Below are 43717 nucleotides of genomic sequence, written 5' to 3'. Positions count from 1 at the left end.
CCTCACCCAGATCGCCGAGTTCGAATCCCCCGAACACGCCGAGTCGATACGTGACGTTGACGACCACCACGTTGCCGTTCTCGGCCAGCCGCGAGCCGTTGTACAGCTGCAGCTGGCCCGCACCGTAGACGAAGGCCCCGCCGGGGATCCACACCATCACCGGCAACGAGCCGCCCGTGTCCGGGGACCAGACGGTGACGGTCAGGCAAGCCTCGTCACGCACCTTGGGGTCGTCTCGGCCTCCCCCGACGAACGAACGGCCTTGTGGCGGCAACGGGCCGTGCTCGACGGCGTCACGCACTCCGGTCCAGGGCACCACCGGCCGCGGCGCCAGGAAACGCAGTGCGCCGACGGGCTGCTGGGCGTACTCGACACCTCGCCACACGCTGACCCCGCCTTCACGGGTACCGCGTAGCCGCCCCAGCGAGGTGTGGGCAATGGTCGAATGTTCCGCAACGACGGACACGTCTGAATCGTAGTGTGAAAAGCTTAACGGGCTGTTGAGCACGCACCTACCGGCGAATGCGATGGAGTGACGGGATGACCTTCAACGAGGGTATGCAGATCGACACGAGCACCACCTCCAGTTCCGGCGGTGGCCGCGGCCCCGGCCGTGGCATCGCGATCGGTGGAGGTCTCGGCGGTCTGTTGATCGTTGTGCTCGCGATGTTCCTGGGCGTCGACCCCGGCACCGTCATGCCGCAACAGCAGCAGCCGATGGACACCAGCAGCGCGGGCGGTGAGGGTTTCGACCTCAGCCAGTGCAAGACCGGCGCCGACGCCAACAGCAAGGTCGAATGCCGGGTGGTCGCCACCGGCAACTCCGTCGACGGCGTGTGGTCCCAGCTGCTCAAGGGATACACCCGTCCGCACGTCCGACTGTTCAAGGGGCAGGTCCAGACCGGGTGTGGCCCGGCCACCAGCGACGTCGGCCCGTTCTACTGCCCCGTCGACAAGACGGCGTACTTCGACACCGACTTCTTCCAGGTGCTCGTCGATCAGTTCGGTTCCAGCGGAGGGCCCCTCGCACAGGAGTACGTCGTCGCCCACGAGTTCGGCCACCACGTGCAGGACCTGCTCGGCGTTCTCGGCCGGGCCCAGCGGGACCCCGAGGGCGCCACCGGTGCGGGCGTGCGCACCGAACTGCAGGCCGACTGCTACGCCGGCGTCTGGGCGCATTACGCGTCGATCACCCGGCAGGAGGGCACCGACGTCCCGTTCCTGCAGCCACTGAGCGACAAGGACATCACCGACGCCCTGTCGGCGGCCTCCTCGGTCGGCGACGACCGCATCCAGAAGCAGGCCACCGGCCGGGTCAACCCCGAAGCGTGGACCCACGGTTCCTCCGAGCAGCGGCAGAAGTGGTTCACCATCGGCTACCAGACCGGCGATCCGAACAAGTGCGACACCTTCGCCGCGAACAACCTTGGCTAGGGCCGCCACCGCCGTCGACGCGGTAGCCGAGCGCTACCTCGATACCTATGCGCGGCTTGACCCTTGCGCTGCAACGGAACTCGGCATCACCGGCCACGACGACGAGGTGACCGACTACTCCCCACATGGAGTGGCAGCGCGCGCCGAAGCTGCCCGCGCAACGCTGCGGGAACTCGACGGGCTGGAGCCCGCCGACGATGTGGACGCGGTCACCGTGGCCGCGTTGCGCGAGCGCCTCGGCGCGGCGCTCGACGTTCACGATGCCGGCCTGGACCTGGGCGAGCTCAACGTCATCGCCTCACCGCTGCAAACCATGCGCGACGTATTCGACCTGATGTCCACCGACACCGAGGACGACTGGGCGCTGATCGCTGCGCGATTGGCGAAGGTGCCCGAACGTGTCGCCGGCTACGCGGACGCCCTACGTGCCGCGGCCGGCAGCAGTCACGGACCGGCCCTGCGCCAGGTCACCCGAGGAGTCACCCAGGCCCGGCAGATCGCCCAGTTGTTCGCCGAGATGGTCACCGGAGCGGCACCGGAAAACCGGCAACTACAGGTGCAGCTAAAGCGGCGCTCCGAAGCCGCGGCCGACGCCTACCGACGACTGGGCGACGTGTTGCGGGAGGACATCGCCCCGCGTGCGCGCCAGTCCGATGCCTGCGGACGCGACACCTACCAGCTGATGTCACGGCAGTTCCTGGGTACCGCCGTCGACCTCGACGAGGCCTACGAATGGGGCTTGGGCCTGCTCGATGCCGTTGTCGCTGAACAGGAATCGATCGCTCAGCAGCTCTACCCCGGGGCTACCGTGGCCGAGACGCTGCGCCGGCTGGACGACGAACCGCGCTACGTCATCACCGGTACCGATGCGCTGCAGGCCTGGATGCAGGACCTGTCCGACCGTGCGGTGGAGTCTCTGGCCGGCACCCACTTCGACATCGACGGGCCGCTTCGCACGCTAGAGTGCCGGATCGCGCCGACCCAGACCGGCGGCATCTACTACACCGGGCCGTCGGAGGACTGGTCTCGACCCGGACGCATGTGGTGGTCGGTTCCACCCGGCGTCGAGCGGTTCCACACCTGGCAGGAAACCACCACGGTGTTCCATGAAGGTGTTCCCGGCCATCATCTGCAGATCGGCCGCGCGGTGGCGCAGGCCGACCGGCTCAACCGGTGGCGTCGGCTGGGCTGCTGGGTGTCGGGCCACGGTGAGGGCTGGGCGTTGTACGCCGAGCGGCTGATGGCCGAGCTGGGCTGGCTCGACGATGCCGGCGACCGCATGGGAATGCTTGACGCCCAACGGTTCCGAGCGGCCCGAGTTGTGCTCGACATCGGCGTTCACTGCGGCCTCACGGCTCCCGACGGCGAGGTGTGGGATGCCGAGCGGGCATGGAACTTCCTGACCTCGCATTCGGCCATGGCCGAGGAGAACCTGCGCTTCGAGCTCGACCGCTACCTCGGCTGGCCGGGCCAGGCTCCGTCGTACGCCATCGGCCAACGAATCTGGCACGAACTGCGCGACGAGGCCCTGCGCCGGGGATCATCTCTGCGGGAATTCCACAGCCGCGCTCTCGATCTGGGCGGATTGCCCCTCGATGTCCTCAGATCGGCGTTGTCAGCCGGCTGACCGGCGGCAACACTGGTGAGTATGGAAGCCCTGGAGCCTGACACCAAGGACTGGACCTGGGTACTGTCTCGCACCTGCACAGAGTGCGGGTTCGACCCGGCATCGGTGCACCGCAGCGAGGTCGCCAGCATGATCCGCGACGATGCCGCACTGTGGGTACCCCGACTACACGGCACCGGGGTCGATGTGCGGGCCCGCCCGGACCGCTGGTCAATCCTGGAGTACGGCTGCCACATCCGCGACGTGCACCGGATCTTCGAGCACCGAGTGCAGTTGATGTTGACCGAGCACGATCCCCGGTTCCCGAACTGGGATCAGGACGCCACCGCCATCGCCGACGACTACGGGTCGCAGGATCCCGGGGTGGTCGCGACCGAGCTGTACGAGGCGGCCGGGGTGGTCGCCGACACCTATGACCGGGTGCCGGCCGACGCGTGGTCGCGCCGCGGGTTGCGCAGCAATGGCAGCGAGTTCACCATCGCGACGATCGCGATCTACCACCTGCATGACATCGTCCACCACGCGTACGACGTCGCCGGGATGTGATGTGGTTCACAGCCGAAGGCTGTCACGGTTCGGAGCCCCAGCGGTGTCTGAGAGTGTGACGACCAACGGCACAGGGGGATCATCTGAACGACACCGAGGTATTCGCCGGCTACCGCCCGCTGCTCTTCACGCTGGCCTACGAGATTCTGGGTAGCGCCGCAGACGCCGAAGATGTGGTGCAGGAAAGCTACCTGCGCTGGATCGCGGCGGCCGACGTGACGCATCCGCACGCATATCTCGTGCAGGTCGTGACGCGGCAGGCGCTCAATGCACTGCGCGCCAGCAAGCGCCGACGTGAGGACTACGTCGGCAATTGGCTCCCCGAGCCGATCCAGACCGAGTCCGACATGAGCGAGGACGCCGTCCTCGCCGAGTCCGTATCCATGGCAATGCTGCTGGTCCTGGAGACACTCAGCCCCGACGAACGCGTGGTCTTCGTCTTGCACGAGGTGTTCGGCTACAGCTATCCCGAGATCGCGCCCGTGGTCGGCAAGTCCGATACCGCGGTGCGCCAAATCGCCCACCGCGCACGCGAACACGTACACGCCCGACGACGACGCTTCACGCCGGACAAACAGCTGGCACGGACTACTGTCACCAGATTCCTGCGGGCCGCACACACCGGTGACATCGATGGCCTTGTCGCGGTGATGGCCCCCGACATCGTGGCGCTGTCCGACGGCGGCGGAAAGGTATCGGCGGCCCGCCGTCCGGTCGTCGGGCCACACCGCGTCGCACAATTCATGGCCGGGCTTGCCCAGGGCGCGATGGCCGAGTTCGACATCTCGTTCGGAAGTTACAACTCGATGCCCGCCGTGTCGTTCCTCCGGGACGGAGTGCTGGATTCGATCCTGCTCATCGAGCTGACCGGCGGACTCATCACCGCGCTCTACGCGATGCGCAATCCCGACAAGCTCCGCGACACCGCCACCACCCGCAGCCTGACCAGACAGCAGGAGAACTGATGCAGACCGTCACCGTCGAACGTTTTATCGGAGCACCGCAGGATGAGGTGTTCGAGTTCATGAGCAACGCAGCCAATTTCACGCGTTCTCCGTTGGTACTTCGGCAGCGGCTGGCCGAACCTGGGCGGCAAGCCCCCTATGGACAAGGAGCGGTACGCATCCTGGTCTGGGCGATCGGCTGGTTCCGGGAACGCATCACCGGTTACGACGCGCCGCACTCCTTCGACTACGCGGTCGAACGCAGCTTCCCTCCCTCGGAGCACCGGCATGGACGGGTGAGCTTCACCGCGGTGGATGGCGGCACCCGCGTCGTGTGGACCACGACGTTCCGGGTGAAGTTCCCACTCATCGGCGGAACTCTGACTCGTCGGGTCGGCCGTCCGATGCTGACCAGGGTGTTCAACGACGTGCTGGACGCCGCCACGACGGATCTGGCCAAACTCTGACCACATTGAACAGATTTCGTTAATCTGTTCAAATGCGCGATACGGGCCGAGCGGTGTCACCCGCCCTGCTCACCGCCACCGCTGCGACGCTCAGACTTTTGGGCCCAAGGCAATTCAGTCTCACCGCAGTCGCTGAACATGCGGGTGTCTCCCGCGGTACCGTCCATAATGCGCTGGGCAGTCGCGACAACGCGATCAGAATCGGGCTCGACCACCTGGCGGGCGCGTTCATCGAGACCATTGCCGCCGAGGTGGACCGTCACGACACGCTCGCGGATCAGGTAGCTGCAGCCGCGGTCGTCATCTGCGCGCACCGGCAGCAGTCGGATTCCGTGGCGCCGCGCGGCATCAACGAGAGCATCCTGGTGCTACTGCTACGCAACACCGGTGACGATCTGATGCGACGCTCGATCGAACTGTGGAAGCCGGCCGTGCAGGCGGCCCGGGAACGCGGGGAGGTCGGTCCCGGCGTCACCCCGGCACGGGCCGGCGAATGGATCGTGCGCCTGTTGCTGAGCTTCGAACTTCTCCCACCGATCGGCGTGAACCTCGACAGTCCACGTGCGGTCAAACGATTCGTGTCCGACCACATCGTCGTCGGCCTGACCGGAAGGCAGAAATGACCGAGCCAGATTACGAGGTGGCGATCATCGGCGCCGGCCCCGGCGGCATCGCGACGGCACACCTCTTGCGCCAGAAAGGTATCCACGACTTCGTCATCATCGAACGTGGCGACGACTTCGGCGGAACCTGGCGCGACAACCACTACCCGGGTCTCGCTGTCGACATCCCCACCCTGTGGTACCAACTGTCGTTCGCTCCCAACCCGAACTGGAGCAGGTTCTTCGCACCCGGCCCGGAAATTCACCGTTACCTGCAGGACACGGCGGCCGGTCTCGGACTCTATGAACACCTGCGGCCCAACTCCGAGGTGATCCGCCAGCAGTGGGACGACGAACACGGCCTGTGGCGATTGCAGATCCGCGACGAGGCACCCGTGACCGCGCGTTTCGTGGTCAGTTCGGTCGGCGGGTACGTCAATGCCAAGCAGACCGTCGACATCGAGGGTGTCGACGACTTCACCGGGACGGTCCTGCGCCCCAACGCCTGGGACGACACCTACGACACCAAGCGCAAGCGCATCGCCGTGATCGGCACCGGTTCCTCCGGCGTCCAGATCACCGCCGCATTGTCCGCGGACGCCGCCAATCTCGATGTCTACCAACGCACCCCCGCATGGGTGCTACCGAAAGTCGACTTCGACTTCTCGCCGTGGATGCGCCGACTGATGCGCTTGCCCGGCGTCGTTCCAGCGGTGAACACAGTCGGTCGGCTGGCGATGGACATCTTCATGGTGGCACCCATCGTCCACGTCTTCTCCCGACTGCCGGACAATTGGCTACGCCGCCTGATGCCGCTGTACGACGGCTGGTCCCGGATGCTGTACCGGTTGCTGCTGCGCGCCGTCGTCGACGACGCGGCCACCCGCCGAAAACTGGTACCGCGCTATGGAATCCTGGCCAAACGGCCGGTGATCTCCAGCGCATTCCTGCCGGCACTGAACAACCCCGGCACCAACCTGATCACCACGCCGATCGAACGGATCACCGCGACCGGAATCCGCACCACCGACGGCGTCGATCATCCGGCCGACCTGCTGGTGCTGGCCACCGGCTACGAACTGTGGATCGATCCGGAGACCTACCGGCCAGACACCATCGTCGGCCCCAACGGTTTCGATCTCGCCCAGTACTACCGCGCGCACGGTCTGCAGAGCTACGCCGGGACAGCCCACCCACGGCTGCCCAACCGCTGGGAGATCGTCGGCCCGCTCGGCTTCGTCGGATTCGCCTGGCTGGACTATGTCGAGACCGTGGCCGCCCACGCCGTGCGGATCATCCACGAGACCCGCCGCCGCGGTGCACAGGTCGCCACCGTCAGCCAGGACGCGTTCAACCTGTGGAATGAGCGGATGCGTCGCGACGGCCGGGTCGCACACCTGTACTACACCGCTACGTCGGGCCTGAACAGCTATTTCGTCAACTCCCAGTACGAGACTCCGTATTACCGGCCGCAGACGATCACCGGATCCCGACAGTTCGCCCGGCACTCCCCGCTGTCCGACTACCAATTCACCAATGTCCGCGTCACCGCACTACCCGAGGAGCAACCCGCATGACTGATCTTTCACTGGCCGGGCGGGTCGCCTATGTCACCGGTGCCGCGCGCGGCCAGGGCCGTTCGCACTGCGTGCGACTGGCCCGAGCCGGAGCCGACATCGTCGCGCTCGACGCCTGCGCACCTGTCGCCGCCCAGAACGGTTACGCCCCAGCCACTTCGGAGGACCTCGCCGAGACCGTGGCCCTCGTCGAGGGCGAGGGGCGCAAGATCCTGGCCCGGGAGGTCGACGTGCGGGATGCCGAGGGCCAGAAGCGGCTGGTGGCCGATGCGGTCGAACAATTCGGCCGGCTCGACATCGTCGTGGCCAACGCCGGTGTGCTCAATTGGGGCCGGCTGTGGGAGATTCCGGCGCAGCAGTGGCAGGAGATCATCGATATCAACCTCACCGGAGTGTTCAACACGGTCCAGGCGGTGGTGCCGCCCATGATCGAGGCAGGCAACGGCGGTTCGATCATCGCGGTCAGCTCGGCGGCAGGCATCAAGGCGGTGCCCGGGTGCGGCCACTACTGCGCAAGCAAGTTCGGTGTCGTCGGGCTCACCAATTCACTGGCGGTCGAGCTGGGTGAGTTCGGAATCCGAGTGAACTCGATCCACCCGTACGGCACGGACACCCCGATGGGTAACGACCTGTCGATGTATCAGATGTTCGCCGACCATCCGAACTACATCCACAGCTTCTCCCCCGGTGCCCTGCCGACGGATTCACTCGCCCCGCCCGACAACATCTCGGACATCGTGCTGTGGCTCGCCAGCGATGCGTCGTCGTTGGTCACCGCCGCTCAGATCCCGGCAGACAAGGGGTATCTGAAGATCTAGTTCTCCCGCCGAGCAGACGCGTAGGTACCCTTGCAAGCACATTTCGGGGTGCCTACGCGTCTGCTCGCGCAAGAAACTACAGCCGCGAGTGCTCGGAGATGTTGGTGTCGGTGGTGCGCAGCGGACGGATCAAAGCGTCCTGGCTGAATGAGGCGATGAGTTCACCTTCCTCGGTGTGCACCGCGCCGCGCACATACGACATACCCGAACCCACCTGGGTGCTCTCGTGGCTGTAGAGCAGCCACCCGTCCCACCGGACCGGCTCGTGGAAACTCACCGTGACCGTCATCGGCGCGGTCGAGACCGTGAGGTGGGCCTGCGCGGTACCGATGCCCTCATGCGCTCGCATCGTGGTCGAAATGCCCAGGTGCCCCGTGAAATATGCGATCAGCGCCTTGGCCAGATCGTCTCGGGCCGGCACCGGATCGTAGCGCAGCCAGGCGTACAGCTCGGGCGGTCCGACCTCGTCGGGGCTGTTGACGTCGACAACGTCGACCACACGCAGTTCCCGTCCGATCATCGGCATGTGCGAAACATTCGAGTCCGCCGGGCCGGCGACCTCGGGCCGCGGCAGGTGATGCCGGATCACGTCGCCGGAGGGCACATCGGTGAACACCGTGATGGTGATGCAGCGCTTGCCGTTCTGTGACGCCGCGATCACCGCGGTAGCTGTCGACCGGCCTTCGCTGATCACATCGACGTCGAGCTCGACCGGTGGGCCCACCATCACAGCCCGGGCGAACACCGCGTGAGCCGACCGCACCGACTTGTCCGGAAAGCGTTTCGCCGCCGCGACGATCGCGGCGCCCACGATCTGGGTGCCTTCGACCACCTGACGCTCGTCGACACCGGCGATGCCGGTCTGGACGGTGAAACGGTTCTCCCCCGTGGGTTCGGCATCGAACAGGTCCAGCAGCATCTGCAGTGTCCACTGGGTCGGTTCGGCCTCTTGGGGTGCCTCGGATTCTGCGGTCATGACTTCCTCTCTTTTCACGCGTTGATGACTGTCTCGGCGAATTCCGAAATGGTTTGGGGTGCGGCAAAATCGGCGAACCACACGTAGAAGCGTTCGACTCCCTGCGCGGACAGCTCTGCGAAGTGGGCGGTGAGTTCAGCGGCGTTGCCGCACACCAAGCCGTCGCCGAGGTGCCCGAACAGTCGGGTGCTACGTTCGGTGACTGCCGTGCGATCGGCGTCGCGGCCGACGAAGCCGACCATCTGTTGCAGGGAGGCTCGTGCCGAGCCCACTGTCGGCAGCAACGCGGGCAGCCGATCGAGCTGATGCGACGGAATGTTCCACCAGTCGGCGTGGGCCCGCACCAGTTCCATCATGCGCTTGCCGGTTCCGCCCAGCACCAATGGAATTGGATGGGACGGACGCGGGACCTGCCCACGCTCACCGTCGCCCCAATACTGGTGCAGCAGATCCAAATTCTCGCCGAGCCTGCGTACCCGTGCTGCCGCGTCGCCGCTCTCGATGCCGAACCGCTCGAACTCCTGGGGCCAGGACCCGGATCCGAGGCCCAGTTCGAAGCGCCCGCCACTGGCCTCGGAAAGAGTGACGGCCTGCTTGGCCAACACCGACGGATGACGGAACGCGTCGCACAACACCAGGTGGCCAATCCGCAGCCGCTCGGTGCGCGCCGCCACCCACGTCGCGACGGTCATTGCCTCCCAGATGTTTTGGTGAGTGGCACCGGGTGCCTCCAGATGGTCGATGAAGGCAATGCCGTCGAAGCCACTGGCCTCGGCCACCTGGGCACGTTCAACGACGTCGTCGACGGCCAGCCGGACCTGGGGCAGGAACAGGAACCACTCACTCATCGCTGCAACACATAATCACAAGCCGCCTATTGCTTCTACAGAAACGGTAACGTCATTCTCGCAAGTGCAGCATGACGGAGGTGATGGCGCAATGGCTAGGCCGGCCGGACGACCACCCGAAGGCGCGCGCGCCGAGGCACAAGCAGACCGGGCCCGCAGGTTCATGAAATCGGCGTTGGCAATCCTGGGCGAAACCGGACGCACCGACTTCACGGTCCTGGAGGTGGTGGAACGCTCCAAGACCTCCTTGCGATCCTTCTACCAGCATTTTTCCACCAAGGATGAGCTTCTACTGGCACTCATCGACAAGATCATGGCCGAGTCCACGCAGCGCTGGCGCGCCGATACCGACGGGCTCGCCGGCCCCGACGCACTCCGGTCGTTGATCGAGCGCATCACCATCCCGGCGTCGTCGAGCACCCAGGACAGCATCAACCGCGGCCTGACCTTCTACAACGACCATCTCGCCGAGTCGCTACCGCGCGAATACGCGCGGGTGCTGGCACCACTGCACGAGCTCATCGGCGACATCCTGCGGCGCGGAATGGATTCGGGGGTGTTCCGGTCCGACATCGACGTCCAGAGCACCGCCGCCCTGATCATGCAGTCGGTCCTGGGTGCGATGCGGCTGCGTTCACTGGGAGTCGAACTCAATGGCGCGCCGATCGACGGGGAGCACATCTACGAGTTCTGCGTGCGCGGTCTCCTGACCCTTCAGCGCCCCGTCTGACCAGCAGCTTTCCGATCAATTGAGCGATCGCCCGAATGGGCTCGTCGACCCTGCTCATCCCGTGGTAACGTCATTACCAGTTTCGGAAATCACACTCTTTCAGGAGGCGAACATGCCCTCACGCGAGCTTCCCTACCCGGTGTTCGACGCCGACAACCACTTCTATGAGCCCAAAGAGGCGCTCACCCAGTTCCTGCCCGACAATCGCAAGGGCGTCATCGACTACATCGATGTGCGCGGCCGTACGAAGATCGTGGTGCGCAACCAGATCAGCGACTACATCCCGAACCCCACGTTCGAGGTCGTCGCGCGGCCGGGTGCCCAGGAGGAGTACTTCCGGCACGGCAGCGGAGGCAAAAGCTACCGCGAGGTGATGGGCAAGCCGATGAAGGCGATCCCGGCATTCCGCAATCCGGAAGCGCGCCTTGAGGTTCTGGACAGCCTCGGCCTGGACTACACGATCATGTTCCCGACATTGGCCAGCCTGGTCGAGGAACGGCTGAAGGACGATCCGGATCTGATCCTCGACATCATCCATGCGCTCAACGAATGGATGTACGAGACTTGGCAATTCAACTACTCCGACCGCATCTTCTCCACCCCGGTCATCAATCTCGGCGTCGTGGACCGTGCCCTCGAAGAGCTTGAGTGGTGCCTGGAGCGCGGGGCGAAGACCGTGCTGGTCCGCCCGGCGCCGGTACCCGGTTACCGCGGTACCCGCTCGATGGGCCTTCCGGAGTTCGACCCGTTCTGGGACGCCTGCGTGAAAGCGGGCATCCCGGTGTGCATGCACGCTTCGGACAGCGGGTACGCGCAGTACCTCAACGACTGGGAGCCGGCCGACGAGTTCCTCCCGTTCAAGCCGACATCGTTCCGGATGGTGGCGATGGGCAAGCGTCCGATCGAGGACACCATGGCCGCGCTGGTCTGCCACGGCGCACTGACCCGCAACCCGGACCTGCGAATCCTGTCGGTGGAGAACGGCGCCTCGTGGGTGCCGTACCTGTTCTACCAGTTCAAGGACGTCTACTCGAAGATGCCGCAGGAGTTCCCCGAGGATCCGATCGAGGCGTTCAAGCGCTGCGTGTACGTCGCCCCGTTCTGGGAGGACGATTTCAAGAAGATGGCCGACCTGTGCGGCATCGACCGCATCATCTTCGGATCGGACTGGCCGCACCCCGAGGGACTGGCCGATCCGATCAACCTCGTCGATGATCTGGTGGCACACGGCCTCGACGACGAGGGCGTCCGAAAGGTCATGGGCGGCAACCTGGTCGACCTGTTCAAGGTCGAGAACAAGAAGGTGTACCGACCCGATGTTCCCGCACTCGTACTGAACTGATCCAGTCCCCTCCACCCCTACGAAGCTGGGCGACTACATGACAGATGTGGCAAATCCCGAACAGATGCTGTTCACCTCCACCGCACAGGCCTTCCTCGAGAAGGAGGTGCCGCTGAGCCGCGTGCGTGAACTCCATGCCGAGGGCAACGCCTTCGACACCGGATGGTGGGGACGCGCAGCCGAATTGGGTTGGGCCAGCCTGCTCGTACCCGAGGAGCTGGGCGGCGGGAGTCCGTCCGGAGACGGTGTGACCGACCTGGCGCTGCTTGCCGAGCAGGCCGGCCACACCGTGGCCCCCGGTCCGCTGCATCCGGTCAGTATCGTGCTGGCCGGCCTCGTCGAATCACCGCAAGGGCACGAGGAACTCATCGAATCACTGGTTGCCGGCGAGACCGTGGCATCGTGGGCGGCCTACGAACCCAAGCGGCCATTCGGAGCCCTTCAGTCCGTCACCGGGGTCGGCACCACGGCCACCCGTACCGAAGCGGGCTACCGCATCGACGGCGTCAAGGACCGCGTCGAAGCCGGCGACCAGGCCGGCACGGTCCTGGTGGTTGCCGTCTGCGACGGCCAGATCCGGCAGTTCGTCGTGCCGACCGACACCACCGGCGTCACCGTCAGCCCCCAGAAATCGGTGGACCTGGTCAAGCGTTATGCCCGAGTGCAATTCGATGGCGTAGAGGTCGACGAGTCCGCCGTGGTGGGGACGGCCGAGGACACCCCGGCGATCATCGAACGCCAGCGCCAGGTCGCCCTGGTGCTGCAGTGCGCCGAGATCGTCGGAATCCTCGACGCGGTACTCACGATGACCAATCAGTGGCTCAACGACCGGCACAGCTTCGGCCGCCCACTCGCGTCGTATCAAGCTCTCAAACATCGCGCCGCCGACATGAAGATGTGGTTCGAAGCAGCACGCGCCACCACCATCGGAGCCGTGGCGGCAGTGGCCGAACGCTCACAGGAAGCACCGAAACTCGTCAGCGTCGCGAAAGCCTATGTGGCCGAACGGGCACCGGTGATGCTGCAGGACTGCGTGCAGTTACACGGCGGCATCGGGGTGACCTGGGAGCACGACCTGCACCTGTTCCTGCGGCGGGTCGCCCTCTACCGGGCGCTCTACGGATCACCCGAAGACCACCACCGCGCCGTGTACGCGTTGAGCCGCAAGACCCGCGCAGCCGAGGAGATCGGGGCATGACCGACACCGTGAGCACCGCAGCAACAACAGAGTCCGTCGAACAGTTCGCACTGCGCGCCCGGACCTGGCTGGCCGAGAACATGCCGCCGATCAACCCCGACAACCCGCCGTTCGCGGTACGCGCCGAGAACGAATCCTGGGAGCGGGCAAAGGAACTGCAGAAGCGCCTCTACGAAGGCGGCTTCGCCGGCATCTGCTTCCCGCGCGAGTACGGCGGCCTTGGCCTCGATTACGCGTACCAGAAGGCATTCAACGACGAATGCCGGAACTACGAGATGCCGTTGATCCTCAACACTCCGTCGTTCACCATCTGCGGCGCAACCATTCTCGACATGGGCAGCGAAGACCAGAAACGTGAGCGCATCTCGGCCGCGATCCGAGGCGACGAGGTCCTGTGCCAGCTGCTGTCCGAGCCCAGTGGCGGATCGGATCTCGCCGGCGTGATCACCCGAGCCGAGCTCAAGGGCGACACCTGGATCATCAACGGCGCCAAGACCTGGAGCACCAGCGCTTTTGCCGCCGACTACGGGTTGATGCTGGCCCGCACCGACTGGACCGTGCCCAAACACGAAGGTCTGACCATGTTCCTGGTGCCGCTCAACGCGCCGGGCATCACGATGCGCCGCATCACCGAAGTGAACGGCAACGAGGAATTCTGCGAGGAGTTCTTCGACAATCTCGAGCTGCCCGCTGACGCCGTGGTGGGCGACGTCAACGACGGGTGGACCGTCGCCTCGCGTCAGCTGCACCATGAGCGTCGGGCAGTCGGTGGCGGTTCGGAGTTCGCCAGTGGGACCGGGGCCGAGAACGCGAACGAGATGCCGCCGGACCACGTCGGGCTGGCCGAGGCCACCGGGCAGGGCGACGACGCCCGGGTGCAGGACCTGGCGGGTCGTGCGCTCGTGCGGCGCATGGTCAAGAAGCAGCTGATCGATCACGTCGGCAAGGCGATCGGAAACGGTTCGCTGCCACCGAATGCGGGGACGTTGATCCGGCTGTTCCATGCCGAGACCACCGAACTCGAGGTGGACACCGCGCTGGCCATTGCCGGTACGGCCGGCGTCGTCGACGAGGGTTCTGACGACGCCCCGGAGTTGGCCGGGCTGATGGAGATCGGAGTGCGCTACCTGTCCCGGCAGACCGGGTCACTGGGCGGCGGCAGTTCGGAGATGGCGCGCAATGTCATCGGCGAGCGGATCCTCGGCTTCCCCCGTGAGCTCGCGGCCGACCGCGGCGTGCCGTTCAATCAGGTCAAACGCAACAAGAGCTGACTGCGTCGCGGCGTACAGCGGGCATCACACGACGCACGGTTTCGAAGTTGTTCGTCGACGCCGAGCCGGGCCCCATCGGCGCGGTCGCCGACTTCGTTCGCGGCCTCGCCCACTAGAAGAGAGCCGGTTGGGTCGGTGCCGGGGCTTCGTGTACCGGCCCGACGCGCGCGGCGGGCGCCGGGCCCGTCAGACCGTGCCGGGCGACCAGTGGCCGCACCCGGGCCCGAAGCATGTCGCGGTAGTCGGGCGGCAGATACGCTCCGCGCCGGTACAACCGCTGATAATCGGCAATCAGTTCGGGACGTTCATGCTGCAGCCAGGACATGAACCAACCGCGGGTCGTCCCCCGCAGATGCAGACCGAACACGGTCACGCTGCTTGCCCCGGCCGCAGCGATACGACCCAGCAGGTCGTCGAGTTGCTCAGCCGAATCGGTGAGATATGGCAGCACCGGCGCAACCATCACATGACACCGCAGCCCGGCGTCGCGTATCGCCGCGATGAGACCCAACCGCGCTTCGGGCGACGGGGTTCCGGGTTCGACCGTGCGGTGCAGCTCCGGATCGCCGACCGCCAGCGACACCGCCACGCTCACGTCGACGCGACGCGATGCCTCGGCGATCTGCGGCAGATCACGACGAAGCAGCGTGCCCTTGGTGAGGATGGAGAACGGGGTAGCCGAATCCGACAGCGCCGCAATGATTCCCGGCATCAAGGCGTATCTGCCTTCGGCGCGCTGGTAGGGATCGGTGTTGGTACCGAGCGCAACGGTCTCGCGCGTCCAGGACCGGCGCCGCAACTCGCGGGCCAACACCTCGGCGACGTTGGTCTTCACCACGACCTGAGTGTCGAAGTCCGTGCCGCTGTCGAACTCGAGATACTCATGGGTCGGACGGGCAAAGCAGTACCGGCAGGCGTGGCTACAGCCGCGGTAGCCGTTGACCGTGTACCGGAAGGGCAACATCGACGCTGCCGGCACTTTGTTCAGCGCTGATTTGCACAGCACCTCGTGAAACGTGATGCCCTCGAACTGCGGCGTACGCACGCTGCGTACGAAACCGAGCCGCTGCAGACCGGGCAGCGCCCCGTCGTCAGCGCGCACCGCCTGGTCGTCCCACCGCATACCGACATCGAACAATTGTTCGATACGAATGTCAAGGTAATTCCATGCGTGTGTCGATGTTCCGCCCGAACAGAGGAACACCGTCGGCCACAACGGGGTTGCGTAGGAGGTGGGCCGCCGAGCGATCGGCAGCGGCACCGAAACTCGACATGTCACGATTGGACTTGCGCCAGAATGACATTCACGCAATCGCAACCCGGCACGATCGACTACCACCGGGCCGGCACCACACTGAGTTGCCAGGTCCGCCCCGGTATCGGCACTCCCCTGCTACTTGTCCCAGGTGTCATGGCCGACGCAGCGACATGGAGTCCCGTGGTCGACGCCATCGAGCTACCCAACCCGGTAATCACACTCAACCGTCGTGGCCGAGTCCCCAGCGGTGCCCTGGGCACCGACTATTCAGTGGACGTCGAGGTGGCCGATCTGCGGCACATCCTCGACCAAGTCGGCGACGCCCACCTCTTCGGATGGAGCTACGGCGCCCTCATCGCGCTGGAAGCCGCGCTGGACAACTCGCACATCCAGTCGGCGACAGCCTATGAACCGGTCGGCCGACCCTTTGCGCCGGACGTCGTCCCCCGTCTTCGTCACGCCGTCATCGCCGGGGATCTCGACCGGGCGGTCACCCTGATAAATACCGAGGTCTCCGGATTCTCGACGGAATACGTCGCCGAACTGCGCCGCACCGCGGCATGGCCGATCCTGCTGCCGCTCGCCGCACCATTGGCCGACGAACTGGCTGCGATCAATTCCCACCGCCCAGCCCTGGACCGATATCGAAACCTTGAAATCCCGGTGACGCTCATCCTCGGCGCACTGAACGAGAACCTCGCACCGTACGGCACCGCCTTTGCCCGGTTCGCGGCCGCGCTACCGCAGGCGAATCTGATTCGACTGCCAAGACAGGGCCACCTGGCGCACATCGAGGCGCCGACAGATCTCGCTCGCGCCATCGCCGCCGCCGTGCACCGAGCGGACGCCCACAGATAGGACTGGGTGCGCCGATGCCGCGGTTTCGGGTACGGCATCGGCGCGCGCCGTGGGCGCTTGCCCAGTCAATCGCGCATCGGGCCGGAAGCGGAACCGCCGATGCGCATACGTTTATCGAACACCAGTTCGAGCGCGACGTCAACACTGTTCCCAGTCCGTGGGATCACGTTCAGTCTGCCGAGCCGGGTCCCGGCTCGAGCGCCAGCCGAACCTGGGATTCGATCGCGGCGACGACCGGACGCGGCAGGTGTACCCGGCCACGCCCGTCGAGGTCGACGACTATCTGCTGCACCTTGCGCAGATATGACGTCTTCTCCCCTGGCTGGTCGGTGGCTTGCGCGTGGTTGTAGAGCTTGGCGGCGGTATCCAAGTCGGCGCGGTCGTCGTCGGCCAAGTAACTGGTCCCGGTGGCTTTTCCGTCGCGCTCGCACCGAACCCATTGGCGCCGCAGCGCATCGACCGCCGCGCGGTAACGCCCGGCGAATGCGGCGTCCGGGTAGGCGTCGGTGGCCAACGCCTGGGCCTCCTCCAACGCGGTATGGAAATCCATCACGTGCTCGCGGGTGATGTCGGTGACGCCGGGATAACGCAGGTACAGCGCGGGCTCCAGTTCGTAGGCGCCGTATTCGGACAACACCCGCCGGTGGACCGCGCGCGCAGCCTCCCACAGCCGGACGTCGGCCGCCGGGGACACGGGTGGCTCAGCCGCCGGGGACACAGGCGGCTCCTCCACCCTGGCGGTGACGGGCTCCGCCGGTGCGCCGGGCTGACCACCTGCCGGCCTCATCTGCTTGTACTTGCGCGGCTTCTCGGGGACCGCGCGCCGCAGACGCCGCAGGATCTCGGCGGCGACCGGATCGTCCTCCAGGACCGCAACGTGAAAGTCGGCGCCATCGCGGAAGGTCAACTGCAGATAGCGCACACCTTGGACTCGAAGGTCACGGTCAGCGAGCGCGATGCGGGTCTCGGGCGACCCTTCGGCGGACAGGCCGACATCGACGAGATCGGACAGCGAGCGCACGACATCCTCGCTGTCTTCGGTTCCGATCAGGACCTGCCCGTCGACAAGCGCGAGTCGAACCGCGGCTCGTCGACCTGTCATTCGACCAACGACGCTGTACAGGACCGAACTGGTCAGTGACGCACCCACAACCACGATGACGATCGCTGGGGGCACCCCACTGGCCACGAGGATCAACAGCAAGGGCGCTGCTGCCAACAGCAGCGCTGCGCAGACACCCCGGCGGATGCGGGTTGGAGTGTCGAGGTATTCGGTGCGGGAGATCAGCGCGAGATTCTCACCGGCCGGCGCGTCCACGCTCATGCCGCCGCAACCGTCCAACGCACTCCACCGACATTACCGTGCAACCACTGGCCAGTGGCATCTGCGTATGGTTGACCCATGGCTGAAGACCCGCAGCAACGCCGCCGGGCCCGGCTGGAACGCCGAAAGGTCGTTGAGTAGAGGTGAATTCGATTCTTCGCTCGATCGTAGGTGGCGTGTGCGTCGGCTCCGGCATCGCGATCGGGGCCTACTCGGGTGGCTGGTTCCTGGTGCTCGCGGTCGTTCTCGCCACGTTGGGGATCGGGATGGTGGCCGGCACGTTCACACGGTCGGTCACCGCCGCGCCCGCCGGTGCACTGGTCCCGGTGGCCGTGGACCTGATCGACCGCTCGGCACCGGCTCCGGCGGTCGCGTCGACCGTCGTCGCGGGCGAGGCACGGCCGCCCCGAGACGTACCGTTCCGGTTTCACCGTCACGCCAACCTGTCCCGCGCGCAGATCGCCGGCCTCGTCGCCGATGGTCGCGGCGAATTGCCGTCGGAGGCAATCGGAACGCCTGGCAGCACTGCGGTCATCGAGCACCGACCCACGCGGGCCCACGCACCGGCGGCTCTGACGGCCGTGGCGGCGATGTGGGCCACGATGCTGCTCCCACCGAGCGACATCTGGGATCTCAAGCCGTTGACCAGAAGTGTGTCGACCGCGGTTCCCGGCATCACCTCGGACGACCCCGATACGAAACCGCTGTGGCAGTGGTACGACGAACTTCTCGCCCACCTGCGTGCGGAGTCGCCGGACCTGCTCGATGCGCTGCTGGAGATCGACATCCGCGACAGCTATGTCACTGCGATTGTGTACCTCGGTGGAGACCGGAGCCGGAGCTACGAAGGCCGTACCCGCGGCTGGGAAACCACCGAGTCCACGACCGGCGGACGCAGTCGCGACACCTTCAGTGTCGGGGAACTGCAGGCCTTTTCGGCGAGGAACTATCTGTCCACGGCAATGGCGATGCTGCCGCCGGACAACAACGAGCCCACGCGCCTCGCCATCTCCCGTGAGGACGACGACATCTTCGGGGCCGAACGGCCGGTGCTGATCGACGGCTGGTTCGGCAACCCCAACGTCACGGTGATGGGCAAGCCCGACGGCACCGTCGCGCCGTGGTGGCCCGCCGACGATGTCGGCGCCGGGCTGGCGCAGGCGGAGGCCGCACTGGTCGCCCGCGGGCTGTCGACCTCAGAACCGATCCTCAAGAACATCGAGCTGTCGGACGACAAGGGCGGATTCTGGCTCACCTTTTTCCGGGGCGACTACTACTACCGCACGCATGTGAACGCCGGCGGATTCACCACGCCGGATGATCCGATGAGCGACGACACCCGGTCACCCCGGTTCAGGTTCACCGACATTTCCCCCACCGTCGTGGCACAGGTGCGTGAGGATGCGATGCGCCGCTATGGAGTCGACCCGGTGGACCGCGGGAAAGCCAAGATCACCATCGGTGCGTGGGGCAGCGACGCCGGTGACCGCGAGGATCAGGTCGTGATCAAGGTGGACTACCACGACGCGCACGGCGACGAGGCGGTCTACGCGTTATCCGGCGAGTACCTCGCCGGATAACGCGGGCGGGTCAAACTACCACTGACCGAGCTGACAGCGCGGGCTGTAGGGATGATCGTTCTGGACCGCGATCTGACCGTCGACGGAGATCTCACAGTGCGCGTTGGGCTGAGCCTGGCCCCCGTGCGTCGTGCTCGCGACCGTGAAGACAGCCCACTGCGGATCGGCGAGCGTGGTTTCGAACACCCAGGGCGTGTCGGGACCGACGTTCACCGTCGCCTTCTGCAGGTACTTGTACGCATCAGCGTTGTAGGCGTCTTTGCTCGCAGGCTGCGTCGTCAGGTAGTAGAGGTCGAATTCGTACGGCGCACCGGAGGTGAGCGTGTACTTCACCTGATGGCCCTGGCCCGACGGGTCCGCATACGACGTTGCGTTGGAGACCGCCATACCCGCAGCCGCCAGTACGAGCGCCGCACCGACCGTGGTTGTCGCTTTTCGCATATTCGTCACATACGTCATATCCGAGCACGCTACCGCCTTGTTACAGGTGCGACTACTGGGTGTCACAGCGTCCCGCCAACGGCAAACCAACTCGGCCTAGCTTGAGGTTAATTTGTTTGTCACACACAGACATTTCCCAGTAACAGCGGCGCTCTAACGTCCCGATTCGACACCCGCACTCCGGTGTTTAGCCTCTTGCACCGCCGCCGGCACCGATCGGCTGAGAAGCGCTGCAATCAAAGGGAAAGGTCGCCCATGCGAGTTCCAGGACGTGCCCCGTTGCGTCGGTCTGCGCTTGCCGCAGGGAGTTTGATCGCAGTCACCAGCCTGCTCCTTGCCGGTTGCGGCAGCCGGGCGAGCGAAACCGACACAGCAAACACCGCTTCCTGCGTGGACACCTCCGGCCCAAAGGTCAAGGTCGGATCGTTGAACTCGCTGTCAGGCACGATGGCCATTTCCGAGGTGACGGTGCGCGATGCGATCAAGCTCGCGGTCGAGGAGATCAACGCCAAGGGCGGTGTCCTGGGCAAACAGATCGAGCTGATCGGCGAGGACGGGGCCTCCGAGCCCACGGTGTTCGCCGAGAAGGCCGAGAAGCTGATCAGTAGTGACTGCGTGGCCGCGGTGTTCGGTGGCTGGACCTCGTCGAGCCGCAAGGCCATGCTGCCCGTGTTCGAGAGCGCCAACGCCCTGCTCTACTACCCCGTGCAGTACGAAGGTCTGGAGTCGAGCAAGAACATCTTCTACACCGGCGCCACCACCAACCAGCAGATCGTGCCGGCACTGGACTACCTCAAGGAGAAGGGCGTCAAGTCGCTCTATCTCGTGGGCAGTGACTATGTGTTCCCGCAGACCGCCAACCGGATCATCAAGGCCTACGCCAAAGAGAACGGCATCGAGATGAAGGGCGAGGACTACACGCCGCTGGGCTCGACCGACTTCTCCACAATCGTCAACAAGGTCCGCAGCGCCGACGCGGACGCCGTGTTCAACACCCTCAACGGCGACTCCAATGTGGCGTTCTTCCGCGAATACAAGAATGTCGGTCTGACCCCGCAAGCGATGCCCGTGGTCTCGGTCTCGATCGCCGAAGAAGAGGTCGGCGGTATCGGGGTGCAGAATGTCACCGGCCAGCTGACCGCGTGGAACTACTACCAGACCATCGACACCCCGGTGAACAATGCCTTCGTCAAGGCCTACAAGGACTTCGTCAAGGATCCCAAGAAGCCCACCTCCGATCCGATGGAAGCCGCCTACGTCTCGGTGTACCTGTGGAAGAACACCGTCGAGAAGGCAAAGTCGTTCGACGTCGCGGCGATCCAGGACAACGCCGACGGCGTCACCTTCGACGCCCCTGAAGGCAAGGTCACCATCGACGGCGAGAACCACCACATCACCAAGACCGCCCGCATCGGCGAGATCCGGCCCGACGGCTTGATCTACACCATCTGGGAATCCAAGGGGCCGATCGATCCGGATCCGTACCTGAAGTCCTACCCGTGGGCTGCGGGGCTGTCCGGCTGAGGCGAGCGTAGCGACGGCGAATCACACACAGCATGGACATCCTCATCGGCCAGCTGGCAACGGGATTGAGCCTCGGCTCGATCCTGTTGCTGGCGGCGCTCGGCCTGTCTCTGACCTTTGGGCAGATGGGCGTCATCAACATGGCGCACGGCGAATTCATCATGGCGGGCTGCTACACCGCCTACGTGGTGCAGCAGCTCATCACCAATGCCGGCGCCTCCCTGGTGATCTCCCTTCTGATCGGGTTCCTCGTCGGCGGCGCCATGGGTGCTCTGTTGGAGGTGACGCTGATCCGGCGGATGTACCACCGTCCGTTGGATACGCTGCTGGTCACCTTCGGCGTCGGCCTGATCCTGCAACAGGTCGCCCGCGACATCTTCGGTGCGCCTGCGGTCAATGTCGTTGCGCCGGAATGGCTGTCAGGCGGCGTCGAGATTCTCGGCGCGGTGGTGCCCAAGACGCGGATCTTCATCCTGGTGCTGGCCGTCATCTGTGTCACGGTGCTGGCGCTGGTCCTCAAGACCAGCCCGATGGGGCGGCGGATCCGGGCGGTGGTCCAGAACCGCGATCTGGCCGAGACCAGCGGCATCTCGTCACGCCGGACCGATATCACCACCTTTTTCATCGGATCCGGGCTCGCCGCGGTGGCCGGTGTGGCACTGACGCTGATCGGCTCCACCAGTCCGACCATCGGCCAGAGCTTCCTGATCGATGCCTTCCTGGTGGTAGTGGTCGGCGGGCTCGGCCAGATCAAGGGCACGGTGATCGCTGCCTTGGCTCTGGGTTTCCTGAACTCGTTCATCGAATACGGCACCACAGCGTCACTGGCCAAGGTGATCGTGTTCGCCATCATCGTGATTTTCCTGCAGGTCCGCCCACAGGGATTGTTCACGGTTCGGACCAGGAGTCTCGTATGACCATTCTCGGCCGCTGGCAAACCTGGGCCGGATTCGGCGTCGCAGCGATCGTGCTCTTCGGCGTGGCGCCGGCGCTACTGTCGGACTTCCGGCTCAGCTTGCTCGGCAAGTTCCTGTGCTTTGCGATCGTCGCGGTGGGCATCGGATTGGCCTGGGGCCGTGGCGGAATGCTGGTGCTCGGGCAGGGCGTGTTCTTCGGCCTCGGCGGCTACATGATGGGCATGCACCTCAAGATCGCCGACGCCCAGATCCGTGGGCACGATGTCCCTGACTTCATGCAGATCGCGGGAGTTCGGCAGCTGCCCGCTTATTGGCAGCCGTTCGCCTCCCCCGCGTTCGCGTTGTTGGCGATCCTGCTGGTGCCGACGGCAATCGCGGCCCTGCTCGGCTTCGGCGTGTTCAAGCGCCGGGTCAGGGGCGCCTACTTCGCAATCCTGTCGCAGGCGCTGGCGGCCGCGCTGGCGATCCTGCTCGTCGGCCAGACCAGTCTCGGCGGCAGCAACGGGCTGACGAATTTCCGGACCTTCTTCGGGTTCAACCTCAACGACCCGGTCAACAAGCGGATGGTGTATTTCCTTGCGGCAGTGACGCTGCTTATCGTTGTGGCCCTGGTCCGTCAGCTGATGTACAGCCGCTACGGCGAATTGCTGGTCGCGGTGCGCGACGGTGAGGAGCGGGTGCGGTTTTTGGGCTACGACCCGGCCAACATCAAGGTGGTGGCCTACACTCTGGCCGCGTTGTTCGCCAGCATCGCCGGCGCCCTGTTCGTTCCGATCGTCGGATTCATCGCGCCGTCGCAGGTCGGCATCGTGCCCTCCATCGCGTTCCTGATCGGGGTCGCGATCGGCGGGCGGACCACGCTGCTCGGCCCGGTCCTCGGCGCGATCGGCGTGGCCTGGGCGCAAACCCTGTTCTCCGAAAGGTTTCCGTCCGGGTGGATCTACGCTCAGGGCCTGCTGTTCATCGTGGTGGTCGGATTCTTCCCCGCCGGCCTGGCCGGTCTCGGCGTGCTGTTCTCCCGGTGGCGGCGCAAGCGGTCCACGGATGCGGAAGAGCCCCGGCCCGACACGGCACCCGACGCCGATACCGAGAAAGTAGGTGCCGCATCGTGACCGGAACCGAGCAGGCCACGGCGCCAGAGCCGGTGGCCGGCGGCAACGCCGGCATGGGCGCCGAATATTTGGAAGTCCGCGGTCTCACAGTCGATTTCGACGGGTTCAAGGCCGTCAGCGACGTCGATCTCACGCTGTTCCAGGGCGATCTGCGCTTTCTGATCGGACCCAACGGCGCGGGTAAGACGACAGTCATCGACGCCATCACGGGCCTGGTGGGTGCCACCGGCTCGGTGAACAAGTCAGGTGCCGAGCTGCTCGGCAAGAAGGTGCACCAGATCGCCCGGTTGGGCGTGGGGCGGACATTCCAGACCGCGAGCGTCTTCGAACAACTGACGGTGTTGCAGAATCTCGATATCGCCGCGGGCGCCGGTCGTTCGCCGTGGACCCTGCTACGCCGGCGGCACGGCGTGTTGCCCGCGATCGAGGAAGCACTCGAGACCACCGGGCTCGCGGACTTCGCCGACAAACCTGCGGGCGTGCTGGCTCACGGCCAGAAGCAATGGCTGGAGATCGGCATGCTGTTGGTACAGAACGCCGATGTCCTGTTGCTCGACGAACCGGTGGCGGGGATGAGTCACGAGGAACGCGAGGAGACCGGAAATCTGTTGCGCCGTATCGGCGGAACTCGCACGGTGGTCGTCGTGGAACATGACATGGATTTCATGCGGGCATTCGCGACCTCGGTGACCGTGCTGGCCCGCGGCCAGGTCATCGCCGAAGGATCGGTGGTCGAGGTGCAGGCCAATCCCAAGGTCCAAGAGGTCTACCTCGGCACTGCCGCGGCCGGCGCGGAAGGAATCGCCTGATGCTCGAACTGCTCGATGTGCGAACCGGTTACGGCCGGTCTGAAGTGATCCACGGCACGAGCATCGCCGTGCCGTCCGACGGCGTCGCCGCGGTCATGGGTCACAACGGCGCGGGGAAGACGACCCTACTGCGAGCGGCCGTCGGGTTGCTCAAATGCACTGCGGGCAAGGTGCTTTTCGACGGTGACGACATCACCCGGCTTCGCCCCAGCGCCCGCGTGGCCCGTGGCCTGGCGTATGTGCCCCAGGGCCAGCAGTCCTTCGGGCAGCTGACCACCGCGGAGAACCTCCAGGTGGTCGCCGACGGCCGCAAGAACGGCAAGGCGCTGATCGACGAGCAACTGGACCTGTTCCCGGCCCTCAAGGAGCTACTCAGCCGGCGGGCCGGCCTACTCTCGGGCGGCCAGCGTCAACAGCTCGCGATTGCCCGCGCGTTGATCACGAGTCCCAAGTGCCTGATCCTCGACGAACCGACCGAAGGGATCCAACCGTCGGTGGTGGCCGAGATCGAAGCCGCGATCACCTCGCTGACCGCACGCGGCGATCTGGGCGTGTTGCTGGTCGAGCAGCACATCGGGTTCGCGCTGGAATCCGCTCAGCGCTACTACATCCTGGAGGCGGGACGGATCACCTCGAGCGGCGCCGGCGGCTCGACATCAGAGGCCGACGTCCGCGCCGCCATGGCCATCTGATCAGGCGAGGCGGGAAAGAACTTCGGCGACAACGGAATCGGCAGGAACATCGACCTGGTCGCCGGTCGAGAGGTCCTTGAGACCGACGGTGCCGGCCTCGATGTCGCGGTCGCCGGCCACCAACGCGTACCTGGCGCCGGAGCGGTCGGCCGCCTTCATCGCGCCTTTGAGCCCGCGGTCTCCGTAAGCCAGGTCGACACGCACCCCTTCAGCGCGCAGTCGCGCGGCGAGTTTGGCCAACTCGAGCTTGGCGGCATCGCCCAACGGCACACCGAACACCTGCACGCCACCGACACCGGCCACCGTCTTGCCCTCGGCCTGCAGGGCGAGCAGGGTGCGGTCAACGCCGAGCCCGAAGCCGATGCCCGAGACGTCCTGCCCGCCGAGCTGACTCATCAGCCCGTCATAGCGGCCACCGCCACCGATACCGGACTGTGCGCCGAGGCCGTCGTGAACGAACTCGAAGGTGGTCTTGGTGTAGTAGTCCAGCCCACGCACCATCCGGGGGTTGATCACGTAGGGCACACCGAGCGCGTCGAGGTGCGCCTGCACCACCTCGAAGTGGGCCTTGGCGCTGTCGGAGAGGTGGTCGAGCATCAGGGGCGCGTCCGCGGTCATCTCCCGCACCTGGGGCCGCTTGTCGTCGAGCACCCGAAGCGGGTTGATCTCGGCGCGTCTGCGGGTCTCCTCGTCGAGGTCGAGCTTGAACAGGAAGTCCTGCAGCAGCTCCCGGTATGCCGGCCGGCAGGTGTCATCGCCCAGCGAGGTCAGCTCAAGGCGGAAACCGTCCAGGCCCAGCAACCGGAAGCCGGCGTCGGCGATCGCGATCACCTCGGCGTCCAGTGCCGGGTCGTCCACCCCGATGGCCTCGACACCGACCTGCTGCAACTGCCGATAGCGCCCGGCCTGTGGACGTTCGTAGCGGAAGAACGGACCGGCGTAGCAGAGCTTGACCGGCAGCGCGCCGCGGTCCAGGCGGTGCTGGATCACCGCGCGGATCACTCCGGCGGTGCCCTCGGGACGCAGGGTCACCGAGCGGTCGCCGCGGTCGGCGAATGTGTACATCTCCTTGGAGACCACATCGGTCGACTCGCCCACCCCGCGCGCGAACAACGCGGTGTCCTCGAAGATCGGCAGCTCGATGTCGCCGTAGCCGGCCCGGCGCGCCGAAGCCAGCAGCCCGTCCCGGACCGCCACGAACTGTGCCGACTCGGGCGGTAGATAGTCGGGCACGCCCTTGGGCGCCTGGAATGCAGAAGTCACAGAGTCAAACCTTCGAGAAACGGGTTGGTACGGCGTTCATGCCCGATGGTCGTGCGCGGGCCGTGCCCTGGTAATACCACGGTGTCGTCGTCGAGTACCAACAGCTTTGTCACGATCGAGGTGAGCAGGTCACGTCCGCTGCCGCCGGGCAGGTCGGTGCGGCCCACCGAGGACCGGAACAGCGTATCGCCTGTGAACACCGTCGGGGCCGCCGATGCTCGCTCCGGACCGCCGGAGACCCGGAACACCACCGAACCCCTCGTATGCCCCGGGCTGTGGTCGACCGTGACCGAGACACCGTCAAAATCGAGGGTCTGGCCGTCGCCGCTCAGTTCGATCAGCTGTTTCGGCTCGGACAACAGCACGCCGAACGCCAGCCGGGACAACGCTCCCAGCGCCGCCGGGCCGAATCCCTTCATCGGATCCGTCAGCATGAAGCGGTCTTCGGGGTGGATGTATGCGGGACAGCCATAGGTGTCGGCGACCTTCTGAGCCGACCAGATGTGATCGATATGGCCGTGGGTCAGCAGGACCGCCGCCGGGGTCAGGCGGTTCTCGTCGAGAATCCGACGGAGCCGGTCCATCGCCCGCTGACCCGGGTCGACGACAATCGCGTCGGCCCCTGGTCGCTCGGCCAGGACATAGCAATTGCATGCCAGCATCCCGGCCGGAAATCCGGTAATGAACACGGTCCCAGTTTCCCATGCGACCACTTCCCCGATGTGCCGCGACCTGCGGTCTCCGCGGGTCGCAGAACCGGTACGCAGCTTCGCCTGGCAGACTCGTTGCCAACCTCAACCGCCTACAAGGAGGACTGCCGCGGTGCCGACCAACGAACAACGGCGTGCGACGGCCAAGCGCAAGCTGGAGCGCCAGCTGGAGCGTCGGGCCGCCCAGGAACGCAAGCGACGCATCCTGACCATCTCGGGGGGCGCGGTCGCGGCCCTCGTGATCATCGGGGCGGTCGTGGCCACGTTCGTCTTCACCAGCAAGGACTCGGGCAGCACCACCGCCTCGGCGGATACCACCACGGCGACGTCGGGTGCACCGGCCCAGCCTGCGGCCGACGGCCAACTGCCGGCCTTCGCCGCCCCCGCTGACCTCGGCGCCAACTGTCAGTACCCGGCCGCGGCCGCGGCCAGCAAGCCGAACACTCCGCCGCGCACCGGCAAGGTCCCCACCGACCCCGCCACGGTCAGCGTCAGCATGGTCACCACCCAGGGCAACATCGGGCTGCAGCTCGACAACGCCAAGGCGCCGTGCACGGTCAACAGCTTCGCGAGCCTGGCCGGACAGAACTACTTCAACGACACCCCGTGCCACCGGTTGACCACCAGCGGCATCTCGGTGCTGCAGTGCGGTGACCCGACCGGCCAGGGCACCGGTGGCCCCGGCTACCAGTTCGCCAACGAGTACCCGACCAACCAGTTCCAGCCGGACGACCCGGCGCTGCAGAAGCCGGTGGTGTACCCGCGCGGCACCGTGGCCATGGCCAATGCCGGCCCCAACACCAACGGCAGCCAGTTCTTCCTGGTGTACCAGGACTCGCAGCTGCCGCCGGGCTACACCGTGTTCGGCAAGATCGACGACACCGGCCTGGCCACCCTCGACAAGATCGCCGCAGCCGGTGTCGCCGGAGGCGGAGCCGACGGCAAGCCGGCACTCGATGTCGAGCTGAAGTCAGTGGCCCTGGACTAGTCCCCGTTGACTGTCCCGCCCCCCTACGGCGGTTACCGGCCGGAGTATCCATATCCGGCTGGTCATCCCCCGCCTGCCCACACCAACGGCATGGCGGTCGCCGCACTGGTGTCCTCGGTGCTCTTCGCGCCGCTCGGCATCGTCTTCGGGCACATCTCGCTGTCGCAGCTCAAACGCAGCGGTGAGCAGGGTCGTGGTATCGCGATCACCGGCCTGGTCATCGGGTACGTGATGACGGCGCTGGCGCTCGTGGCGGTGGTGTTGACGGTGGTGTTCGCCGTCATCGTCGTCAAGGCCGCCGAGAACATGCCACGCCAGGACCGCTACACGGCCTCCCCGGGCACTGGCCAGGACCTGCCCACATTCACGCCGTCGCAGAATCTCGGTGCCAACTGCCAGTACCCGGCCACCGCCGAACCCGCCGCCAAGCGGGCCGCCCCGCCGCGCACCGGCGCCGTGCCGACCCAACCCGCCACGGTGCCCGCAGGCATCGTCACCGACCGCGGCAGCATCGGGCTCAAGCTGGCCAACGACCGGGCACCGTGCACGGTGAACAACTTCGCCAGCCTGGCCGGACAGGGATTCTTCGACGGCACCCAGTGCCACCGGCTCACCACCGGTGACCTTGCGACGCTGCAGTGCGGCGACCCGTCCGCCACCGGAACCGGCGGGCCCGGGTATCGGTTCCCCAACGAGTACCCGACCAACCAGTACCGGCTCTCCGACCCTGCCGTGCAGCGGCCCGTGGTCTACCCCCGCGGCACCGTCGCCATGGCCAACTCCGGACCCGGCACCAACGGCAGCCAGTTCTTCCTGGTCTACGAGGATTCACTGCTGCCACCGACGTACACCGTGTTCGGCACCGTCGACAAGACCGGACTGGCCACGCTCGACGCGATCGCCGCGGACGGGGTGGCCGACGGCAGCCACGACGGCAAGCCGGCCACACCGGTGACGATCAAATCGGCGAGCATGGACTGACCCGGCCAGGAGATTGCGATGTCCTATCCACTTCCATCCCAATTTCCGCCACCCCCATTCCCGCCGCCCCAACGCAGCGGACCCAGCGCGTCGACCCGCACGCTCGGGGTGCTGTTCCTTGCCGTGCTGGTTTGCGGCTATGCGGCAGCGGTGTTCCTGACCCGCCACATCTGGGAGGACCGAGAGGCCACCCGCATGACGTATTCGACCGCGACGTCGGATGGCGCGCCACCGTCGCCCGATGATCTGGAGAACGCGCGAGAGGTCGTCGAGAAGCGCCTGCACGAGGTCCGGCTCTCCGGATCCGAAGTGGCGGTCGACGGGGACACCGTGGTGGTCACGATCCCGAGCCGAAACCCGGCGGCGATGCGGGACATCACGATGCCGGGACGGCTGACGGTCCGCCCGGTGATCCATGCGATGGCCGCCAAGAGCGGATCTTCTTCCCAAACCCCGTCGACGCCTGTCCCCCGCAAAGCCAAACCTGATCAGGCACAACGCATTTCCGACGAGAAGGAACTTCGGCAGTCCGTCAACCCGTCGATCCAGATCCTGGCGCTGCAGTACCAGGCCACTCGCTGCGACGACGACGACGTGATGGCCGGTAACGACGACCCCAACCTGCCGCTGGTCACCTGCTCCACCGACGGGCAAACGGTCTACCTGCTGGGCAAATCCGTCATGACCGGCGCGGAGATCACCGAGGCCGATTCGGAGTACAACGACGACGCGGGACAGTACGCGATCGACCTGGCACTCACCGGTGCCGGCACGAAGACGTGGGCAGACTTCACCTCGGCCAACGTCGGCAACCAGACCGCGTTCACCTTGGACTCCCGCGTGGTCAGCGCTCCGCAGATCCGAGAGGCCATCACCGGTGGCCGGGTTCAGATCACCGGCAACTTCACCGCCGACTCGGCGCGCGAGCTGGCCGGCGTCCTGGGATCGGGCTCGTTGCCGTTCTCGTTGTCGCTGGAGTCCACCGCGGACACGATGTTGCCCGCGACGGTGATCGCCAAGCTGGCGCGCGCGGTCGTCATCATGGTGGGGATCGGCGTCGTGGCGATCACCGTCGTCGGGGTGGTCTACCTGGCCAGGCGACGCTAGGCCGCACTGGTGACGCGGTAGACGTCGTATACGCCTTCCACGTTGCGCACCACGCTCAGCAGGTGGCCGAGGTGCTTGGGATCGCCCATCTCGAAGGTGAACCGGCTGATCGCCACCCGGTCGTTGGAGGTCGTCACCGACGCCGAGAGGATGTTGACCTTCTCGTCGGCCAATACCCGCGTCACGTCGGACAGCAGCCGGTGCCGATCGAGCGCCTCGACCTGGATGGCCACCAGGAACACCGACGACGGCGACGGCGCCCAGTTCACCTCGATGATGCGTTCCGACTGTTGTTGCAGGGAAGCCGCATTCGTGCAGTCGGTGCGGTGCACGCTGACGCCGCCACCACGGGTCACGAAGCCCATGATGGTGTCGCCGGGGACCGGCGTACAGCACTTGGCGAGCTTGGTCAGGGTTCCCGGCGCTCCCGGCACCGCGACACCGGTGTCGTCGGTGCTGCGCTGGCGCACCGGCATGGTCAGCGGGGTGGACCGCTCGGCGAGTTCGTCCTCGGCCGCGTCGTCGCCGCCGAACTGGGCGAGCAGGCGCTGCACGACGTGGCGCGCCGAGACGTGGCCCTCACCGACCGCGGTGTAGAGCGCGGACACGTCGGTGTATCGCAGTTCCCGTGCCAGCGAAGCCATGGAGTCGGCATTGATCAAGCGCTGCAACGGAAGTCCGCCCCGGCGGACCTCGCGCGCGATGGCGTCCTTGCCGGACTCCAACGCTTCTTCACGGCGTTCCTTGGCGAACCACTGGCGGATCTTGGCCTTGGCCCGCGGCGACACCACGAAGGTCTGCCAGTCGCGCGACGGCCCGGCGTTGGGCGCCTTCGAGGTGAACACCTCGACGACCTCGCCGTTCTCCAGCTTGCGTTCCAGCGCGACCAGCCGGCCGTTGACCCGGGCCCCGATACAGCGGTGCCCCACCTCGGTGTGCACCGCGTAGGCGAAGTCGACCGGGGTCGATCCGGTAGGCAGGTTGATCACGTCACCCTTGGGGGTGAACACGAAGATCTCTTTGACCGCAAGGTCGTAACGCAACGACTCGAGGAACTCGCCGGGATCGGCCGCCTCCCGCTGCCAGTCGAGCAGCTGGCGCATCCAGGCCATGTCGTCGATCTCGGTGGCTGCGTGGCTGTGCGGAACCCCGTTGCGGCCCTTGGCCTCTTTGTAGCGCCAGTGCGCTGCGATGCCGTACTCGGCGGTGCGGTGCATGTCACGGGTGCGGATCTGCACCTCCAACGGCTTGCCCTCCGGCCCCACGACCGTGGTGTGCAGCGACTGGTAGACGCCGTAGCGCGGCTGGGCGATGTAGTCCTTGAACCGGCCGGCCATCGGCTGCCACAGCGAGTGCACGACGCCGACGGCCGCGTAGCAGTCCCGGATCTCGTCGCACAGGATCCGTACGCCGACCAGGTCGTGGATGTCGTCGAAGTCGCGGCCCTTGACGATCATCTTCTGGTAGATCGACCAGTAGTGCTTGGGCCTGCCCTCGACGACAGCGTTGATCTTCATCGCGCTCAGTGCCACGCCGATCTCGGCGCGCACCTTGGCCAGGTAGGTGTCGCGTGACGGCGCCCGATCGGCGACCAGCCGCACGATCTCCTCATACTTCTTCGGGTGCAGGATCGCGAAGGACAGGTCCTCGAGCTCCCACTTGACCGTCGCCATGCCGAGCCGATGTGCCAGCGGCGCAATCACTTCCAGCGTCTCGCGAGCCTTTCGGGCCTGCTTCTCCGGCGGCAGGAACCGCATGGTGCGCATGTTGTGCAGCCGGTCGGCAACCTTGATCACCAGCACCCGTGGGTCGCGGGCCATCGCGATGATCATCTTGCGGATCGTCTCGCCCTCGGCGGCCGAGCCCAGCACCACCTTGTCCAGCTTGGTGACGCCGTCGACGAGGTGGCCCACCTCGGCCCCGAACTCGGTGGTCAGGGCCTCCAGTGTGTAGCCGGTGTCCTCCACCGTGTCGTGCAGCAGAGCGGCCACCAGCGTGGTGGTGTCCATGCCGAGCTCGGCCAGGATGTTGGCCACCGCCAGCGGATGGGTGATGTAGGGATCACCCGATTTGCGCAACTGGTCGGCGTGTCGCTGATCGGCGACGTCGTAGGCGCGCTGCAGCAACTGCAGATCGGCCTTGGGGTAGATCTCGCGGTGCACCGCGACGAGGGGTTCCAGAACCGGGTTGACCGCGCTGCGCTGCGCCGTCATCCGGCGGGCAAGCCGGGCGCGCACGCGCCGTGAGGCGCTGGTCTTCGTGGCGTCGGGTCCCGCGGCGGCCGGCAACGCCGGAGGCGACTGCACCGCCTGGCCGGCAGTCGCGTCCGTACCCGTATCGCCGGCCATCGTCACCTCCGCTCAACCTCCGAGAGTTCGAGGATATCCCTCACACCGTGTGGAGGCTGCTGACCCTCAGCGGTGCCACCACGTCCCGCCCACCCAGGGCCGTCAATTCCAGCACCACAGCGGCGCTCATGACGTTGGCGCCGCCGGCCTCGAGCAGTCGCATCGCAGCGGCCAGGGTCCCGCCGGTGGCCAGGACATCGTCGATGATCACAACGTTGCGCCCGGCGATATCAATCCCGTCGGCCGGGATCTCCAGCGTCGCGCTGCCGTATTCCAGCTGATACGTCACGCTGTGCACCGGCGGCGGCAGTTTCCCGCCCTTACGTACCGCCAGGACACCGGTACCGAGCCGGGTCGCCACCGCCGCGCCCAGCAGGAAACCCCGGGCGTCCAGTCCTGCGACCAGGTCGGCGTCGGCCGCGGTGGCGGCCAGTGCGTCGGTCACCGCGCCGAGGCCCTCGGCGTCGGCCAGCAACGGGGTCAGGTCCTTGAACTGCACGCCGGGCTCGGGAAAGTCGGGGACCTCCCGGATCAGTTGCCTGACCAGCCGGGAAACATCCGTGCTCACGTGGACAACTTCCAGCGGTCCATGTTCCAGCCCGCTCCCCACCGCGTCGGATTACTGCTCACGGCGTACATCTTGTTCGATGTCAGCACCGTGCGCTGCTGGCGGTACAGCGGCAGGGTCGGCATGTCGTTCCACAGGATCGGCGCGCCCTCCCCCGCCAGCCGGGCCAGTTCCTTCGGATCGCTCGTGACAGCCTGCGCATCGATGATGCCGTCGATCCGCTCGTTGAAATAGGCAGGCAGGTTGTTGCCGTTGCCGGAGTGGAATGCGTAGGCGTCGATCGCCGAAGAACCCGAGGAACCGCTGCCCGCGGCGCCGCCCGTGCTGGCCAGCAGACCGTCGATCTCGTTGTTGCGCAACGCCACCGGCCCCGCTGTCGCCGATCCGGCGTCTTCCACGGTGATGCCCGCCGCAGCACACGATTTCGCGATCGCGCCGACGGTCGCGGCCAGTCTGGCGTTGGGTGTCTGATACCCGATGCGAATGGTCAGCGGCTTGTTGTTCAGTGCCGCGCGCGCCGCACCCGGGTTGGCCACCGCGAATTGCGCGGCCTCGCCGACATTCTCGGCCGCGCTGAACGCATCGTCGCTGACCGGGCTGAGTCGCGAGTTGATAATCGGCGTCGCGGCGTTGCGGGCGATCACGTCACGCGGTGTGCACAACGCGACGGCCCGGCGCGCCGCCGGGCCGGCCAGCGGACCGCCCGGCGCGAAGATGAGCTGCTCGATACCGGCGGACGGGCTTTCGGTGCTGACGTAGTCGTCGGGCAGGTTGAGCAGGCCCGAGGAGCCGGACTCGATGTCGACGACGTCGAAGGATCCCTGGTTGACCCGCTCCTGGATGTCGGCCCCGCGCGGCCATACCGCGATCCGGTTGGTGACCGGCGGGGTGCCCCACCACTTGTCGTTGGCGACAAGGACCACCACGCCGTCCTTGGACACCGAGTCGATCCGGTAGGGACCAGACGAGGGGAACCGCTTGAGGTCCAGGTCCGGCTTGAGATCCCAGATAGTGTTCCACGCCTTGGCGATCCGGTCGATGACCGGCTGGTCACCGTTCTGCAGCGCGGTGGCCACAGCTCCGTCGCCCAGGTCGAGTTCGTCTGCGAGGACGTGTGCGGGCATCAGCGAGGTGGCCGCGAACAGTTGGCCGTAGTCGAGGAATCCGCGGTCCTGGGCGAAGGACACCCGGGCCCGCTTCTGGCCGGGTGCGCAGTCCACCGAGGCGATGTCGCGGTAACCCGCTTGGCTGGCGGCGTCGAACACCGGGAACCGGCCGGACTGGGCGCCCCAGGTCAACACCAGGTCGTCACAGGTGATCGGCTTGCCGTCCGAGTAGACCGCCTTGTCGCTGATCACGTAGTCGAGCACCAGCGGGGCGCGACCCACCACCGACACCGAACCGAAGTCGTTGTCGGCGACCACCTGTCCTTCCGGACCGTGATAGGCGAACCCGGTCAGCGCCCGCGCGAATGCCTGCGGTCCGGCGGACGCGGCACCGGCCACCGTGTTGGTGTTGTAGGTGGTCAGTGTGCCGTCGACGGCGTAGTCGATCTCGTCGGCGGAACTGCCCGAACACGCCGCCAGGCCCAACCCGGCGACCACGGACAGCGTGGCCACTGTCGCTACTGTCCGTGTTCGGGCCACGGCCCGCCACTGAACCATCTGGCTTTACCGCCGGGTGTTCCGCTTGCCCGACGGACGTCCGGTCCGGGTGCCCGGACGTGCGCCCGGGGCCGGCTTGGCCGGTGCGGGCTCGCTGACGATCGACGCCGACACCGTGTCACCCGTGTCGGCGGCCTCGGTGGTGTCGGAGGCCGCGTCGGTGTCATTGGTGGCCGTCGCCGCCTTGTTGCCCTTCTCCCGGCGGTTGAGCACCCGCTTGGTGTGTTTGCGCACCAGCTCGGTGCGTTCACGCAGCGACACCAGCAGCGGCGTAGCGAAGTAGATCGACGAGTAGGTACCGACGATGACGCCGACCAGCTGAACCAGGGCCAGGTCCATCAGGGTTCCGACGCCCAGGAGCCACACCGCCACCACCATCAGCGCCACGATCGGCAACACCGAGATCAAGCTGGTGTTGATCGAACGCATGAAGGTCTGGTTGACGGCCAGGTTGGCCTGCTCGGCGAAGGTTCGGCGAGTGGTGTGTTCGAAGCCGTGGGTGTTCTCCTCGACCTTGTCGAACACGATCACCGTGTCGTACAGCGAGAAGCCCAGAATCGTGAGCAGGCCGATGACGGTGGCCGGGGTGACCTCGAATCCGACCAGCGAGTAGACGCCGGCCGTCACGACGAGGTCGAAGACCAGGGTGGCCATCGCGGCCATCGCCATGTAGCGCTCATAGCGCCAGGCGATGTAGATCGAGGCCAGCACGATGAACACCACCAGCGCGATCAGTGCCTTCTGGGTGATCTGGCCTCCCCAGGTTTCCGACACCTTCGAGTCGCTGATGGCCTGCTTGCTGGGCTGACCGTCGCTGCCCTTGGGGTGGAACTCGTCGAACAGCGCGGTCCGCAGCTCTTCGATCTCCGGTTCGGACAGGGTCTCCGAACGGATCTGGACCGTGGCCGAGGCGCCGCTGCCGACCAACACGACCGACTCGGGCGCCTTGTTCAGGGTCTTGCTGTAGACGTCCTCGACCTGCTGGACGGAGACGACCCCTTCGGAACCGGCCGACGGCATCGACACCTTGGTGCCGCCCTCGAAGTCGATGCCGAACGTGAACCCGCGCAGCACCATGCTGGCGATACAGATCGCCACGATGACGCCGGAGACCGCGTACCAGAGCCTGCGGCGGCCGATGACCTCGAAGGCGCCGGTGCCGGTGTAGAGCCGAACGAAAAATCCGTGCTTGGGCAGGGCCGCAGACGTGGCTTCGATGCTCGGCGTCTCCACCGAGGTGTCCTTCACGTCGTCAGCGGTGGTGTCGTTCTTTGCTGCCATGTGCCTATCCCCGTCCCGCGGTCGCATGCGAAGCCTCCCGGCGTTCCCGCGCGATCTGCTGCACCGCGCCGAGACCGTTGAGGGCAGGTTTTGCCATCGTCGGGGACTTGGACGCCAGGTACACCAGCGGCCAGGTCACCAGGAACACCACCACGATGTCCAGGATCGTGGTCAATCCCAACGTGAACGCGAAGCCCTTGACCTGCCCGATCGCCAGGAAGTACAGCACCGCGGCGGCCAGGAAGGTCACGGCGTTGCCGGACACGATCGTCTTGCGGGCGCGTGCCCAACCTCGGGGCACCGCCGACCGGAACGACCGGCCCTCGCGGATCTCGTCCTTTATTCGTTCGAAGAACACCACGAAGGAGTCCGCGGTGGTGCCGATACCGATGATCAGACCGGCGATACCGGCCAGGTCCAGCGTGTAACCGATGTATCTGCCGAGCAGCACGAGGATGGCGAAAACCATTGCGCCGGCAGCAACCAGCGACAGGGCCACCAACAGACCGAGCACCCGGTAGTACAGCAGCGAGTACAGCAGCACCGCCGCCAGGCCGACCGCGCCCGCGATCAGACCGGCCCGCATCGACGACAGGCCCAGGGTCGCCGAAACGGTCTCCGCTTCCGACGACTCGAACGACAGCGGCAGCGACCCGTACTTCAGCACATTGGCCAGTTCCTTGGCCGTGTCCGCGTTGAACTGACCGGTGATCTGCGTGTTGCCGCCAGGGATGGCTTCCCGGATCTCGGGTGCGCTGACCACCTGCGAGTCGAGCGTGAACGCCGTCTGGGTGCCCACGTTCGCCGCGGTGAAGTCGGCCCAGGTCTTGGCTCCCCCGCTCTTGAAGGTCACGTCGACGACGTACTGGGCCTGCTGCTGGTTCAGCCCCGAGGTGGCGTCCGCGATCTCTTCACCACTCATGATCGACGGACTCAGCAGGTAGACGGTCTGCCCGTCGGTGGAGCACGTCACGAGCGGCAACTTGGGGTCGTCGTTGCCGGCCAGAATGTCGTCCTTGTCGCAGTTCTGGGCGCGGTCCATGATCGCCTGGATCTGCATCATCGGGTTGGTGCTCTGCCGGATCGTCTTCGCCAGCGTGATCAAGGCGGCCCGAGTCTTTGCCTCGTCGGATTTCGCCGGAGCGCCTGGCGGCGCGGGCTGCGGCGCCGGCGGCGCTGGCGTCTCTCCGGGAGCCGGTGCCGGGGCGGGCTCCGGTGCCGGAGCCGGTGTGGGTTCCGGTGCCGGATCCAACGGGTACGGGCGCGGCTGCGGGGCCGGCTCAGGCTCACTCGCGGGCGGCGCCGCGGGCTGCTCGGCCGGCGCTCCCGGAACCTGGCCGGGGATCGCACCGGGAGCACCCGGGGCCGCAGGAGCACCCGGCGCCGCGGGGGCACCCGGAGCACCCGGTGCCCCACCCTGCGCGAGCTGCTTGATCTGCTGTACCGGTATGGCGCGAGCGACGGGCCGGATGTACAGCCGGGCGGTCTGGCCCAGGTTGCGGGCCTCGCTGCCGTCGTTGCCGGGAACGGTGATCACCAGGTTGTCGCCGTCGATGACGACCTCTGAGCCCGAGACGCCGAGACCGTCGACGCGGGCACTGATGATTTGTTGGGCCTGGTTGAGTGCCTCTCTGGTCGGCGTCGAGCCGTCCGGGGTGCGCGCTGTCAGCGTCACCCGGGTACCGCCCTGCAGGTCAATGCCGAGTTTTGGCTTGGCCTGCTTGTCGCCGGTGAGGAACACCAGCAGATATACGCCGATCAGAAGGACCAGGAAAAGTGTCAGGTAGCGCGCAGGATGCACCGGCGCCGAAGACGATGCCACGTTTCTAGGGTCTCCTCGAGATCAGTTCGTCAGCACCGCAAAGGGTACGTGCTTGTCCTGGGTGCTCTGCGGTCAGTCTTTCTTGAGGCCGTCGGTGTCGGTGACACCGGTGCTCTCGGTCAGTTCGGTCGCCGCCGCCGGGACGTCGGTGCCGGCCTCGTCGTCGGCGTCCTCCTCGATGCGGTCGCGCACGGCGAGCTTCATCCAGGTGGTGACGACGCCGGGCGCGATCTCCAGGTCGACGTTGTCGTCGGTGATGCCGGTGATCGTGGCCTGCAGGCCCGAGGTGGTGTGCACGCGATCGCCGATCTGCAGCGAGTTGTGCAGGTCGATCGTCGCCTGCATGGCCTTGCGCTGACGACGCGACGCGAAGAACATAAACGCGCCCATGACGATCAGCAGGGGCAGGAAAATGACGAGATCCATGTCAACTATGTCTTTCGTGTCGGGTCAGATGTCAGGGCGACCGAGGCCACGATACCGCCGCCGACCCGGACCACCCCATTCGCCGCCGACTGGCGGCCCGGACGACTAGGCTCGATACGCGTCCGTTCCTTCGCCGCCGTTCCGTTTTCAGGAGGCAGTGTTGAGCCATCCCGAGCAGAGCCGCCATCTGGCCACCGCGATCCCTGGCCCCAAATCCGAGGCGTTGATCGGCCGTAAAACGGCCGCGGTCGCCCGGGGCGTCGGCAACACCATGCCCGTCTACGCCGCCCGGGCCGGGGGCGGCATCGTCGAGGACGTCGACGGCAATCGGCTCATCGACCTGGGCTCGGGCATTGCGGTCACCACGATCGGCAACTCGTCGCCGCGTGTTGTCGAGGCAGTGGCTGCCCAGGCCGCCGAGTTCACGCACACCTGCTTCATGGTGACGCCGTATGAGCAGTATGTCGCGGTCTGCGAGCACCTCAACCGGTTGACACCGGTGCGCGGCGAGAAGCGTTCGGCGTTGTTCAACTCGGGTTCGGAGGCCGTGGAGAACGCGGTCAAGATCGCCCGGTCCCACGCCCACAAGCCTGCCGTCGTCGCATTCGATCACGCCTATCACGGGCGCACCAACCTCACGATGGCGCTGACCGCCAAGTCCATGCCGTACAAGCACGGCTTCGGCCCGTTCGCACCCGAGATCTACCGGGCTCCGTTGTCCTACCCGTACCGCGACGCCGAGTTCGGCAAGGAGTTGGCCACCGACGGCGCGCTGGCGGCGGAGCGGGCCATCGACGTGATGGAGAAGCAGGTCGGCGCCGACAACCTGGCCGCGGTCATCATCGAACCGATCCAGGGTGAGGGCGGGTTCATCGTCCCGGCGGACGGGTTCCTGCCTGCGCTGTTGGGGTGGTGCCGCGACAACAACGTGGTGTTCATCGCCGACGAGGTGCAGACCGGGTTTGCGCGGACGGGCGCGATGTTCGCGTGCGAACACGAGGGCATCGATCCCGATCTCATCGTCACCGCCAAGGGGATCGCCGACGGATTGCCGCTGTCGGCGGTGACGGGCCGCGCCGAGATCATGGACTCGCCCCACGTCTCCGGGTTGGGCGGCACCTACGGCGGCAACCCGATCGCGTGTGCGGCGGCGCTGGCCACGATCGAGACCATCGAAACCGACGGCTTGATCGCCCGGGCTCAGCAGATCGAGGCGTTGATGAAGGACCGCCTGGGCCGGTTGCAGGCCGAGGACGACCGGATCGGCGACGTCCGCGGCCGGGGCGCGATGATCGCCGTCGAACTGGTCAAGGCCGGCACGATCACACCCGACCCGGAGCTCACCAAGGCGCTGTGCGCCGGTGCCCACGCGGCGGGCGTGATCGTGCTGTCCTGCGGCACCTATGGAAACGTGCTGCGCTTCCTGCCGCCGTTGACGATCAGCGACGATCTGCTCGTCGAGGGACTCGACGTGCTCGAGCTGATCCTGCGCGACCTCTGACGCGCTAGTGCGCGTGGGTGTGACGTCCACCGAAGAATCCACCCCAGGTCCGATGTCTGGGCGCGGGGGCTTCGGTCGGCGACGCGTCTGCGACTGCGACGGGTTCGGCCGACGCCGCCGTGGCGACGGGGCGTTGGGCATATTCGACATCACGCACGCTGCGGACCGACAACCGGCCGACCGCCATGGCCCCCAGCAACACGATCAAAGCACCCAGCCCGGAGAAGTAGGCCAACTCCAGCGACACCCGCTTGGCGTCGGTCACGGCAATCGGCATCCCGGCATCACCTATACCCAGCGGCCCGGCGAGCGCCCGGCCGATCACGAACCACGCTCCGCCCAGTACGGCCAGCCATCCGCCGAAATGAGCTGTGGCCCGGTTCCCCGAAACCAGAAGGAGCAGACCGCCCAGCGCCGTGACAGCGCCCGGAAGCACCTCCAACCAGCCGCGCGCCGACGTCCACACCCAGGCTTGGTCCGGGGTGAAGGCAAAGTCGAAGTACGGTCCGATGAACGGGATCAGCGCACCCCAGATTCCCAGTAGAACCAGCAGAAGTCCGCTGGCGGCACCGCGGCTGCGCCGCATGCGTAGCCGGCCACCGCGGGTATCGAATTCGGTCATGATGCCTCCTTTGACATCCGGGTGGGTACCCCGAACTCGAGCGGGAATAACGCTCCTAGGGTGAGGGCATGCGTCTCGTCGGAAGGTCACTGCGCGATACGTTGGCCGATGCCTGGGAACGTTGGGGCCGACGATGCGCCGAGCTCACCGCGGCACAGTGGCGAACCGCCACCCGGTGTGACGCCTGGGACGTGCAGTCGCTGGTTGCCCATGTCTGTCCAGAGGCAACGACGTTCGACGGACTCGTCAAAGCCCGGGTGGAGGGCCTGCCCGCAGTGACGGATGCGGCCGAGATGCTGCGCATCTTCAACCAGCCCGACGGGGTCGCCAACACCACGGCGGACCGGATCGCCGCACAGGCTGTGCAGGAAGCCTCGACACTGAGTCCCGCGGCAGCCTCGGCGCGATTCGCCGACGCCGCGGACCGGATGCGCCGGATGCCCGAAATGGCCCGGGCCGGCGAAACGGTGATCCGCTATCCGGTTGTCGGCAGCACCACACTCGGCGTGGTCGCCGAGGTCGCACTGTTGGAGGCCACCGTGCATCTACTCGACCTGGCCGACGCTGTCGGCGGGGTGACGCCATCGGCGGCGGCTCTGGCTGCGGCGCGCGACCTGCTGATCGCGGTCCCGGATCCAGCAACGGCGGTGGAGGCGCTCGCCGGACGAACGCCCGCGCACGCGGTGGTGCCGACGATCCGGTGATGCAAATAACAGGCCTGTTCCGCACGGTATGCAGGAACGACAGGACTCACAGCACATTGACAGCGGAGAAGCTGGTTTTCCGGAAATAAGTTTAGCTTCACTAACGTAGTAAACCGGTGGCGCAGCGTTGCGCTGGTGACTATTTCCGCTATCAACAAAGAGGTTTTTTTGATGTCGTTTGATACTCGCGAGGAGCAACTGGCGATCCGCATCGCCGATCTGACCGCTACCGATCCACAGTTCGCTGCCGCGATACCGAGCGACACCGTCACCGCCTCTGTAGACGTCCCCGGCCTCCTTCTTCCCGAGATCGTCCAGACCCTCCTGGAGGGTTACGCCGATCGGCCCGCGCTCGGGGAGCGCGCGCAGGAATTCGTCACCGACCCGGCCACCGGTCGGACCACTGCCCGCCTGCTCCCCCGGTTCGACACCATCAGCTACGGACAACTGTGGGACCGGGTGCGCGCCTTCGGTGCGGCTCTGCACGATTCCGGCGTCAAGCCGGGCGACCGGGTCGCCGTCCTGGGTTTCACCAGCGCTGACTACACCGTGATCGACACGGCTCTCGGCCAGATCGGCGCGGTGTCGGTGCCCCTGCAGACCAGCTCCTCGCCCGAATCGCTGGCGCCCATCGTGACCGAGACCGAACCGACTGTGATCGCCGCGAGTGTCGACCACCTCGCCGATGCCGTCGAACTGGCGCTCACCGCCCACGCCCCGGCTCGGGTGGTCGCCTTCGACCACCACCCCGAGATCGACGATCACCGCGATGCCGTGACATCGGCCGCCGAGCGGCTGGCCGGGGCCGGCGTCACCGTCGAGACCCTGAGCGACCTGCTGGTCCGGGGCGCCGAGCTGCCCTCACCGGAGGCGCCGAAGGCTGACGGCACCGACCCGCTCGCGCTGCTGATCTACACCTCGGGCAGCACCGGTGCCCCCAAGGGCGCGATGTACCTGCAGAGCTCGGTCGGCAAATTCTGGCGGCGCAACAGCAAGGCGTGGCTCGGACCGGTCAGCTCGGCGATCAACCTCAGTTTCATGCCCATGAGCCATGTGATGGGCCGCGGCATCCTGTATGCCTCGCTCGCCGCCGGCGGCACCTGCTACTTCGCAGCCCGCAGCGACCTGTCGACGCTTCTGGAGGACCTCGCCCTGGTGCGGCCCACCGAACTGAATTTCGTTCCGCGCGTGTGGGAGATGATCCACAGCGAGTTCCAGAGCCGGGTGGATCACCGTCTGGCCGAGGGCGGCGCGGACCGTGAGGCCGTCGAGGCCGAGGTGCTGGCCGAGGTGCGGGACAACGTCCTCGGCGGACGCTTCGTCGCCGCCATGACCGGCTCGGCACCCATCTCCGCTGAGCTCAAGACCTGGACCGAGGACATGCTCGGCATCCACCTGCTCGAAGGTTACGGCTCGACCGAGGCCGGTATGGCGCTGTTCGACGGCGTGGCCCAGCGCCCGCCGGTGATCGACTACAAGCTCGTCGACGTCCCCGATCTGGGCTACTTCGGCACCGATCAGCCGTACCCGCGCGGCGAGTTGCTGCTGAAGACCGAGAACCTGTTCCCCGGCTACTACAAGCGTCCCGAGGTCACGGCTTCGGTGTTCGACGAGGACGGTTTCTACCGGACCGGCGACGTCGTCGCCGAGATCGGTCCGGACCAGCTGCGCTACGTCGACCGGCGCAACAATGTGCTCAAGCTCGCCCAGGGCGAGTTCGTCACGTTGGCCAAGCTGGAGGCGGTGTTCGGCAACAGCCCACTGGTGCAACAGATCTACGTCTACGGCAACAGCGCGCAGCCTTACCTGCTGGCCGTCGTGGTGCCCACCGACGCCAGTGTCTCCAAAGAGGCGATCAGCGAATCCCTGCAGGAGGTCGCCAGGGAAGCCGACCTGCAGTCCTACGAGATCCCCCGCGATTTCATCGTGGAGACAACACCTTTCACGCTGGAGAACGGCCTGCTGACCGGTATCCGCAAGCTGGCCTGGCCGAAGTTGAAGGCGCACTACGGCGAGCGGCTGGAGCAGCTCTACACCGAACTTGCCGAGACGCAGGCCGGTGAACTTCGGGCACTGCGCTCCCTGAGTGCCGACGCCCCGGTGCTGGAGACCGTGAGCCGGGCTGCCGGTGCCCTGCTGGGCGCTGCCGCCTCTGATCTGGAACCCGATGCCCACTTCACCGATCTGGGTGGAGATTCGTTGTCGGCGTTGACCTTCGGCAATCTCCTGCGCGAGATCTTCGATGTGGATGTGCCCGTTGGCGTCATCGTCAGCCCTGCCAACGATCTGGCAGGCATCGCCGGCTACATCGAAACGCAGCGCGGCGGATCCAAGCGCCCGACCTACGCGTCGGTGCACGGACGGCACGCCGCCGAAGTCAGTGCCGCCGATCTGACGCTGGACAAGTTCCTCGACGCGGACACCCTGGCCGCAGCGCCGAAGCTGCCCAAGGCTCCTGCAGAGGTCCGCACCGTGCTGCTGACCGGCGCCACCGGCTTCCTCGGCCGCTACCTGGCCCTGGAGTGGCTGGAACGCATGGATCTGGTCGACGGCAAGGTCATCGCGCTGGTGCGAGCCAAGTCCGACGAAGAGGCCAGGGCCCGGCTCGACGCCACCTTCGACAGCGGCGACCCAAAGCTGTTGGCGCACTACCAGAAACTGGCCGCCGACCACCTCGCGGTGATCGCCGGCGACAAGGGCGAGGAGAACCTCGGACTGGACCAGCAGACCTGGCAGCGCCTGGCCGACGACGTCGACCTGATCGTCGACCCGGCCGCACTGGTCAACCACGTGCTGCCCTACAGCGAGTTGTTCGGACCCAATGCCCTTGGCACCGC

40 protein-coding genes are annotated in these 43717 nt (G+C 66.4%); 25 read left to right on the top strand and 15 right to left on the bottom strand.

What is annotated here, in order from left to right; translation table 11 throughout:
• On the bottom strand, nt 1–466 hold a 466-nt coding region (locus tag A5779_RS21330; RefSeq protein WP_165609813.1), incomplete at its 3' end, for a carboxylesterase family protein.
• 74 nt (nt 467–540) lie between these two features.
• Here A5779_RS21330 and ypfJ point away from each other — a divergent pair.
• From ypfJ to A5779_RS21290, 8 genes are all read left to right on the top strand, one after another.
• Nucleotides 541–1434, top strand: a complete 894-nt coding sequence (ypfJ, locus tag A5779_RS21325; RefSeq protein ID WP_064885379.1) for a KPN_02809 family neutral zinc metallopeptidase — start codon at nt 541–543, stop codon at nt 1432–1434.
• Complete coding sequence (locus A5779_RS21320; protein ID WP_064885377.1) at nt 1427–3061, top strand: DUF885 domain-containing protein; 1635 nt, start codon at nt 1427–1429, stop codon at nt 3059–3061. The genes ypfJ and A5779_RS21320 overlap by 8 nt, the downstream gene beginning before the upstream one ends.
• A gap of 21 nt (nt 3062–3082) precedes the next feature.
• Complete coding sequence (locus A5779_RS21315; RefSeq protein WP_064885375.1) at nt 3083–3607, top strand: DinB family protein; 525 nt, start codon at nt 3083–3085, stop codon at nt 3605–3607.
• An 83-nt stretch (nt 3608–3690) separates the two neighbouring features.
• Entirely contained in the window at nt 3691–4572 is an 882-nt protein-coding gene (locus A5779_RS21310; protein ID WP_064885373.1) for an RNA polymerase sigma-70 factor, read from the top strand.
• Nucleotides 4572–5018, top strand: a complete 447-nt coding sequence (locus A5779_RS21305; protein WP_064885371.1) for an SRPBCC family protein — start codon at nt 4572–4574, stop codon at nt 5016–5018. The genes A5779_RS21310 and A5779_RS21305 overlap by 1 nt, the downstream gene beginning before the upstream one ends.
• A 32-nt stretch (nt 5019–5050) precedes the next feature.
• Nucleotides 5051–5641 carry a TetR/AcrR family transcriptional regulator gene (locus A5779_RS21300; RefSeq protein WP_064885369.1) on the top strand — a complete coding sequence of 197 codons (591 nt, stop codon included), beginning with the start codon at nt 5051–5053 and terminating at the stop codon, nt 5639–5641.
• A complete protein-coding gene (locus A5779_RS21295) occupies nt 5638–7197 on the top strand; it encodes a flavin-containing monooxygenase (RefSeq protein ID WP_064885367.1) in 1560 nt (519 codons plus the stop codon). Before A5779_RS21300 ends, A5779_RS21295 begins: the two co-directional genes overlap by 4 nt.
• Nucleotides 7194–8015 carry a mycofactocin-coupled SDR family oxidoreductase gene (locus A5779_RS21290; protein ID WP_064885365.1) on the top strand — a complete coding sequence of 274 codons (822 nt, stop codon included), beginning with the start codon at nt 7194–7196 and terminating at the stop codon, nt 8013–8015. Before A5779_RS21295 ends, A5779_RS21290 begins: the two co-directional genes overlap by 4 nt.
• Before the next feature lie 76 nt (nt 8016–8091).
• Here the strand turns inward: A5779_RS21290 and A5779_RS21285 are convergent, their stop codons facing one another.
• Together A5779_RS21285 and A5779_RS21280 are read right to left on the bottom strand one after the other, a co-directional pair.
• Entirely contained in the window at nt 8092–8991 is a 900-nt protein-coding gene (locus tag A5779_RS21285; RefSeq protein WP_064885364.1) for an acyl-CoA thioesterase, read from the bottom strand.
• A gap of 14 nt (nt 8992–9005) precedes the next feature.
• Nucleotides 9006–9839 carry an LLM class flavin-dependent oxidoreductase gene (locus A5779_RS21280; protein ID WP_064885363.1) on the bottom strand — a complete coding sequence of 278 codons (834 nt, stop codon included), beginning with the start codon at nt 9837–9839 and terminating at the stop codon, nt 9006–9008.
• Nucleotides 9840–9930: 91 nt separating this feature from the next.
• Here A5779_RS21280 and A5779_RS21275 point away from each other — a divergent pair, with 91 nt between their 5' ends.
• The 4 genes from A5779_RS21275 (at nt 9931) to A5779_RS21260 (ending at nt 14380) form a co-directional block, all read left to right on the top strand.
• Nucleotides 9931–10569, top strand: a complete 639-nt coding sequence (locus tag A5779_RS21275) for a TetR/AcrR family transcriptional regulator (protein WP_064885361.1) — start codon at nt 9931–9933, stop codon at nt 10567–10569.
• A gap of 112 nt (nt 10570–10681) precedes the next feature.
• Entirely contained in the window at nt 10682–11911 is a 1230-nt protein-coding gene (locus A5779_RS21270) for an amidohydrolase family protein (protein WP_064885359.1), read from the top strand.
• Nucleotides 11912–11948: 37 nt separating this feature from the next.
• On the top strand, nt 11949–13109 hold the full coding sequence (locus A5779_RS21265; protein WP_064885357.1) for an acyl-CoA dehydrogenase family protein: 1161 nt from the start codon (nt 11949–11951) through the stop codon (nt 13107–13109).
• Complete coding sequence (locus A5779_RS21260; RefSeq protein WP_064885355.1) at nt 13106–14380, top strand: acyl-CoA dehydrogenase family protein; 1275 nt, start codon at nt 13106–13108, stop codon at nt 14378–14380. Before A5779_RS21265 ends, A5779_RS21260 begins: the two co-directional genes overlap by 4 nt.
• A gap of 112 nt (nt 14381–14492) precedes the next feature.
• Here the strand turns inward: A5779_RS21260 and A5779_RS21255 are convergent, their stop codons facing one another.
• Entirely contained in the window at nt 14493–15503 is a 1011-nt protein-coding gene (locus tag A5779_RS21255) for an Rv2578c family radical SAM protein (protein WP_064885393.1), read from the bottom strand.
• Between the two features lie 174 nt (nt 15504–15677).
• On the opposite strand from A5779_RS21255, the gene A5779_RS21250 reads away from it, so the two are divergent.
• Nucleotides 15678–16496 carry an alpha/beta fold hydrolase gene (locus tag A5779_RS21250; RefSeq protein ID WP_064885353.1) on the top strand — a complete coding sequence of 273 codons (819 nt, stop codon included), beginning with the start codon at nt 15678–15680 and terminating at the stop codon, nt 16494–16496.
• A gap of 169 nt (nt 16497–16665) precedes the next feature.
• On the opposite strand, the gene A5779_RS21245 is transcribed toward A5779_RS21250, so the two are convergent.
• On the bottom strand, nt 16666–17820 hold the full coding sequence (locus tag A5779_RS21245) for a hypothetical protein (protein ID WP_082941785.1): 1155 nt from the start codon (nt 17818–17820) through the stop codon (nt 16666–16668).
• A gap of 176 nt (nt 17821–17996) precedes the next feature.
• Here A5779_RS21245 and A5779_RS21240 point away from each other — a divergent pair, with 176 nt between their 5' ends.
• Nucleotides 17997–19400, top strand: coding sequence for a hypothetical protein (locus A5779_RS21240; protein WP_064885351.1), 1404 nt, complete (start codon nt 17997–17999; stop codon nt 19398–19400).
• Nucleotides 19401–19415: 15 nt separating this feature from the next.
• Here the strand turns inward: A5779_RS21240 and A5779_RS21235 are convergent, their stop codons facing one another.
• A complete protein-coding gene (locus A5779_RS21235) occupies nt 19416–19841 on the bottom strand; it encodes an Rv2576c family protein (protein ID WP_174554256.1) in 426 nt (141 codons plus the stop codon).
• A gap of 255 nt (nt 19842–20096) precedes the next feature.
• Between A5779_RS21235 and urtA the strand changes: the two genes are divergently transcribed.
• From urtA to urtE, 5 genes are read left to right on the top strand one after another with little or no spacing between them, the layout of a single operon-like run.
• Entirely contained in the window at nt 20097–21365 is a 1269-nt protein-coding gene (gene urtA, locus A5779_RS21230) for an urea ABC transporter substrate-binding protein (protein WP_064885348.1), read from the top strand.
• A gap of 32 nt (nt 21366–21397) precedes the next feature.
• Entirely contained in the window at nt 21398–22282 is an 885-nt protein-coding gene (gene urtB / locus A5779_RS21225; protein WP_064885346.1) for an urea ABC transporter permease subunit UrtB, read from the top strand.
• Nucleotides 22279–23394: an urea ABC transporter permease subunit UrtC gene (urtC, locus tag A5779_RS21220; protein ID WP_064885344.1), complete on the top strand. Its 1116-nt coding sequence runs from the start codon at nt 22279–22281 to the stop codon at nt 23392–23394. The genes urtB and urtC overlap by 4 nt, the downstream gene beginning before the upstream one ends.
• A 53-nt stretch (nt 23395–23447) precedes the next feature.
• Nucleotides 23448–24203, top strand: coding sequence for an urea ABC transporter ATP-binding protein UrtD (gene urtD / locus A5779_RS21215; protein ID WP_110777574.1), 756 nt, complete (start codon nt 23448–23450; stop codon nt 24201–24203).
• The gene (urtE, locus tag A5779_RS21210) at nt 24203–24895 is read left to right on the top strand and encodes an urea ABC transporter ATP-binding subunit UrtE (protein WP_064885340.1); all 693 of its coding nucleotides are present in this window, start codon (nt 24203–24205) and stop codon (nt 24893–24895) included. The genes urtD and urtE overlap by 1 nt, the downstream gene beginning before the upstream one ends.
• Here urtE and hisS read toward each other — a convergent pair whose 3' ends face one another.
• Nucleotides 24896–26158 carry a histidine--tRNA ligase gene (hisS, locus tag A5779_RS21205; RefSeq protein ID WP_064885338.1) on the bottom strand — a complete coding sequence of 421 codons (1263 nt, stop codon included), beginning with the start codon at nt 26156–26158 and terminating at the stop codon, nt 24896–24898.
• Nucleotides 26155–26847 carry an MBL fold metallo-hydrolase gene (locus A5779_RS21200; RefSeq protein ID WP_064885387.1) on the bottom strand — a complete coding sequence of 231 codons (693 nt, stop codon included), beginning with the start codon at nt 26845–26847 and terminating at the stop codon, nt 26155–26157. The genes hisS and A5779_RS21200 overlap by 4 nt, the downstream gene beginning before the upstream one ends.
• Nucleotides 26848–26980: 133 nt before the next feature.
• Between A5779_RS21200 and A5779_RS21195 the strand changes: the two genes are divergently transcribed.
• The 3 genes from A5779_RS21195 to A5779_RS21185 are packed head-to-tail and all read left to right on the top strand — an operon-like array spanning nt 26981 to nt 29944.
• Entirely contained in the window at nt 26981–27856 is an 876-nt protein-coding gene (locus tag A5779_RS21195; protein ID WP_064885336.1) for a peptidylprolyl isomerase, read from the top strand.
• 6 nt (nt 27857–27862) lie between these two features.
• Nucleotides 27863–28837: a peptidylprolyl isomerase gene (locus tag A5779_RS21190; protein ID WP_064885334.1), complete on the top strand. Its 975-nt coding sequence runs from the start codon at nt 27863–27865 to the stop codon at nt 28835–28837.
• An 18-nt stretch (nt 28838–28855) separates the two neighbouring features.
• On the top strand, nt 28856–29944 hold the full coding sequence (locus A5779_RS21185; RefSeq protein WP_131811669.1) for a preprotein translocase subunit SecD: 1089 nt from the start codon (nt 28856–28858) through the stop codon (nt 29942–29944).
• On the opposite strand, the gene A5779_RS21180 is transcribed toward A5779_RS21185, so the two are convergent.
• The 6 genes from A5779_RS21180 to yajC all read right to left on the bottom strand — a co-directional run bounded on the left by A5779_RS21180 (nt 29941) and on the right by yajC (nt 38053).
• Nucleotides 29941–32292, bottom strand: coding sequence for a RelA/SpoT family protein (locus A5779_RS21180; protein ID WP_064885385.1), 2352 nt, complete (start codon nt 32290–32292; stop codon nt 29941–29943). The genes A5779_RS21185 and A5779_RS21180 overlap by 4 nt on opposite strands.
• 40 nt (nt 32293–32332) lie before the next feature.
• The gene (locus tag A5779_RS21175) at nt 32333–32860 is read right to left on the bottom strand and encodes an adenine phosphoribosyltransferase (RefSeq protein WP_174554257.1); all 528 of its coding nucleotides are present in this window, start codon (nt 32858–32860) and stop codon (nt 32333–32335) included.
• On the bottom strand, nt 32857–34524 hold the full coding sequence (locus A5779_RS21170) for an ABC transporter substrate-binding protein (RefSeq protein ID WP_064885330.1): 1668 nt from the start codon (nt 34522–34524) through the stop codon (nt 32857–32859). The genes A5779_RS21175 and A5779_RS21170 overlap by 4 nt, the downstream gene beginning before the upstream one ends.
• 6 nt (nt 34525–34530) lie before the next feature.
• On the bottom strand, nt 34531–35805 hold the full coding sequence (secF, locus tag A5779_RS21165; protein ID WP_064885328.1) for a protein translocase subunit SecF: 1275 nt from the start codon (nt 35803–35805) through the stop codon (nt 34531–34533).
• 4 nt (nt 35806–35809) lie between these two features.
• The gene (gene secD, locus A5779_RS21160; RefSeq protein ID WP_064885326.1) at nt 35810–37627 is read right to left on the bottom strand and encodes a protein translocase subunit SecD; all 1818 of its coding nucleotides are present in this window, start codon (nt 37625–37627) and stop codon (nt 35810–35812) included.
• Nucleotides 37628–37699: 72 nt separating this feature from the next.
• Nucleotides 37700–38053, bottom strand: coding sequence for a preprotein translocase subunit YajC (gene yajC, locus A5779_RS21155; protein WP_064885324.1), 354 nt, complete (start codon nt 38051–38053; stop codon nt 37700–37702).
• 160 nt (nt 38054–38213) lie between these two features.
• Here yajC and gabT point away from each other — a divergent pair, with 160 nt between their 5' ends.
• Entirely contained in the window at nt 38214–39554 is a 1341-nt protein-coding gene (gene gabT, locus A5779_RS21150; protein ID WP_064885381.1) for a 4-aminobutyrate--2-oxoglutarate transaminase, read from the top strand.
• Between the two features lie 4 nt (nt 39555–39558).
• Here the strand turns inward: gabT and A5779_RS21145 are convergent, their stop codons facing one another.
• Nucleotides 39559–40176, bottom strand: a complete 618-nt coding sequence (locus A5779_RS21145; RefSeq protein ID WP_064885322.1) for a hypothetical protein — start codon at nt 40174–40176, stop codon at nt 39559–39561.
• A gap of 68 nt (nt 40177–40244) precedes the next feature.
• Here A5779_RS21145 and A5779_RS21140 point away from each other — a divergent pair, with 68 nt between their 5' ends.
• Nucleotides 40245–40880, top strand: coding sequence for a maleylpyruvate isomerase N-terminal domain-containing protein (locus tag A5779_RS21140; protein ID WP_064885320.1), 636 nt, complete (start codon nt 40245–40247; stop codon nt 40878–40880).
• Between the two features lie 171 nt (nt 40881–41051).
• The coding region (gene car, locus A5779_RS21135) for a carboxylic acid reductase (RefSeq protein WP_064885318.1) at nt 41052–43717 on the top strand (2666 nt) is incomplete at its 3' end.

This window comes from Mycolicibacterium peregrinum (genome assembly GCF_001665625.1).
GTDB lineage: Bacteria > Actinomycetota > Actinomycetes > Mycobacteriales > Mycobacteriaceae > Mycobacterium > Mycobacterium peregrinum_B.
The sequence above is the reverse complement of the archived record's forward strand: the minus strand, read 5'-3'. Positions and strand labels throughout refer to the sequence as shown.

Coding starts and splice junctions, on each gene's coding strand:
- urtD (WP_110777574.1), top strand. CDS start 23,448: ATGGGCGCCGAATATTTGGAAGTCCGCGGTCTCACAGTCGATTTCGAC.
- A5779_RS21275 (WP_064885361.1), top strand. CDS start 9,931: ATGGCTAGGCCGGCCGGACGACCACCCGAAGGCGCGCGCGCCGAGGCA.
- A5779_RS21180 (WP_064885385.1), bottom strand. CDS start 32,292: ATGGCCGGCGATACGGGTACGGACGCGACTGCCGGCCAGGCGGTGCAG.
- A5779_RS21255 (WP_064885393.1), bottom strand. CDS start 15,503: ATGCGGTGGGACGACCAGGCGGTGCGCGCTGACGACGGGGCGCTGCCC.
- A5779_RS21145 (WP_064885322.1), bottom strand. CDS start 40,176: ATGACCGAATTCGATACCCGCGGTGGCCGGCTACGCATGCGGCGCAGC.
- A5779_RS21285 (WP_064885364.1), bottom strand. CDS start 8,991: ATGACCGCAGAATCCGAGGCACCCCAAGAGGCCGAACCGACCCAGTGG.
- A5779_RS21170 (WP_064885330.1), bottom strand. CDS start 34,524: ATGGTTCAGTGGCGGGCCGTGGCCCGAACACGGACAGTAGCGACAGTG.
- urtA (WP_064885348.1), top strand. CDS start 20,097: ATGCGAGTTCCAGGACGTGCCCCGTTGCGTCGGTCTGCGCTTGCCGCA.
- A5779_RS21235 (WP_174554256.1), bottom strand. CDS start 19,841: ATGCGAAAAGCGACAACCACGGTCGGTGCGGCGCTCGTACTGGCGGCT.
- A5779_RS21315 (WP_064885375.1), top strand. CDS start 3,083: ATGGAAGCCCTGGAGCCTGACACCAAGGACTGGACCTGGGTACTGTCT.
- A5779_RS21290 (WP_064885365.1), top strand. CDS start 7,194: ATGACTGATCTTTCACTGGCCGGGCGGGTCGCCTATGTCACCGGTGCC.
- ypfJ (WP_064885379.1), top strand. CDS start 541: ATGACCTTCAACGAGGGTATGCAGATCGACACGAGCACCACCTCCAGT.
- urtB (WP_064885346.1), top strand. CDS start 21,398: ATGGACATCCTCATCGGCCAGCTGGCAACGGGATTGAGCCTCGGCTCG.
- A5779_RS21245 (WP_082941785.1), bottom strand. CDS start 17,820: ATGAGCGTGGACGCGCCGGCCGGTGAGAATCTCGCGCTGATCTCCCGC.
- urtE (WP_064885340.1), top strand. CDS start 24,203: ATGCTCGAACTGCTCGATGTGCGAACCGGTTACGGCCGGTCTGAAGTG.
- urtC (WP_064885344.1), top strand. CDS start 22,279: ATGACCATTCTCGGCCGCTGGCAAACCTGGGCCGGATTCGGCGTCGCA.
- A5779_RS21140 (WP_064885320.1), top strand. CDS start 40,245: ATGCGTCTCGTCGGAAGGTCACTGCGCGATACGTTGGCCGATGCCTGG.
- A5779_RS21185 (WP_131811669.1), top strand. CDS start 28,856: ATGTCCTATCCACTTCCATCCCAATTTCCGCCACCCCCATTCCCGCCG.
- A5779_RS21260 (WP_064885355.1), top strand. CDS start 13,106: ATGACCGACACCGTGAGCACCGCAGCAACAACAGAGTCCGTCGAACAG.
- A5779_RS21250 (WP_064885353.1), top strand. CDS start 15,678: ATGACATTCACGCAATCGCAACCCGGCACGATCGACTACCACCGGGCC.
- secF (WP_064885328.1), bottom strand. CDS start 35,805: ATGGCAGCAAAGAACGACACCACCGCTGACGACGTGAAGGACACCTCG.
- A5779_RS21280 (WP_064885363.1), bottom strand. CDS start 9,839: ATGAGTGAGTGGTTCCTGTTCCTGCCCCAGGTCCGGCTGGCCGTCGAC.
- A5779_RS21305 (WP_064885371.1), top strand. CDS start 4,572: ATGCAGACCGTCACCGTCGAACGTTTTATCGGAGCACCGCAGGATGAG.
- A5779_RS21265 (WP_064885357.1), top strand. CDS start 11,949: ATGACAGATGTGGCAAATCCCGAACAGATGCTGTTCACCTCCACCGCA.
- A5779_RS21270 (WP_064885359.1), top strand. CDS start 10,682: ATGCCCTCACGCGAGCTTCCCTACCCGGTGTTCGACGCCGACAACCAC.
- yajC (WP_064885324.1), bottom strand. CDS start 38,053: ATGGATCTCGTCATTTTCCTGCCCCTGCTGATCGTCATGGGCGCGTTT.
- A5779_RS21300 (WP_064885369.1), top strand. CDS start 5,051: ATGCGCGATACGGGCCGAGCGGTGTCACCCGCCCTGCTCACCGCCACC.
- A5779_RS21295 (WP_064885367.1), top strand. CDS start 5,638: ATGACCGAGCCAGATTACGAGGTGGCGATCATCGGCGCCGGCCCCGGC.